Origin of the sequence: Calothrix sp. CCY 0018, assembly GCF_963920925.1 — a bacterium.
GTDB lineage: Bacteria > Cyanobacteriota > Cyanobacteriia > Cyanobacteriales > Nostocaceae > Rivularia.
In genome coordinates this window covers 115344-173014 of the sequence record NZ_CAWUDI010000011.1, presented here as the reverse complement: position 1 = coordinate 173014, position 57671 = coordinate 115344, and the positions used below count along the sequence as shown (strand labels likewise).

42 protein-coding genes and 1 tRNA gene (2 of these 43 cut by a window edge) are annotated in these 57671 nt (G+C 39.4%); 17 read left to right on the top strand and 26 right to left on the bottom strand.

The genetic code is table 11. The features are described 5' to 3' along the window. A protein-coding gene (locus tag ACM03V_RS10730; RefSeq protein WP_414620763.1) for a DUF1574 family protein crosses the window boundary here: on the bottom strand, positions 1-1572 show its 5' portion. It extends 1341 nt beyond the left edge of the window; only the first 1572 of its 2913 coding nucleotides appear in the window; its start codon is at positions 1570-1572; the stop codon falls past the left edge of the window. 249 nt (positions 1573-1821) lie between these two features. On the opposite strand from ACM03V_RS10730, the gene ACM03V_RS10725 reads away from it, so the two are divergent. Together ACM03V_RS10725 and ppc are read left to right on the top strand one after the other, a co-directional pair. Further along, entirely contained in the window at positions 1822-2067 is a 246-nt protein-coding gene (locus ACM03V_RS10725) for a hypothetical protein (protein WP_414620762.1), read from the top strand. Between the two features lie 247 nt (positions 2068-2314). Continuing rightward, a complete protein-coding gene (ppc, locus tag ACM03V_RS10720) occupies positions 2315-5392 on the top strand; it encodes a phosphoenolpyruvate carboxylase (RefSeq protein ID WP_414620761.1) in 3078 nt (1025 codons plus the stop codon). A 262-nt stretch (positions 5393-5654) separates the two neighbouring features. Here the strand turns inward: ppc and ACM03V_RS10715 are convergent, their stop codons facing one another. Further along, positions 5655-6113: a pentapeptide repeat-containing protein gene (locus ACM03V_RS10715; RefSeq protein ID WP_414620760.1), complete on the bottom strand. Its 459-nt coding sequence runs from the start codon at positions 6111-6113 to the stop codon at positions 5655-5657. A gap of 414 nt (positions 6114-6527) precedes the next feature. On the opposite strand from ACM03V_RS10715, the gene ACM03V_RS10710 reads away from it, so the two are divergent. From ACM03V_RS10710 to ACM03V_RS10700, 3 genes are all read left to right on the top strand, one after another. Continuing rightward, complete coding sequence (locus ACM03V_RS10710; RefSeq protein WP_414620759.1) at positions 6528-6929, top strand: fasciclin domain-containing protein; 402 nt, start codon at positions 6528-6530, stop codon at positions 6927-6929. Between the two features lie 520 nt (positions 6930-7449). Beyond that, positions 7450-8124, top strand: a complete 675-nt coding sequence (locus ACM03V_RS10705; RefSeq protein ID WP_414620758.1) for a hypothetical protein — start codon at positions 7450-7452, stop codon at positions 8122-8124. Positions 8125-8362: 238 nt separating this feature from the next. Beyond that, on the top strand, positions 8363-8947 hold the full coding sequence (locus tag ACM03V_RS10700; RefSeq protein WP_414620757.1) for a hypothetical protein: 585 nt from the start codon (positions 8363-8365) through the stop codon (positions 8945-8947). A 157-nt stretch (positions 8948-9104) separates the two neighbouring features. Here ACM03V_RS10700 and ACM03V_RS10695 read toward each other — a convergent pair. The 4 genes from ACM03V_RS10695 to ACM03V_RS10680 all read right to left on the bottom strand — a co-directional run bounded on the left by ACM03V_RS10695 (position 9105) and on the right by ACM03V_RS10680 (position 11467). After that, a tRNA-Pro gene (locus tag ACM03V_RS10695) sits at positions 9105-9178 on the bottom strand. Between the two features lie 141 nt (positions 9179-9319). Continuing rightward, positions 9320-9682, bottom strand: a complete 363-nt coding sequence (locus ACM03V_RS10690) for a DUF1818 family protein (RefSeq protein WP_414620756.1) — start codon at positions 9680-9682, stop codon at positions 9320-9322. A gap of 381 nt (positions 9683-10063) precedes the next feature. Next, positions 10064-10300, bottom strand: a complete 237-nt coding sequence (locus ACM03V_RS10685) for a DNA-directed RNA polymerase subunit omega (RefSeq protein ID WP_414620755.1) — start codon at positions 10298-10300, stop codon at positions 10064-10066. Between the two features lie 120 nt (positions 10301-10420). Then, positions 10421-11467, bottom strand: a complete 1047-nt coding sequence (locus ACM03V_RS10680) for a hypothetical protein (RefSeq protein WP_414620754.1) — start codon at positions 11465-11467, stop codon at positions 10421-10423. Positions 11468-11828: 361 nt separating this feature from the next. Here ACM03V_RS10680 and ACM03V_RS10675 point away from each other — a divergent pair, with 361 nt between their 5' ends. Together ACM03V_RS10675 and ACM03V_RS10670 are read left to right on the top strand one after the other, a co-directional pair. Next, the gene (locus ACM03V_RS10675; protein WP_414620753.1) at positions 11829-13085 is read left to right on the top strand and encodes an AAA family ATPase; all 1257 of its coding nucleotides are present in this window, start codon (positions 11829-11831) and stop codon (positions 13083-13085) included. Further along, the gene (locus ACM03V_RS10670) at positions 13082-13723 is read left to right on the top strand and encodes a retron system putative HNH endonuclease (protein WP_414620752.1); all 642 of its coding nucleotides are present in this window, start codon (positions 13082-13084) and stop codon (positions 13721-13723) included. Before ACM03V_RS10675 ends, ACM03V_RS10670 begins: the two co-directional genes overlap by 4 nt. A gap of 195 nt (positions 13724-13918) precedes the next feature. Here ACM03V_RS10670 and ACM03V_RS10665 read toward each other — a convergent pair whose 3' ends face one another. Then, positions 13919-14836 carry a histone deacetylase gene (locus tag ACM03V_RS10665; protein ID WP_414620751.1) on the bottom strand — a complete coding sequence of 306 codons (918 nt, stop codon included), beginning with the start codon at positions 14834-14836 and terminating at the stop codon, positions 13919-13921. A gap of 594 nt (positions 14837-15430) precedes the next feature. On the opposite strand from ACM03V_RS10665, the gene ACM03V_RS10660 reads away from it, so the two are divergent. Continuing rightward, positions 15431-18589 (top strand): DUF4114 domain-containing protein, encoded by a 3159-nt coding sequence (locus ACM03V_RS10660; protein ID WP_414620750.1) that lies wholly within the window; start codon positions 15431-15433, stop codon positions 18587-18589. A gap of 169 nt (positions 18590-18758) precedes the next feature. Here the strand turns inward: ACM03V_RS10660 and ACM03V_RS10655 are convergent, their stop codons facing one another. Beyond that, on the bottom strand, positions 18759-20855 hold the full coding sequence (locus tag ACM03V_RS10655) for an S-layer homology domain-containing protein (RefSeq protein ID WP_414620749.1): 2097 nt from the start codon (positions 20853-20855) through the stop codon (positions 18759-18761). A gap of 352 nt (positions 20856-21207) precedes the next feature. On the opposite strand from ACM03V_RS10655, the gene ACM03V_RS10650 reads away from it, so the two are divergent. Further along, the gene (locus ACM03V_RS10650) at positions 21208-22083 is read left to right on the top strand and encodes an alpha/beta fold hydrolase (RefSeq protein WP_414620748.1); all 876 of its coding nucleotides are present in this window, start codon (positions 21208-21210) and stop codon (positions 22081-22083) included. A gap of 68 nt (positions 22084-22151) precedes the next feature. Here the strand turns inward: ACM03V_RS10650 and ACM03V_RS10645 are convergent, their stop codons facing one another. After that, on the bottom strand, positions 22152-22991 hold the full coding sequence (locus ACM03V_RS10645; RefSeq protein WP_414620747.1) for a neutral zinc metallopeptidase: 840 nt from the start codon (positions 22989-22991) through the stop codon (positions 22152-22154). Between the two features lie 435 nt (positions 22992-23426). Here ACM03V_RS10645 and ACM03V_RS10640 point away from each other — a divergent pair, with 435 nt between their 5' ends. From ACM03V_RS10640 to ACM03V_RS10630, 3 genes are all read left to right on the top strand, one after another. After that, positions 23427-24035, top strand: a complete 609-nt coding sequence (locus ACM03V_RS10640) for a PAP/fibrillin family protein (RefSeq protein ID WP_414620746.1) — start codon at positions 23427-23429, stop codon at positions 24033-24035. A gap of 176 nt (positions 24036-24211) precedes the next feature. Beyond that, a complete protein-coding gene (gene uvrA, locus ACM03V_RS10635; RefSeq protein ID WP_414620745.1) occupies positions 24212-27115 on the top strand; it encodes an excinuclease ABC subunit UvrA in 2904 nt (967 codons plus the stop codon). 4 nt (positions 27116-27119) lie between these two features. Further along, positions 27120-27965 (top strand): hypothetical protein, encoded by an 846-nt coding sequence (locus ACM03V_RS10630; protein ID WP_414620744.1) that lies wholly within the window; start codon positions 27120-27122, stop codon positions 27963-27965. 15 nt (positions 27966-27980) lie between these two features. Here ACM03V_RS10630 and ACM03V_RS10625 read toward each other — a convergent pair whose 3' ends face one another. Continuing rightward, positions 27981-28157 (bottom strand): hypothetical protein, encoded by a 177-nt coding sequence (locus tag ACM03V_RS10625; RefSeq protein WP_414620767.1) that lies wholly within the window; start codon positions 28155-28157, stop codon positions 27981-27983. Between the two features lie 307 nt (positions 28158-28464). Here ACM03V_RS10625 and ACM03V_RS10620 point away from each other — a divergent pair, with 307 nt between their 5' ends. Next, positions 28465-29043, top strand: a complete 579-nt coding sequence (locus ACM03V_RS10620) for a TVP38/TMEM64 family protein (protein ID WP_414620743.1) — start codon at positions 28465-28467, stop codon at positions 29041-29043. A gap of 129 nt (positions 29044-29172) precedes the next feature. On the opposite strand, the gene ACM03V_RS10615 is transcribed toward ACM03V_RS10620, so the two are convergent. The 4 genes from ACM03V_RS10615 to ACM03V_RS10600 all read right to left on the bottom strand — a co-directional run bounded on the left by ACM03V_RS10615 (position 29173) and on the right by ACM03V_RS10600 (position 32629). Then, positions 29173-29856 (bottom strand): diacylglycerol/polyprenol kinase family protein, encoded by a 684-nt coding sequence (locus ACM03V_RS10615; protein WP_414620742.1) that lies wholly within the window; start codon positions 29854-29856, stop codon positions 29173-29175. A gap of 144 nt (positions 29857-30000) precedes the next feature. Next, the gene (locus ACM03V_RS10610; RefSeq protein WP_414620741.1) at positions 30001-30435 is read right to left on the bottom strand and encodes a DUF2358 domain-containing protein; all 435 of its coding nucleotides are present in this window, start codon (positions 30433-30435) and stop codon (positions 30001-30003) included. A 66-nt stretch (positions 30436-30501) separates the two neighbouring features. After that, positions 30502-31653, bottom strand: a complete 1152-nt coding sequence (locus tag ACM03V_RS10605; protein ID WP_414620740.1) for a glycoside hydrolase family 10 protein — start codon at positions 31651-31653, stop codon at positions 30502-30504. 157 nt (positions 31654-31810) lie between these two features. Beyond that, positions 31811-32629: a DUF1206 domain-containing protein gene (locus ACM03V_RS10600; protein ID WP_414620739.1), complete on the bottom strand. Its 819-nt coding sequence runs from the start codon at positions 32627-32629 to the stop codon at positions 31811-31813. A gap of 219 nt (positions 32630-32848) precedes the next feature. Between ACM03V_RS10600 and ACM03V_RS10595 the strand changes: the two genes are divergently transcribed. Continuing rightward, a complete protein-coding gene (locus ACM03V_RS10595) occupies positions 32849-33697 on the top strand; it encodes an alpha/beta fold hydrolase (protein WP_414620738.1) in 849 nt (282 codons plus the stop codon). A 210-nt stretch (positions 33698-33907) separates the two neighbouring features. Beyond that, on the top strand, positions 33908-35608 hold the full coding sequence (locus ACM03V_RS10590) for a metallophosphoesterase family protein (RefSeq protein ID WP_414620737.1): 1701 nt from the start codon (positions 33908-33910) through the stop codon (positions 35606-35608). 99 nt (positions 35609-35707) lie between these two features. Here the strand turns inward: ACM03V_RS10590 and sbcC are convergent, their stop codons facing one another. Both sbcC and ACM03V_RS10580 read right to left on the bottom strand, forming a co-directional pair. Continuing rightward, positions 35708-38734 (bottom strand): exonuclease subunit SbcC, encoded by a 3027-nt coding sequence (gene sbcC / locus ACM03V_RS10585; RefSeq protein WP_414620736.1) that lies wholly within the window; start codon positions 38732-38734, stop codon positions 35708-35710. Between the two features lie 371 nt (positions 38735-39105). Continuing rightward, the gene (locus ACM03V_RS10580) at positions 39106-39897 is read right to left on the bottom strand and encodes a hypothetical protein (RefSeq protein ID WP_414620735.1); all 792 of its coding nucleotides are present in this window, start codon (positions 39895-39897) and stop codon (positions 39106-39108) included. A 431-nt stretch (positions 39898-40328) separates the two neighbouring features. On the opposite strand from ACM03V_RS10580, the gene ACM03V_RS10575 reads away from it, so the two are divergent. Together ACM03V_RS10575 and ACM03V_RS10570 are read left to right on the top strand one after the other, a co-directional pair. After that, positions 40329-40577, top strand: a complete 249-nt coding sequence (locus ACM03V_RS10575; RefSeq protein ID WP_414620734.1) for a hypothetical protein — start codon at positions 40329-40331, stop codon at positions 40575-40577. 11 nt (positions 40578-40588) lie between these two features. Beyond that, the gene (locus ACM03V_RS10570) at positions 40589-41662 is read left to right on the top strand and encodes a hypothetical protein (protein WP_414620733.1); all 1074 of its coding nucleotides are present in this window, start codon (positions 40589-40591) and stop codon (positions 41660-41662) included. A 374-nt stretch (positions 41663-42036) separates the two neighbouring features. Here ACM03V_RS10570 and ACM03V_RS10565 read toward each other — a convergent pair whose 3' ends face one another. The 10 genes from ACM03V_RS10565 to ACM03V_RS10520 form a co-directional block, all read right to left on the bottom strand. After that, on the bottom strand, positions 42037-43245 hold the full coding sequence (locus tag ACM03V_RS10565) for an acetate kinase (RefSeq protein WP_414620732.1): 1209 nt from the start codon (positions 43243-43245) through the stop codon (positions 42037-42039). A 453-nt stretch (positions 43246-43698) separates the two neighbouring features. Then, entirely contained in the window at positions 43699-44700 is a 1002-nt protein-coding gene (locus ACM03V_RS10560; protein ID WP_414620731.1) for a transaldolase, read from the bottom strand. 369 nt (positions 44701-45069) lie between these two features. Continuing rightward, positions 45070-45765, bottom strand: a complete 696-nt coding sequence (locus tag ACM03V_RS10555; RefSeq protein WP_414620730.1) for a 2,3-bisphosphoglycerate-dependent phosphoglycerate mutase — start codon at positions 45763-45765, stop codon at positions 45070-45072. A 114-nt stretch (positions 45766-45879) separates the two neighbouring features. Beyond that, positions 45880-47310 carry a pyruvate kinase gene (gene pyk, locus ACM03V_RS10550; RefSeq protein WP_414620729.1) on the bottom strand — a complete coding sequence of 477 codons (1431 nt, stop codon included), beginning with the start codon at positions 47308-47310 and terminating at the stop codon, positions 45880-45882. Between the two features lie 229 nt (positions 47311-47539). After that, a complete protein-coding gene (gene gap / locus ACM03V_RS10545; RefSeq protein ID WP_414620728.1) occupies positions 47540-48589 on the bottom strand; it encodes a type I glyceraldehyde-3-phosphate dehydrogenase in 1050 nt (349 codons plus the stop codon). 663 nt (positions 48590-49252) lie between these two features. Further along, positions 49253-50251: a 2-hydroxyacid dehydrogenase gene (locus ACM03V_RS10540; RefSeq protein ID WP_414620727.1), complete on the bottom strand. Its 999-nt coding sequence runs from the start codon at positions 50249-50251 to the stop codon at positions 49253-49255. 132 nt (positions 50252-50383) lie between these two features. Further along, on the bottom strand, positions 50384-52957 hold the full coding sequence (locus ACM03V_RS10535) for a glycogen/starch/alpha-glucan phosphorylase (RefSeq protein ID WP_414620726.1): 2574 nt from the start codon (positions 52955-52957) through the stop codon (positions 50384-50386). A 213-nt stretch (positions 52958-53170) separates the two neighbouring features. Next, positions 53171-55549 (bottom strand): phosphoketolase, encoded by a 2379-nt coding sequence (locus ACM03V_RS10530; protein WP_414620725.1) that lies wholly within the window; start codon positions 55547-55549, stop codon positions 53171-53173. 602 nt (positions 55550-56151) lie between these two features. Beyond that, a complete protein-coding gene (gene rimM / locus ACM03V_RS10525) occupies positions 56152-56739 on the bottom strand; it encodes a ribosome maturation factor RimM (RefSeq protein ID WP_414620724.1) in 588 nt (195 codons plus the stop codon). 176 nt (positions 56740-56915) lie between these two features. Beyond that, a protein-coding gene (locus ACM03V_RS10520; RefSeq protein ID WP_414620723.1) for a valine--pyruvate transaminase crosses the window boundary here: on the bottom strand, positions 56916-57671 show its 3' portion. 525 nt of this gene lie beyond the right edge of the window; only the last 756 of its 1281 coding nucleotides appear in the window; the start codon falls outside the window, past its right edge; it ends in the stop codon at positions 56916-56918.

Here is a 57671-nt window from a genome sequence, read left to right as displayed (position 1 = left end):
ACGACCAATTCCTTCTGAATTCTCGGATGCCTGCTGTTTTTCAACAAATAGCTGGGTACCTAAAAACCAGCTTTTGACGGTTCCACCCCAATCCCGCGCTACGTTGGCAACGAAGTTGTGAACTTCTTCTGCGGTTAAATCGGGACGCAATACGGGTTCTTCTTCGTTGGGTAACAGTTCCTGCACGTAGGCAGAAGTAGCGGCAAATTCTGGTGTTGCTTCCGGTACTACCCGCTCCCGCTCTTTAAAATCTATGCCAGATTGCCAAAATGGTTTTTTGTTACCAGCACGCCTTCCGTAAACGCGCACTCCTGCAAGCTCTGGTAACTGTAAATGTCGAATAAAGTTAATGATTTTGGCAGCTATTTTTTTCCTTGCGGGACATACGGGGGCATCACACATAATGTGTAATAAATCTTCTTTACGCGCTAAAATTACGCGAATACCCCCAGTTTGCAAGCGCTTATCTAAATTGGGATTGAGCAATCGTTGAAGTAGAAAAACAATTGCTTCCATGTCGCCATCCTGGGCTAATTCGATCGGCGATGTTGCTAAATCCGGATGTTCTTTAGCTGGTAAAGACTGCCAATCAATCCACTCAGGTTGAGAGGAAGTTACTGTTTTTTGTCCGTAAATGGCCGCCGATAGTATCCCTTGAGGAGCTAATGCTTCTAAGCTGGGAACAATTTTATCCACACACAATTTTTGAGCAGGAATCGCCGCATCTTCTGGAGATTCAGTACCGGGCATACAAAATATATGTAGCGTTGAATCTTGTAAAGAAGCCTGTATCTCTAAGAGGGAATTATTAAATCCAATATTTAACAGCCTGACAATTGCTTGCACATCTCCCCATCGCGCCCATTCTTTGAGCATGACTTCTGGGGGTGTCAGATCGATTAACAACAGCCAATCCGGCTGAGTTTCGCCGACAACCTGCGTTGAAATTACTGCATCTTGATAATTCAACAGCTTAAGATTTCGTAACTTAGCTGCTACAGGCTCGGCAATTAAAGATGGATCTGGCGTATAATTTGACTGACAAAAAACCCACAAACGACCTTTATTGCTAGGAACGTTCGCCTTTATTTTTTGCCTTTTAACCTTAACTTGAACCGCTACACCCAAAGTACTCAGAGTTTCGCTGAGGTAGCGAGCAATTGCGTTTGGATCTCCCTGACGGGCTAAACTCTCATTGGATAAGATTAGCGCTCCGGGAGGTGCGTCTACGGCGAGAAGTGCTTGTTTTACCTCCTCTAAATGCTTTTCAAGTTGATTTAAGTAAACCTTATGGCACCATTCGGGGCGTTTTTCGGTTTTTTTCTTCCCGTAAACGAAAACTTGGTATATTGAAGGTTGTTCGCTTTTTGTTAAAGCATCTAAATTCGTTTGCTGTAAAGCTTTAAGCAAATCCGATAAAGTGTTCCAACGAGGAGGACACTCAGATGATTCGCAAAGAATGTGCAGGTCGTTTCCTCGCAACCGGACTTTTACCCCTATAGAGTTTATCCCTGTTGCTTGGCTTACCCACTGTGCTAATGATTGTTGGGTTTGTAGAGTGGCTGTTTTCATCGCAAGTTGACGAAAAGGGATTGATCGGACGCAGTTAGCTGGCAACTGCTAGTAGACTAGAATTATCGAAATCGTTAAGCGGGAGAAGTATTTTTTACCATGCTTTATTATCTTCCTAGCTTATCTATTGATTTGTTTGATGTCGTCGATTTAACTCCGCCCATATTAACTTTGTCATAAAGGGTAATAGCTCTTTCATGTAAAGTTTTGTGTTCGATCTAACTTATCTTACAGCAGTAAAAAATATCCATGTCATCTAAAGAAGTTAATTCTAAATCATCTCAAGCCGGATTAAATTTAGGTTTATTTTCAATCCCCCAGTCTGTCATCTTGCTTTCGGGTACCGTTTCTGTCTTAACATTAGTGTTAGCAGAAAAAGCTACAAGCGAAGCACTCATAGCCGTAGGAGAAGCCAGCGAAGAATTATTTCGAGGCGAGCGCCTACCCATACTTGATTTTCCGGCTTCAACTGAGACAAAAGCTATTAGCTCTTAGCACCGCTATCAGCTTTTCTGTTGGCAATTGGATGGTAATTCAAACCCCAGTAAGACGGTTTACACGCCAATTGCGGCGGTGGGGTATTTAACCCACTCTTCCGCCAAAAGCTAAAAGCTCGATAAAAGACCAAAACCCAGTTTAAGTTGTTTTAACCCGTTTGCGGGTGGAAATTGAATTTCTATGCTAGGTGCCGCAGCAAACGAAAAAATTACATACAGTAATCTGCTCTATTACCTATTAGGATATGAGTACCGTTTTATACCCTCACGCTCAGGCTGTAAATATCTACCCCGCATCAGATTTGTTTTTGCGCCATCGCCTACAAATCGTAGAGGAAGTGTGGGAATTAGTTCTCCGCGAAGAATGCGGACAGCAAATGGTCGATCTCCTCAAACAATTACGCGATTTATGTTCTCCAGAAGGACAAGCAACCGATAATCCAGCTTCCTCCGTATTTAGTTTAATTGAAAAATTAAGTATTAACGAAGCAATTAGAGCGGCTCGTGGATTTGCACTGTATTTCCAGTTAATCAATATCGTAGAACAGGATTACGAACAAAAAGAGCAATTAACTCGCTACGAAGAAGATGAATCGGCAGAGAAAGAAACTTTACCTGATATTGTTTATTCGAGCAATCAGCAGGTAGAGGATGTTCATCTCAATAATGGGGTTAATGCAGATTTACTAGCCAAAAGTTGGCAAGCTAAAGCGAATCCTAAAGATAAAGGAACGTTTGCCGAACTATTTCCTAAATTATTTAAACTAAATGTGCCACCAGCACAAATACAGCGCTTAATTGCTCAATTGGACGTGCGTTTAGTGTTTACGGCTCACCCTACCGAAATTGTCCGTCCCACCATTCGCGACAAACAGCGACGAGTAGTAGATTTACTGCAAAAACTCGATTCATCCGAAAAGCGCTCTGGCAATGCCACAGCAAAAGTATATTCTTGGGAAACAGCCCAAATTCACTCTCAATTACTCGAAGAGATTCGTTTGTGGTGGCGTACAGATGAACTGCATCAGTTTAAACCTAGCGTACTTGATGAAGTAGATTACGCGCTGCACTACTTCCAAGAAGTATTGTTTGATGCAACTCCTCAACTGTACGAGCGCCTAAAGTACGCTTTAAATACAACCTTCTCCAGGCTTGAACCACCCAGCAAGAGCTTTTGTCAATTTGGTTCTTGGGTGGGTTCCGATAGAGACGGAAACCCATCGGTAACGCCGGAAATCACCTGGCAGACTGCTTGCTATCAACGCCATATGGTGTTGGAAAAATATATCGAATCTGCTAGAAGATTAATTGAACTATTAAGTATATCGCTACATTGGAGCGATGTTTTACCGGACTTATTAGAATCCTTAGAAATCGAACAGTCCCAAATGAGTGAAGTTTACGATGCATTAGCTTTACGCTATCGTCAAGAGCCTTATCGCTTAAAACTTGCTTATGTTGTTAAACGATTGGAAAACACGCAAGAACGCAATTCAGCATTGCGGAAACGCGAAATAATTAAAGATGACATTGCTCCAATCTACCATTCTACTTCAGACTTTTTAGCCGATTTAAGGTTAATTCAACGTAACTTGTCAGAAACAGGTTTGAAGTGTCACCAGTTAGAAACTCTCCTCACACAAGTTGAAATTTTTGGCTTTAATTTAACCCAGTTAGATATTCGGCAAGAATCAACTCGTCATAGCGATGCAATCGGCGAAATTCTCGAATATTTAGGAATTTTAGAGACAAAATATGACGACTTGGCTGAAGAAGAAAAAATTGCTTGGTTAACTACAGAACTGCAAACGAGAAGACCTCTAATTCCCGCACAGCTACCGTTTGGAGATAAAACCAACGAAATCGTGGAAACGATGCGCTTAGTGCGATCGCTCCAAGTTGAATTTGGCTGCAATATTTGCCAAACTTACATCATCAGTATGTGCCGCTCCGTCAGCGATGTACTAGAAGTATTGCTGTTAGCCAAAGAAGCAGGACTTTACGATCCCGGAACGGCTGTAGGTACAATCCGAGTTATTCCCTTGTTTGAAACGGTAGAAGATTTACAGGGTTCGAGGCAAGTGATGAGAGACTTGTTTTCTCTGCCGCTTTATCGCGCTTTACTTGCCGGAGGATATGCAGCTTATGAGCAGCAGATGAAAGCAGAAGGCGACGAAGAAACAAGTAAACAAGGAGAAAATTCCTCTACCTTAAATCCCAACTTACAGGAAATAATGTTGGGGTATTCCGATAGTAATAAAGACTCCGGTTTCCTCAGCAGTAATTGGGAGATACATAAAGCCCAAAAATCATTGCAGCAAATCGCCGAAGAATACGGCTTAGGCGTGCGAATATTCCACGGTAGAGGTGGTTCCGTAGGACGCGGGGGCGGCCCCGCTTACGAAGCGATTTTGGCCCAACCTGGTAAAAGTATCAACGGACGAATTAAAATTACCGAACAAGGAGAAGTTTTAGCTTCTAAATACTCCTTACCAGATTTAGCCCTATACAATCTCGAAACAATCACCACCGCAGTAATTCAAGCCAGCTTACTACGCGCCGGGTTTGACGATATTCAACCCTGGAACGAAATTATGGAAGAATTAGCAGCGCGATCGCGTTCCCATTATCGAGATTTAATCTACGAGCAACCCGATTTTATTGACTTTTTCAATGAAGTTACTCCCATAGAAGAAATTAGTCAGTTACAAATCAGTTCTCGTCCCGCTCGTCGCCCATCTGGTAAAAAAGGCTTGAGTAGTTTGCGAGCAATTCCTTGGGTATTTAGCTGGACGCAAACTAGATTTTTGCTACCGGCTTGGTATGGAGTTGGTACGTCTTTACAAGAGTTTCTCAACGAAGCCCCTGAAGATCACATACAGTTACTTCAGTGTTTTTACAGGAAGTGGCCATTTTTCAAAATGGTGATTTCCAAAGTAGAAATGACCTTGGCAAAAGTCGATCTACAGATGGGACGACATTATGTAGATGAACTATCTAAAGCCGAAGATAAACACCGTTTTAACGGAGTATATAATCAAATTTCCAGCGAATACTATCTAACGAAAAACTTGGTTTTGCAAATCACCGGGCACGAACGGCTTTTAGATGGAGATCCAATTTTACAGCGTTCCGTACAGTTGAGAAATGGTACTATTGTACCTCTAGGATTTATTCAGGTATCCTTACTCAAACGTTTGCGGCACAGCAAAAATAACGCTACTTCTGGAGTAATTCACTCGCGTTACAGCAAAGGAGAATTGCTCAGAGGAGCGCTGTTAACTATTAACGGAATCGCTGCCGGGATGAGAAATACTGGTTGATTGAGAATTGGGTAATTGGGCATGGGGCATGGTAATTGGTAATTAGTAATTATTCTCCCCATCTCCCTCCAAGATCAAAAACTCCGACTTCTAGATAAATTAGGCTAGAAATCGGAGAATTACAAATTATTAAACTATTATTTTTTAGCTGTGTATTTGGTTGTTTAATAGCTAAGTTTACAGGCACTATCAATTTTCTTAGCTATTAGTTTTTACAAACTGATTACTTACAGACTTTCGAAAAATCCCTAAGTAAGTAGATTTAATCCCAATCTGGAATACTATTCAATTCTTCTCCACCAATACCAATTCCGGTATGGAATATTTCGGCATCAGCGATATTCATATCTTCCATTGATGCTTCGTATACGTTGGAGTCGTAAATTTTAGCGCTGGTTAAATTGGCATCATTCAAATTAGCTTGCTTGAAATTGACGTTAGTTAAGAATGCCGAAGTTAGTTTGGCCTCTTTTAAATTTGCCCGAGTCAAGTCAGCACCCTCAAGGTTGGCGTGTTCGAGATTTGCTCCCTGAAGATTTGCTCCTCTTAAATCAGCACCAATTAAATGCGAGCCGCGTAGATTTGCTCCTGACAAATCACAAGCGACGCATTCCCCAGTTTTTAGCAGCTTTTGTACGTGCTGTGGATTTTCAGCTTTTACCAAGCTAGCGAAAAACAGAGGAGCTACTATAGTTAAAGCAGCCAAAAGTTTCTTAATCATAAAATTTCTCCTCTTGCGGTCGAATATCTTCCGTTCATTTCCTCACGTGTCTATTATCTCACTAAATTTCTGAAGTATAAGGATTAACGCCAAACCTTCATAGTGAGAATCACTTTCATCTTAGTTAATAAGTAAGAAAACGATAGACTAAACTACATATTACCAGGGTTTTCAGCGATTTTTGAATCCGGAAAGTGTTGATTCCTTGATGTAAATTTTTATTAATTGTGACGAAATGATAGTATAATTTAATATTATTCGCTCGCTAAATTTTTAGAACAAGCTTTTATACTCATCATTTAGCTGTTTTAATAAATACAGTTATTTAAATATAAAAACCTACAGTAGTAAGAACTATCATTCCCGCATTTTCTCCATAACCCTTATAATATTTACTAGAGTAATGGTGAAAACATGGCAGATATAGTTGATATTGCTGTTAGTGCTGATTCTTTTAATACCCTAGTTCAAGCTGTACAAACTGCTAATTTAGTAGAAACATTAAAAAGTCCTGGACCTTTTACAGTTTTTGCACCTAATGATGAAGCTTTTGCAAAATTACCGACCGGGACTATTCAAACTCTGTTGCAAAATCCTCCTGGGCTAGCAAGAATTCTCACATATCATGTTGTACTGGGCAAGTTAATGCAGGCTGATTTAGCAAAATTGAAAACGATAATGTCTGTGGAAGGTTCTACTATTAATATTAATTGTACCGATCGATTTGAAGTGAAAAATGCCACAGTTTTAGCAGCAGATATCGAAGCTGATAATGGTGTAATCCATGTAATTGATAACGTCATTCTTATGGGTTGATTTGAAATCGTTTCTTTATTGATAGCTTCGTAATTATTGGTATCAAATATTACTATTACTTAGCTAGTAAGCCGTTGTGCATTTAATTTGTATATTAAGACGGGCAGTGATGCCCCGCAGTCGCTACAACGGCTTTGTACCCCCCTTCGGGTTCAACACTTTGCTTATGCCGGGAAACCCGTCCACCGCAAGTGTTTCACCGCAACGCGCTGCTCTCCATCCCACAAGAGTCAGACAATTTCTGAACATCCAATTTAAATGCGTTTTAACTTATCTCATCATTGATTTTCGGTAATTTTGTATTTAAATGAACGGTTGTGTTGCAAAAAATATTCAGCGTTCAAAATATACTACTCGTTAGGGCGCACATTAGTTTGTACTATTAAGAAAGTATAAATCAATATATCGTAACTTACGCAGGGACAACGTAGAAGCGGCTATCCATCCCCGCCGTTTAGACGGATCGGGAATTCCGCCGTTTTGTTAAAAGATGAAAACAACTGTTCCTAGCTGATTCGGTTTGGCTAAGAAAAAAACAATTAGACAAAAAGCAACGACAAGAGTTAAGAATAAGTCTAAAGACCCAAACGTCGAACCGTATCATCTTCGGCGTGGAATTGAATCCAAACTAGGCTTGGTTCCAGAATTCTTTCAGGAATGGGGACGCGACTACTGCTCTATTAGTAGAAAAGTTTTAAACCAATTTCAACTAGGCGCAACAAAAAAAGATTTAAGTCCTATTCTACAAAAACAGCACAATGTTCAATGGGCTTGGATTGACTCTTTATTGACGGATGTTCAAGGAACTTTTGAGCAATTAAAAGCTTCAAAAGATAACCGAATAGAAGAACTGAAAGCTGATATTAAACCGGGTAAAGAGCGAGCTTCTGATATGATTGAAGAAGTTCAAAACTCTTTAGAGTACCCTACAAAGAAAAATATTAAAGGTATTCCGAAAAAACTGAGAGGAATAAAATCCAAGCTGAAAAAAAATCAAAACAATCAAGCAAAACTAGAAAAGCTAGAATCAACGAAAAGACTTCACATTTGTTTTGGTTCGCAAAAATTATTCAACGCTCAATACCATCTAAAAGAAAACGGATATAAATCTCGCGAAGAATGGTTGGCTGATTGGCGCAAAAGTCGTTCTGGTAATATATACTCTCTCCGGCAAAGGTTCTACCGACGGAAATAATCTAACAACCAAAATCCATCACAAAGAAGGCGATATTTTTGTTTGTCGGGCTTGGGTTCCTTACTATTTACAAGCAAAGTACGGAGAATGGCAGCAAGTTGAGTTTGAAGTATCCGGGCAAAGAAAACATGATTTACTTTACGCTTTAGAAGCAAACAAGCCGGTAACAGTTCAGATATTTCGCCGCGAGCATAAAAACGACAATTGGTACATTCATCTAACAGCCTATGTTCAAGAAGTGCCTTGGATTCATACTATAAAAAACGGTTGCTTAGGTGTTGATATTAATGCAAAATCTATTGACGTAATTTATATAAAACCGGACGGAAATCCCGGACTTGATTGTAAGAGAAAGCAGATGAAATTTTCGTTTTATCTTGACGACAGATGGACTACCGGGCAGCGTAAAGCACATTTACGCGACATTGCCTCATATATTGTAAAGCTAGCTGAAAGTTTAAATTGTGCAATATCCTTAGAATCTCTCGACTTTTCAGTAAAGAAGTCAAAGATGCGAAATTCCGGCTCAAAGAAATACAATAGAATGTTGTCCGGGTTTGCTTACGATGGTATTCGTTGTGCCTTGCTTTCCCTACCAGAGGATAGAGTGAAAGCAAATTCAGGTTCATGGCGAACGATACTTAACCTTCTTCGGAAGCAAAAAGTGTCTCGTCATGACCAATTCCAGATGCATACCGTCGAGGAGGTCTTGAAAAGCTCCCTAAAGTCGAAACGAGGTTCTGCCAATGGTGGTGGAAAATCGCGTAAACGTAAAGGAGGGAAAACCACTTCCGAGCCTGAGAAAAACAAAAACTCAGGATAATTCTGGTCTTAATCGCGGGGAAGTTCCGCACAAAAAGGTATCACCGATGCCTACTTGAAAGATATCTACTTATTAATAGATGTTGACAGGTTTAAAGAAGGTGCTATAAGCGTGGAACTTTATTAACTTTACGAACTAAATATTAAAATAAATCAAATCGGAGCGGCGGGATTTGAACCCACGACCTCCACTACCCCAAAGTGGCACGCTACCAAGCTGCGCTACGCCCCGTAAATCGGACTTTATTTAACTTCAAAAGATTGATTTTAAATTTTCCTTTCTGAAAAAATTAAATCTAGGGGTTTTAACTTTAGTATATTAACACAAAATTGAAACTAAACAACTATTTTATTCAAATAAAACAAATAAAAACTAAAAAACATTGAGCGTGGCTGCGGCTTGGATTAAATCATCAACAGCACTGACATCCCATTTACCTTCTACGCAACGTCCCGAATTAAGGATAAAACGTAAGCTATACGAGTGGGGATAGCCTTCTACTTCCATCCAAATTAAATTACTTTCAGCCTCGCAAGCGATTTTTTCTTGATCCATCAACTCCGAAGCCATTTGTTGCATAGTCTCTGCAAGCTGTGCCAATAGCCGACAAAAATCATTCAACTCAGCTTCTGTTAATTCCACAGCCCAATCATCCGTACCTACCAAGCCTTTGAATTCTGCGGCTGCGGGGTTGATGCCAATACGCCAGCCGTTTCCTTTTTTTAGTACGCGCATGGGGGATGGGGAGACAAGGGGACAAGGGGAATAATTACTAACTGACTACTTATTACTCTTAACTCCTAACTATTCCCAATTACAAACTAGCAGTTGTTGATAGACTTTTCGCCAAGCATCTAATCAAGCGATTCTTTGAGCAACAGCAGGTTGTATTCCGACTATATTTTTATCTAAATTTAGATAAGGCGAAGTAAGAATAATTGTGCTAGCTGCAATGATGCCTATAAATAATTTGTATTTTAATTTGATTAAAAGAGTTAATAGTTAACAGCGAGCAGTGATGAACTTTACCCTACCATTCGATAACACCTTACGGTGAACGGTTAATAACTGATAATTGTTCACTGATAACTGTTCACTGTTAACTGCTCACTGTAATTACATTTCGCCGATGATTTCTGGCTGGGTTAATTCATCGGACATTTCAATAATTGAGCGTAATACGGGCTTCATCAATACATCTTCGGTATTGTCGAAATCTTCGTAGCGGCGACGTTTGGCGCGGTTTGCCACTTGAACTGTAATCCGGTAACGATTGGAAGCCGCGCTAATTAAGTCTTCTGCACGATGCATGATTTGAGATTGAGTTGTCTCGAATTTAGAACGCTTTAGCATAAATTACCAGTTCAAAGGATCAGTTATTAGTTTAACAAGAGAGTGGGGGAGATGGGGGAGAGAGGAGGAGACAAGGGGACAAGGGGAAATAACTCCTAACTCCTAACTAATGCACCATTCCTACTTTCTTTTAAAAATGATCATTTCGGTTCCGACTACTGGATTGCGGGCTATTAGCTTGCCTTGTAAATCGGTAATTTCTAGGTGAGTAAAATCTAGTTCTTGGGAGCGCTGTAAGATTTCGGCTGCTAGTTTGTCTTGTTGCTTTTTTTGTAAGCTGTACCAATCGTTATTAATTTTAATTGTCAGATAACTGTTTAAAAAGTTGGCCTGAATTGATTCTATGATTTCTGCAAAAGTGCCATTTTTGGAATTTGAATCTTTTAAGTTAAGGCTGATTTCACCAACTTGATTTTGAATTGCTGCGATTAAGGTTTCTTCTGGTGTTAATGGTGTGGGTGGAGTCTTAATTTCTAACTTTGATACGGTTTCTTCTTGAGGAGTTTGCTCTATTAAAGGTGGGATTTCAATTTTTGGTTTAGGTTCAGTTTCTTCTTGAGTTGGTAAAGGGATTTCTTGCTCTTGCTCGGATACAGTTTCTTCTTCTGATGATGCGGAAGTTGTTTGTTTCTCTGTAGCGGGTGGAATTTCAACTTCTGGCTCTGATGCTGTTTCTTCTGGTGGTAAGGAAGTTGCTTGTTTCTCTATAACGGGTGGAGTTTCTTCTTCTGATGGTGCGGAAACTGTTTCTTTAGAAGGCACTATAGATTCTGGCTCGGTAGTAGATACCACTTGCGGAATTTCTGTGTTTGGGGAAACTGTTGCTACTTGCGATGGTTTGCTATCAAATACGTTTGAAGTGATTAAAAATATCATTACGACTAATCCACCGAGAATTCCACTCAAAGCTGTATCTGACAATTTTGCTGAAAATTGTGCTGGTATAATGAGCCGAATTTTTCCTAATAAACTAATCCAAATCTGCTGAAGCTTTTGTAAAAAACCTCGTTTCTCTACAGTATCCGGAAAAGGTTCGGTTTCTAATTTGATTGCAGTCGTTTCTAATACTCCACTCGTACCTCGTAAAACTTTAATTAATAATGCTTTCCAAAATGAGACTTTTTCTGGAGATGAAGGTGGCTGTGTATTTTTATTTTCTTGTGACATGGAATTATAATATACGGCTTGTCTAATTTTAATGGGGTATAAATTCGGATATGAATTGTTAATAGCAGCTTTAATTTACCACTCATATTTATTTGATCAACCTTTTTACATATATTTGTAACTAAAATACACTATTGATTTTTATTTTTATTTTTTGTCTTCTAAACTACAAGATTCAATCTGCTTTTAGTAATAATTTTATTTCCTCTTAGGAAGAATTATTTTACTTAAATATTTAATTTACTATCGGTTTTATAGAACACGATTATCGCGCCAATAGAAAGAAATTCAAGCTATCTTTATTAATAATTACGTATTCCATTTAATACGTAATTCTAAGTATTAAAACTTAATTCTAAGTATGAAAATTAAGCATATTGAGATGAACTCTTTTCGCGGAATTGGCGATATAAAGCTGGAATTCCAAGAAAAAGAACCGAATGTAATTATTGGTATTAACGGTGTCGGTAAATCCAGTATTCTTGAATGCATTGCAATTCTATTATCTCGCTATACAAAACCAGTCCAGTATCCCACAACTTCGGGGAGATTGTTCCAGGAAGAGGATATTTCTACGGGAAGTGAAGAAACTCGTAACGAGATTACTATTGAGACTTCTGGAGGTGAGGTAACTTGGTGTCTTTCTAAGATGCGAAAGAAACGTAGTAAAACCGCTGGTAGCGATTTAAGCGAACTACGTCAATTAATTGAATCAACTCACGAAAACTTAAAAAATAATTCTGAATTCAATTTACCCGTTATCGTTCATTATGGCGTAAATCGCGCCGTACTTGAAATTCCTTTGAGAGGTCGTAAAAAGCATTCTAACGAGCGGGTAAGCGCTTACGAGCAATCGTTAGACAGCGTACAAATAAACTTTAATAGCTTCTTCCAATGGTTTAGAAAGTTGGAAGATTTAGAAAACGAACAAAGAATTGATGATTCTAATTTTGTTAACCATCAATTAGAAGCAGTTAGACAGGCAATTTATTCTTTAATTACAGGTTTATCTAATTTAAGAATACGTCGTTCTCCATTAAGAATGACGGTGAAAAAACAGGATAGAGAATTAAATGTTAATCAGCTATCCGATGGAGAAAAATGTTTGCTGGCAATGGTGGGAGACTTAGCTAGAAGATTAGCGATCGCCAACCCTGGGCTTGAAGATCCATTGTTAGGTGATGGTATCGTTCTAATCGATGAAATTGAACTGCATTTACACCCCAGATGGCAAAGAGACATTATTCCAGCGCTGAAAAAAACGTTTACTAACTGTCAGTTTATTATCACCACTCACTCACCACAAGTAATTAGTCACGTTCATCCGGAAGGAGTGTTCATTTTAGAAAGAGATGACGAACAAAAACTGATTATTATGAGTCCCGAAGGTTCTTATGGAAGAGACAGCAATAGCATTTTAGAAGACTTAATGGAAGTTCCCGAAAGACCTCAAAAAATCAAAGATAGTTTGCAGCAACTATTCAAATTTATTGACGACGGAAACTTAAAAGGTGCTAAAGAATTACGTCAAAAATTAGTAGAAGAAATTGGCGACGACGAGCCGGAATTTGTGCGAGCGGATGTATTAATTCGACGTAAGGAAATTCTTAACAAATGAAACATATTGAAAAAGCTTCGGAGCCAAAAAGCTTAACTGCTTACAATAAGAAAGTTGGTAAAACTACGAAATGGAAATCCTTCAATCGTAGCGTTAAAAACGATGTCTACCAATCAATACTTTACGAACAAGGTTACATCTGTTGTTACTGCGGTATTCATATTAGTAGAAAAAGGTGTCATATTGAACACTATCGACCGAAAAGTAAGTATACCGATTTAACATTTACTTACAGTAATTTAATTTCTTCTTGTCAGGGAGAAGACGAACAAAGACCAACAAAACCCGTACATTGCGGACATAAAAAAGGCGGTTGGTTTGACGAAGATTTGATGATTTCGCCTTTAGATCCTAATTGTAATAAGTACTTTAGATACACTGGTGCGGGGGAAATATTACCGACAGTTGACCCCAAACATCAAGAAGCAGCCGAAACTACAATTAAAATGCTGGCGCTAGATATTAACAAGTTGAAGAAAATGCGCCGTAAAGTAGTTGATGGGGTGATGCAGGCGACTGAAGGGTTGACAGAGAAAGAAATTAAGCAGCTAGCTGAAGGTTATTTAGAGAGAGATGAAACAGAAAGTTATGCTCCTTTTTGGGCGACTATTGATTATGTGATGCGGCAGTTTTATTAACCTCACCCTCTTTCCCTCTCCTTGTCAAGGAGAGGGATGTCCTGTCTTGTCAGGGTGAGGTTTAAATGTATTGTATATACGGGCAGGAATCGCAAGACTGTACTTCATTTTTCTGCAAACTGCTGTATTTTTTATAATGTAGAGACGTAGCACTGCGAAGCTCTCTACATTGTTGATTGGTAATTTCGCAAATAATCACAACCCAAACTGCCGAAACACCTCACTCGCAGCCCGATGTAACAAAGAATGCCGCCACACTAAAGATTTCATATCATCCGCATAACCGCCACCAATAACGCAAGCAACGGGATAACCAGCAGCGACGCAAGTACTCAATACCTGCATTTCCCGACGATAAATTCCGGTATCTGTTAAAGCCAGCTTTCCCAATTTATCGCCTATATGAGTATCCACTCCGGCATCATATAATACTAAATCTGGATTTATTTGTGCGAGTAAATCCGGTAGATATTTAGCTAAAGTTTGCAAGTATGCATCGTCTTCCATTGCTTCGGGAAGAGGTACGTCTAAATCGCTTTTTTGTTTTTTACCGGGAAAGTTAACTTCGCAATGCATCGAGAAGGTAAAAACGCTTTCGTCATCTTGAAATATAAAAGCAGTACCGTCTCCTTGATGCACGTCTAAATCGACGATGAGAATTTTTTGCGCCAGGTTGAGTTTTTGGATGACACGAGTTGCGATCGCGAAGTCATTGAAAATACAAAAACCGGAGCCATAACTGGGGAAAGCGTGATGGGTACCTCCAGCAGTATTACAAGCTAAACCTTTACTTAAAGCTAATTTCGCCGCCAAAATTGTACCACCAACCGCCGTACAGGTACGATTAACTAATTGCGGACTCCACGGTAAACCGATGCGTCGTTGTGCTTTTGTATCGAGGGTTCCTTGTAAATAACCTTCTACAAAATCTGGTGTATGAACTAATTCGATAGTTTCTTGATTAGGTTTTTGGGGAATATAAAACTGTTGTAAATCCGCTACTCCATCGGATAAAAGTAATTCATAAAGTAAGCGAAACTTTGGCATTGGGAAACGATGCGCATCCGGTAATGGGGTAACGTAATCTGGATGGTAGATAATCGGTAACGACATAAAAAGTGAGGAGCTAAGGGCTAAAAGTTAATAATTGCATAGGTAGATAATTTATTCCTCTTTTCCCCATCTCACTTCTCTATTTATCTGTAAACCAATCCTACGGAATAATTTACATATAACTTTTTTACAGTTTCTGTTAAACCTGTTGGCGCTAACAAGTCACCAGCAGAAACTGATTTACCCTTCCTCTAAGTAAGTTTTCAATGGCAATACTTAGGTAATATTCTTCATTATAAATGGGTTCTATAGACATAATGGGATGCATAAATAACCTGACTTTTCACGGGATGTTGAAAGCGTCATTTTAGCCGCATTGAGAACCCTAATTCTTTGGGGACTAATTATCATTAGTTTATAGTTATTGATAATAAGTCTGTAGAAAAAGTAACGTTTTTTGGTTGACTCAGGACTTAGCATGAAAAGTCAGATAAATAACAACTGTATTATTGCGAACAACCAATTTTGCTTTCAAATGTTTAAGTGTAAATACGTAGATTTTCTAATTTAGTCACTAATTTTTGACATTCAAAACTAACTTAAGTTAAAACCAATAAGAAACCTTTTTATTAATAAAACATAAGGCTAATAAACATGGATGAAATATTAATGCCGCCAGGAGTCAGTCTAGCTTTTGACTCTATGAGTATTGCTGAAGATAGTGGTAAAGCGTTGGTATACACTTTTAAGCGCGATGGCGATACTACAAATGATTTAACAGTCAACTTTACTGTCAGCGGTGATGCGACTTCGGAAGATTACGATTTAACAGGGGCTGATGAAGGTTTTGATGGTAGTCAAGGTACAATTACTATTGCTGCCAAACAAAGCGAAGCCACTATTACTATTACACCGATTGCAGATAATGAAATTGAGTCGGATGAAACTATTAAGTTAAGTTTGGAAGAGGGTGCTGATTACATTATTAATAATCCAGAAATGTCCGATGCAAGAATGGATTCTTGGACAAATGAAGATGCCATGAAAATGAATGTTATCGGCAATGATGACGTTATGTTAAAGGCTCCTTGGGCAGAGAAGTTTAATGCTGCTGATAATGGCTATGAATTCCTAGCGGTGGATGCTGAAGGGAATACTTACGCAACGGGAGATTTTACAGGCGAAGTTATCCTTGGGAATGACACTCTTACATCCGCAGGTGGTTCGGATGTTTTTGTTGCCAAATTCGATACAGATGGAAAAATTGATTGGGCAAAGAATTTTGGCAATGAAAATAATGATTATGTTGAAGATATAGCCGTAAATAGTGATGGTGAAGTCTACTTTACCGGCACATTTGAGAATATAACTCCCTCTGAAGATCCTTCTCTACCTGGTGCTGAATCAGACGATATTTTTGTCACCAAACTTGCTGCAAATAGTGATGAATTATGGTCGAAAACCTTCGGCGGTACGAGCAATGACGAAGCCTCTGGTATTGAAGTAGATGCTGATGGTAATTCCTACATTACTGGAGGTTTTTCAGGACAAGTAACTTTTGGTAGTACTCCTGCTCTTGATGGCGGACAATCCGATGATGTATTTGTTGCTAAATTAGATAGTAAAGGTGATGTACTGTGGGCAAAAGACTTTGGTGCTGATTTAGAATTAGATCAAGCTGAAGATGTCGTTGTGGATAAAGAAGGTAATGCCTATCTTTTCATGACTGAAAATCTTGAAAGCGGCGCAGAAAATGTTTCGGTTGTCAAACTGAATAAAGACGATGGCAGCGAAACATGGAAAAAGACTTTTGGTGACACTACTAATTATGTCGTAGCTGAAGATATTGCTATAGATAATACAGGTAATACTTACATTGCTGGAGAATTCAGAGAGTCATTAACTTTTGGCAATGCTGCTCCTATTGAAGGTGGTGAAAATGGTGATGTATTTGTTACCAAATTAGATAGTAAAGGTGATGTAGTTTGGGCAAAAGATTTCGACAGTGAAAATAAGAGTAATGTTGAAGTCGAAGCTATTGCTGTTGATGATATGGGCAATAGTTACGTCACTGGATATTACAAAAGCGAAAGCATGAGTATTGGTAATTTCATGCTTTACGATCAAGGTGGCGAAAGTAGTGAAGGTGAAGATGCTTTTATCGCCAAATTTGACAGCGAGGGTAAGGTAAAGTGGGCGCAAAATATCGGCGGTATGAATGGAGAAACTGTCTCCGATATCGCTGTAAATGATGGCAAAATCTACATTGCTGGTGAGTTTTACCAAGAAGCTACTTTCGGAGATAAAACTCTAAAAACTGACAATTCTAGAGATACATTCCTTGTTAAATTAGAAGAAGGAGAATTTCAAAAAGAAAAACCGGAAGTAAGTTTATCGGTTGATTCTAATACCATTACCGAAGGTAGTAGCAGCAATCAAGTTACTTACACTTTCACTCGCACGGGTGAAGTAACTGCGGCTTTAACAGTTGAATTTACCGTTACTGGTACTGCTAAATTTAAGGAAGATTACTCTTTAACCGGCGCTGATGAAGGGTTTGATGGTAGCAAGGGTAAGATTACTTTCAAAACAGGAGAAAAAACGGCTAAGGTAACTTTAGATATTAGCGATGATTCTGATACTGAAGAAAATGAAACTATCGCTTTAAGCTTAGTAGAAACAAGCGAGTATATGGTTTCTAAAATGGATATCGCGATGGGTACTATCACCATTAACAGTGACGATATAGAAACTATTGTTGATGAAAAACCAGATGTTTCTATAGGTGATGATAATGACAATGACAGTGACGACGATCAAGTAGATTTCAGCTTAATATCTAAAACCAAGCAAACCTTCAAGTTCAAAAGCAAATTCAAAAACGGTAAATCTTCCATCAAGTTTTCTTTCAAGAGTAAAAGTGTCAAAGAATTCCAAGAAATTGGTTTCTTTACCGTTGATGATGAAGAGGGAACTATTGATGGGATTTCTCCCGATGATGAAAAGTATGCCGAAGTCGCTTTAAAACGTTCTCAAAGCATATTTTCTTTGTTAGGAAATACGCCTCAAGGTTTCTCCGATACCGATATTGAAAAGGTTTTAGAATTTAGCAGCGATACTACTTTCCGTTTCTTGTCGGTGAAAAATGGTAGCCTTAAAGATGTGAAGAAAGGCAAAGTCAAATTATCGCAAGTAACTTTTTCTTCTACTGATTTCTTGGAAGTATCCGAGTTTGAAAAAAATGACTTTGATTTAGATTTTGCAGGTGTAAAAATCAAGATGAAATTCGATGCTAAAGCTAAGAAAACTATCGGCAACGGATTGCAAGATGAAATCGCAGTGCTTGATTTGAGAAGCGAAGAATTAAGCGGCAAGCAAAAGGTAAAATTTACCGTTAACCGCGAAGCTGCATATGAGAACCTTGTTGGTTTCTTCCAAGTTACTGATGAAGATGGTGGTATAGATACCGACGGCGACGGTACGGCAGATATACTAGTTGGAGATGCCGGTTACGCACAAGCAGCAGTTCAAAACCGTATCACTAGCATTGATTTAAGTGTAAAAAATCAGTCTACAGCAAGTTTTGAAGGCGAATTTGATGCTGGTTCGATATTTGTACCTTTCTTAATTGTTGACGGTACTGTAGAGAATTTCAATGAGGTTTTCTTCCCATTCCTTGGTGCTAATTCCGATGGTGTCGATCATGTTATGATGCTCGGCGATAATCTTTTCGGATTTGAAGATTTAACAGGAGGTGGGGACAGAGACTTTAACGATATTATTGTCAAGGTTGATTTTAGTGTAAATACATAAATTTGATACTGACAAAATATTAATCTAGAGACGTAGCACTGCTACGTCACTTTTTTTTGTCTGCGTAATGCAATATATTGATTCTCTATCAAATCCAATACAAAAAATAGGATGAGCAAAAATACTCATCCTAGTCGTAATCTATATTACTTAATAAACAAATAAACTATTATCTTTTTCCACCTGGAGTACGTCCACCTTCGTCGTTGCTACCACCGTGGGGACGAGAATTTCCTGGATCGCAGCCTTCAGCACCGTTACCAATTCCTTGGTTGCAATTCTGTTTGGGTTTTTTAGTACGACTAACGTTAACATTGTCGTTTTCTTCCATTTCGGCAATCTGCTCTAATTCTGCGGCTTCTTGGGTTTGTCCGACGGCGTACTGCGATGATATATCTGCTACCTCGCCGGTACTAACTAAAGCTTTATATAGCAAGGCGCTAACTTCGGCTCTGGTTGCTACTTTTTCAGCATTTAGGGTTGATACGTTGGGATAATTAACCACAACTCCCCTTTGTGTCAGAGCGGCGATCGCACTCCGCACGTCGCTGCGAATCATTGTGGCATCTGTATAAGCTGTCAATATTGTTTCTGTGGAACCACTGACGTTATAGTTAAGTCCCCGCGCAAATGCAAGCAAGACTTCTAAACGCGAAAGGGCTTTTTTAGGTTTGAATTTACTATCTTCTACAGTCAAAAAGCCCATTTCGTATGCTTTAGTAATAGCGTTGGATGCCCAATAACGATTGGAAACATCGCTAAATTTGATGGCTTTGCGAACTTTGACTTTTTCAAAGGCTTGATTAATCATCGCTGCAAATTGAGCGCGGTTGACTTGTTCGTCGGGACGAAAAGTACCGTCGGGGAATCCTTCAATAATTTCTAAGGCAGCTAATTCGGCAATAAAATCTTTTGCCCAGTGATTCCTTGATACGTCAGAAAATGCTACCTGAATGTTGCGGGATACACCGACATCACGATAAGCCATCATTTGCTGGGTGACATCGAAGGAATTATTCTGTTGGCTGACTTCGGTAATTTTAACTATACTACCGGGAGCGGCTTTTAAAGCGGCAGCAGAATCAGAACTAAAAATGTCCATAGAGCTATTAGCAAGGGAATATTCACCGCTGGAAAAAGAAGCGGAATAAACGCTGCTGGCAGTTGATATTCCCTGCATTTGGAATTCGCTGACGTTGATATTGCTGCTGCTGCTAAGGAAACTCACGCGCTGGTTACGAACTTCGGTAAAGTAGCTGTAGGTGTTAGAGTTTGCATCAATGTTACCGTCAAAATCTGAGTCAATTCCGTAGACGGTGCGAACAACTTGATTTTGGGCGGGATTGCTGGGCAAAATCAAGTTAACTACAGTATTGGCTGACAAATATTCAAATTCGCTGTAGCCGATAAAGCGTTTTTGCATATCGTACAAACGAACAACCATTCTATCGCCAGTTTTTAATCCCTTAACAAATTTGGCTTTCTGCTTTTGCTTAATTTTGTATTTGTAATCACCTAAAAACCGCTCTTTATAAAAACCTTTCTTACCGCCTTTAGTTTTTACAGAAACACGGGTAATGACTTCAGAAAGATTTCCTGCTGGCTGTAAAATTGCGATCGCGATTCCCGATTTGCTTTTGATTTTAACCTGACTGCTGGCATTAACTTGGGTGCTGCGTGCTGCAACATTAGTAGCTCTAGCTTGAGTACTGCTGCTATTAGCAGAGAGTACCCGAGAGCGGCGCTGTACCTGCATATCGCGACGGCTTACTTGACTCATGACTGTTTGTCGCTTAACCATCATAGCGCTGTAAGTTTGAGTGGATTCTTCATCCAACTTGGCTATTTTCCCCGATTTATCGGTGCGATAAACCCACATTTGGCTGTCGCTAGCAACCACGGCTATATAACCGGGAACCAAACCTTTACTACAGTTTCCTTTCAAACCCAAACAACCATTTACCCAAGTTGTTTTTTCTGCTTTCAACAACCGCAAAGCTGAATATTCTACTTTTGTTTGCTCGGAGATATCTTTAAAAACTGCTGCTTTCACAGTTTCCGGTAGCATTACACCAGCCTTTTTTTCATCCTCATCGTCATTATCTGCCAGTAACAACCGTTGTAACTGAATATTTTCGACAGTTTCGTCACCAGCAGTAGAAAAACTCTCAGCCGCAAACGCTCCAGATACAGGAAAGGCGATCGCCGTTGTCGAAGCCGCAGCCAAAATGATTTTACTTAAAGCAGCAATATAATTTTGATTCATTCTTTCAACCACACAATTAATAAAACAAATTCAAAGACAAATCAGCCTGTGAATCTTAATTTATTAATCCCTTAAACTGAATCAAACTAACAATAAAAGAGCTATTTTTTAAATCTTTATCATTGCTTTATTCTCTAAATAATTTCAACTAAGAATAATTACGTATTAGTCTTTTATTTATTAATAAATAGCCATTTACCCGGCGGTTGAAACCGCACGCCAGTTCCTTCAAGTCGGGGAACCCGCCCAACACACTGGCTTAGCTACACAAACAAAAGCCACCTGCGTGGGTTATTAACACCTACAAACCGTTAACATAATAAGAAAGCCTTCACTTATCTTCACAAAAACCGTGACTACCACACCACAAACAACAACCTTTGAAAAACTCTTTTGGAATTGGAAAGGTTACAAAATTCAATACACCGTCATGGGTACGGGAAAACCTTTAGTACTAATTCACGGTTTCGGCGCATCTATCGGACATTGGAAGAAAAATATTCCCGTATTAGCTGACGCTGGCTATCAAGTTTTTGCACTTGATTTACTAGGATTTGGCGGCTCCGATAAAGCGCTGATTGATTACAGCGTCGATTTATGGGTAGAGTTACTCAAAGATTTTTATCAAGAGCAGATTAAACAGCCTGCCGTATTTATCGGTAACTCCGTCGGTGCATTAATTAGCTTGACTATAGCCGTAGAACACCCCGAAATCACCAGCGGCGCTGTTTTAATTAACGCTGCGGGAGGATTGAGCCATCGCTCTGATGAACTAAACCCAGTATTAGGTTTTGTTATGGGGAGTTTTAATAAATTGGTGAGCAATCAGATAACAGGTAAATTTGTATTTAATAATATTCGCAGAAAATCGCAAATTCGCCGCACGCTTTATCAAGTTTATCGCGATCGCAATGCTGTCACCGATGAATTAGTAGATATGCTTTACGAACCATCTTGTGACGAAGGCGCACAGCAAGTATTTGCATCAATATTAACAGCGCCTCCCGGTGTTTCCCCAGAGGAATTGTTGCCAAAGGTCGAGCGTCCATTATTAATAATTTGGGGTGCAGATGACCCCTGGACACCGATTACAGGAGCAAAAGTTTACGAACAAGCTAGAGATAACGGCAAAGATATCAAGATAGTACCTATACCAGGAGCGGGGCACTGTCCCCATGATGAAGTTCCCGATTTGGTGAACCCAGAAATTTTGGAATGGATGGGGTGATGGGGTGATGGGGAGATGGGGAGACAAGGGGACAAGGGGAATTATAACCTTTAAGCTTTGCCCAATTCTCAACTTTCAAAAGTATTACAAGCATCAACGCTACCCGATTGAAAACCTGTTTTAAACCATTTAACCCTTTGTGCAGAACTTCCGTGTGTAAAGGATTCGGGGACGACATATCCTTTGGCTTGCTTTTGCAATCTATCGTCTCCGATACTTGCAGCGGCATTCAGGGCTTCTTCAATATCGCCAGGTTCGAGAATTTGTCTTGCTTTCTGTGCTTTATTCGCCCAAATACCGGCGAAACAGTCTGCTTGCAATTCCAATCTGACGGAAAGTTGGTTTGCTTCAACTTTACCAACTCGATTTTGGACGCTTCTAACTTTGTCGGATATTCCCATCAAGTTTTGCACGTGATGTCCAACTTCGTGAGCGATTACATATGCTTGAGCAAAATCTCCGGGTGCGCCAAGCTTGTTTTTTAAATCTCGGAAAAAACTTGTATCTAAATATACTTTTTCGTCTGGGGGACAGTAAAAAGGGCCTACCGCAGCACTCGTATAACCGCAAGCTGATTGTACTGCATCGCTAAAAAGAACTAATTTCGGTTCCCGGTAGTTTGCTCCCATTTGTCGAAATAGCGGATTCCAGGTATCCTCGGTATCGGCGAGTACAACTGAAACAAATTTTCCCATATCGTCTTGAGGTTGAGAAGTCGTTTGAGTTGGAGTAGAATAACCGTTATCTCTGGGAGCAATCTGGTCGATAATTGCTGGATCTACACCCAAAAGAACTGCAATTAAAGTAAGCACCAAACCGCCAAGCCCACCACCAACTAAGCCCGGAGAAACACTTCTACCGCGTCTATCTTCTACATTGTCGCTTTTTCGACCAAATTCCCAACGCATAATAATAATTAGTAATTTTTAGGTTGTAACTCGTAATTATTATACAGATGGGTTTTGATACCTATTCTTAATTAATTACGAATTTTTCTTTTGTCAGCAGTATGAACGATTTGAGTCAATTTTGAAAACTAACTTTAGTCTTGCTTATTGTTTGCTCTACTTATGGCTAAAGAGAGAGGGAATGGGGCATTGGGCATTGGGCATTGTTTTTAGTTCATGCAATTGTGTCACACGAGCGTAGCCCTCACCCCGCCCTGACGGGCACCCCTCTCCAGGAGAAGGGCAGAGGGGAGGGGGAGAGGGATTCGGGGTTGAATGCGAACACGTTTTTTGGATGATTTTTTACCCTTTGAAAAGGCACAAAGTCAACACCCCAGGCTCTGCCTCTTGATTAATGATATTTTGCTATTAGTTTCCTCTATAAAATATTAAAATATGACAGTACAAAATCCAACTATTCAATCTCTGAAAACTCAGCTAATGCAACAGGTAGAAGCGTTACCATTGCAACAAGCCATATTCCCCCAAGCAGAACCAAATATAGATCAAATTATTCAAAAAATCGAGGAAATTAACCCAACTCCACAACCGTTAAGTTTAAAAAATCAAGCTTTAATATCTGGTAACTGGCAATTAATATATGCTTCCAACGGAACAGTCGTGACTCGTCAAGTTGCCACAATTCCCGATTGGACAGGAATTAACATTAAACAGGTATATCAAACTTTAACTGCGAATAATGCCGGAATTACAGCTTCTAACTGTGCCAAAATCGAATTACCTTTATTAGGTGAATGGAAAATCCAAGCTTCTGGAATTTGGAAATGTGAGGAAGATCAAAAAACTGCTTTTGTCAGCTTCGATGCATTTGGATTTCAAGCAACAAAACCTTTTAATTTACCATTTGATTTACCCGAATTAAAAATCCCAGTTATCGAAGCTCTCCGCAACGAAGCTGTATGGATAACTTCTTATTTGGATGAGGAAATTCGAGTTGGAAGGGGGAAAACGGGGAATTTGTTTTTGTTCGAGAAAAAGGGGTAGAGGGGGTAGAGGGGGAGATAGGGGGACAAGGGGACAAGGAGAATTTTAAACCTTTAACCTTTAACCTTTAACCTTTAACCTTAATTTCCAAAATTTAAGTACGATTGTTCTACCATAACTACAGTAACGATAGTATTATTAAAGATTGTTCATTGCCGCCATCCCACCTTGCTGATATGTCAGAAACAAAGTTAGCTGCATCCTTAAATGGAAAACTCCCTAACTCTAACCAAAATACAATCCGCATTCGCGGTGCTAGGCAGCATAATTTAAAAAATGTCGATCTAGAAATTCCTTCGCGTCAACTTATTGTTTTTACTGGGGTTTCTGGCTCTGGTAAGTCTTCTTTGGCTTTTGATACCATCTTCGCCGAAGGGCAGCGTCGTTATGTTGAGTCGCTTAGTTCCTATGCGCGGCAGTTTTTGGGACAAATGGATAAGCCGGATGTGGAAGCGATTGAAGGTTTAAGCCCAGCGATTTCTATCGATCAAAAGTCTACTTCTCACAACCCGCGTTCGACTGTAGGAACGGTAACGGAAATTTACGATTATCTACGTCTGTTGTTTGGTAGGGCTGGCGAGCCTCATTGCCCGGTGTGCGATCGCTCTATTGCTCCTCAAACGATAGATGAAATGGTTGATAAAATCATGGAGTTGCCCGATCGCACTAAGTTCCAAATTTTGGCTCCGGTGGTGCGCGGTAAGAAGGGTACTCATGCCAAATTATTATCCAGTCTCGCTTCTCAAGGTTTTGTCCGAGTTCGTATCGATGGCGAAGTGCGAGAACTTTCGGACTCTATAGAATTAGATAAAAAATATACTCATACTGTAGAAGTTGTTATCGACCGTTTAATTAAAAAAGCCGGTATTGAAGAGCGTTTGGTTGATTCTCTGTCTACGTGTTTAAAACAGTCTAATGGTATTGCAGTAATCCTCTATACTCCTACCTCCCCTAACCCCTCCTTGGAAAAGGAGGGGGATAAAGAAGAAGAGAAAGACCAAGAATTAGTCTTTTCGGAAAACTTTGCTTGTCCCGAACATGGCGCGGTAATGGAAGAATTATCGCCGCGTTTATTTTCCTTTAATTCACCTTATGGTGCTTGTGCTAATTGTCACGGAATAGGCACATTAAAAAGATTTTCCCGCGATTTAGTTGTACCCGATGCTCAATCACCAATTTACGCTGCGATCGCGCCTTGGTCTGAAAAAGATAATTCCTATTACTTGGAGCTACTTTACTCTCTGGGACAGGATTATGGCTTCGAGTTACAAACGCAGTGGCAAAATTTGACTGAGGAACAGCAAGAGATAATTTTAGAGGGAGAAAGCAAAACGCCGGAATCGGAACGAATCAAGAAATTTAAGGGCGTGTTACCGATTTTACAGCGCCAGTATGAGGGTGGTTCGGAATTAATTAAACATAAATTAGAACAATATATTATCGATCAACCTTGTCCGGTATGCGAAGGTAAAAAGTTGAAACCGGAAGCTTTAGCCGTAAGGTTGGGACAGTATAAGATTTTGGATTTAACTGGGGTTTCGATTACTGACACTCAGGAAAGAATCAATAATTTACAGTTAAGTAAGCGGCAAATGCAAATTGCAGACTTGGTATTGCGCGAAATCAAAGCGCGTTTGCAGTTTCTTTTGGATGTGGGCTTAAATTATTTAACTTTGAATCGTACAGCAATGACGCTTTCGGGTGGAGAAGCCCAGCGAATTCGGTTAGCAACTCAAATCGGTTCTGGGTTAACTGGCGTGTTATACGTACTCGACGAACCAAGTATCGGTTTGCACCAGCGCGACAACGCTAAATTGCTGCAAACTTTATTTAGATTGCGGGATTTGGGTAACACATTAATTGTGGTAGAACACGATGAAGAAACAATTCGCGCCGCCAACCACATTGTTGATATTGGTCCAGGCGCGGGTATTCACGGAGGACATATTGTAGCAGAAGGTGATTTACAGGTACTGCTAGATGCAGAGGATTCTTTAACTGGTGCTTACTTATCGGGAAGAAGAGTAATCAAAACTCCCGCTCAGAGAAGAGATGGAAACGGCGTTAATTTAGTTATGCAAAACGCCCATCGCAACAACTTACGGAATATAGATGTAGAAATTCCTTTAGGTAAATTAGTTTCAGTTACAGGTGTTTCGGGTTCGGGTAAATCAACTTTAGTCAACGAGTTACTTTATCCCGCACTAAAACACCACCTGCTCAAAAAAACTCCGATGCCGAAAGAAATTGACGGCATGAAGGGATTGAAAGCAGTTGACAAAGCAATTGTGATCGATCAATCTCCCATCGGTAGAACTCCACGTTCCAACCCAGCAACTTATACGGGCATATTCGACGCAATTCGTGCGGTATTTTCGGAAACCATCGAAGCCAAAGCGCGGGGTTACAAACCGGGGCAGTTTTCGTTTAATGTCAAAGGCGGACGTTGCGAAGCCTGTGCGGGGCAAGGTGTCAACGTGATCGAAATGAATTTTCTCCCAGATGTCTACGTACAGTGCGAAGTCTGCAAAGGTGCCAGATATAACCGCGAAACCTTGCAGGTAAAATACAAAGACAAATCAATTTCTGATGTTCTCAATATGACAGTTGAAGAAGCATTAGAATTTTTCACCAACATTCCCAAAGCAGCAAATAAACTGCAAACTTTGCTAGATGTTGGTTTAGGGTATGTAAAACTCGGACAACCAGCCACAACCTTATCGGGTGGTGAAGCGCAACGGGTAAAATTAGCCAGCGAATTATCGCGTCGAGCTACCGGGAAGACGCTTTACTTAATCGACGAGCCGACAACCGGATTATCATTTTACGACGTACATAAATTATTAGATGTACTGCAAAGATTAGTAGATAAAGGTAATTCGATTTTGGTTATTGAACACAACTTAGACGTAATTCGTTGTTCCGATTGGGTGATAGATTTAGGTCCCGAAGGAGGAGATAAAGGAGGAGAAGTTATCGCTGTAGGTACTCCCGAAGATGTAGCGAAGAATGAAAAGTCGTATACGGGGAGGTATTTGAAGCAGGTATTAAAGCAGTATCCGGCAAGTAAAGCGGGGTAATAAAATGCTTAATTACCAATCCCAATCGATTGATACTAATCATAAAATCGACAAATTTATGATGCAGGCTTTTCGCCAAATGCCATTATGGAAAAAAGCCCATTTAATTAATCAAGCAACTAAAGGTATTCAGCAATGTAATCTTATTGGTATTCGTAACCAATATCCTAATGCTAACTATAAAGAAATTCAATTATATTTAGCAGTGAGATGGCTGGGTAAAGAAAAAGCGAATCTACTTTATAAAGATAATCAAAGGCAAATTGTGGATGCAGAATCGATTAAATTAGCTTTAATAATTGCAGAAATTTTTGAAAACTTAGGAATAAATTATTTAATCGGAGGTTCTGTAGCTAGTTCTATTTTAGGCGAACCCCGCGCTACTTTAGATATAGATGTGGTTGCAGATTTACAACTTTCTCAGGTACAACCTTTAGTGGAAATAATGACGGGAGAATTCTATATTGATGATGCAATGCTAACCCAAGCAATTGATAGTAAATCATCATTTAACATTATTCATCTCGATACCATGCTGAAAGTTGATATTTTTATTCTTTCTCTACAGCCATTAGCACAAATTGAAATGCAGCGCAGACAGCAATTAGTTGTGAGTGAAAATCCTCTACGTACAGCTTGGTTTGCTACTTCAGAAGATATTATTTTACAAAAGTTAATTTGGTATCGTTTGGGTAATCAAATTTCAGATAGACAGTGGCGCGATGTATTAGGTGTAATGAAAGTACAGGGCGATCAACTAGATTTCAACTATTTACAAGAATGGGCAGAAAGAATAAATTTATTAGATTTGCTCGCACAAGCGTTAAGAGAAGCTGGGTTAAGAGACTAAAAATAAATAGATTTATTAAATCTCGCCAAAATTCAATACAAGTTGTTTAGGTTCCAATTGAGGTGTTGCTTTACTTTCAATATATTCAATTATTGTATTAGCAACATATTCGCTTAATTTTACAGGCACGGCATTACCAATCATTTGTTCTAAATCAGTTTTTGTTTGATTCTCCCTACGGTTGATTTTCATTCATGTTTGACAATTAAGATTTTCACGAGTTTTGTTTTTACGGTTGCAGAAAATTTTTACATCTATAGCATTAGATAAATCATTAGGATTGCCCAAGTCCTATATTTTTTCACGAAAGCAGAGAAAACAATAAAACGTAACCAACATTTACTTATTTAAACCAACTTTTAGTGTATCTTATATTACTGAATACATTTATTTCTTGTAACAGATTCAGTCCCGATACTGAAAGTAGTAAAATGTAACTATATAAGCAAACAACTAATTCTTGACAGAAAATTCAATCCTACTTTAAATAGATACTACAATGCGACTTACCTCTAAACTCCAAAAGATTTTATTAGCAATTTCTTTTGTAGCGATTTTTTATCTAATCTTGGCGCTTGCTTTACAAACTATCGGTTTGGGCAATGCTCAACTCTTGGTAAAAAAAACAGGAGCATGGGCACCTATAGTATTTGTGCTTTTATGTGCGGCAAGTTTAATTATTGCACCTTTAAGTGGAAGTTCGTTATTTGTAGTGGGTGGAACGTTATTTGGCAAACATGATGCTTTCTTATTAAGTTATATAGCTAGTATTATTGGATGCAGTACTAATTTTTGGATATCTAGGAAGTTAGGAAGAAAGGTAGCTCAAAGATTTATAGGAAAGGCTAACTTAAAGGAATTAGATCAGTTTATTGGCAAGTTAAAAAGTAGCCGCAGTATTCTATATATGATAGTAATAATGCCTCTTTCTCAGGATATAGTTAGCTATGCTATCGGTTTAACCAAAATAAAATATACTTACTTTTTGATTGCTTTAATCGTAAGCAGTACTATAGTTATTTCTGGATATGTATATATTGGTTCTAGTTTATTAGAATTATTCGTTCAACCTAAATAAAAAATCAGGTTAAAGGTTAAATCGATTTTGGATTTTAACAACGGATGCTTTTGTTTTGGATTTTAGATTTTGGATTACACTGGGTAACATGATATTAAAGTTATAAGTAAACTATTCCCTATTCCCTTCTCATATACTAGCGGCTAAAATTACCACACTGGGAATCAACAGATTATCAATTTCCTTTGGGCTGCAAGCTTCCACTACTGTAGCAATTGCAGATAATAGTAAAATCCGGACAATATCTAACTCATTCGGTATAATCAACCAAACGAAAAACGTACTTGCAGCAAAAGCAGCAATTAACATTGATAAACTTCCTTCCACACTTTTACTACTAAGTACTTCATATTTCAATTTACCGTAACGAGAGCCAACTATAGGAGCAATTCCATCTCCCCAACCGAGAGTTGCGATCGCCATTATTCCGGGAAAGGTTTTGTAAAATAAAGTACCGCAGATAGTAGCTACAATTACGAAATATAAAGGTCCTTTCAAAAGTTCGCTTTTATCACCATTGCGAGTCATGGTTTTAACAGCTTCATCTTCGTCGCTAGCAAATAAACCTTTTTGAATTAACAGTATTATCCAAACAACAAAAATAGTAACGTTAAGATATTTTGACCAATGTGAATCATTATAGAGTGGCAAAAATCCAATCAAAGAACCCGCACCAATATGAGTTATTTTACGGCTAATATCTTGTGATAATTTTAAGCGAGTGACACAGAAATTCATTACCGCTACCAGCCCAAAGACGTAAATAAATGTTAGGGCTGTTACGATTAGGTTTTGAATAAAAGGACTTAACATAAATTGCAAGGGGTTTGCTTATTCTCTCACAATACCCTATAAGGGTATCGCTACATTTACAAACTCTACCTTCGCAGGCTGAATTGCTAGCCTGCGAAGGCAGGCTTTGTTTCTGTAGCCCCACTCTTCGAGAGTGCGGGTAATTTAGGGCTTCTGTTTCTGAGGTAAAAACTGACGTAAAATCTCGCCAGGTTTCCTATCCCAAGTATCAATATGTTCGTAGATCGAACCATCTTGATTTAATTTATAATTTGAATGACCATTAAAGAATATTTTTGCTTTCCAAGGTACTCGTAATGTACCCCTTACAGTCCACTTCGCAAAAATCGTATAATCATTTGATTGATATACATCGTGTAAATCAAAATGAATATCTGTAAAAAACAACCCAGCGTGAAATCTTAAAGTCCAAAAAATAATTCTATAGTTGAATTTCCATTTAAACTTATTTACTGGATCTTCAAAGTAGATATCATCCGTATAAATATCATAAGAAATATCCTTTTTAAACAAAGTTGGTAAATCGTGCTTGAGAATTTGAATATTTTCTTCTATCTGCGATTTATATTCTAATTGCATAATAAATATTATATATTTCTTGTGGTACGGGCATCCTGCGCGTTATTATTCACAAATGTCATAAAATCAAAACCAATTTTTCAAAAACTTAAATAAACCCCGCTTCTCATAAACAACTTCTTTCTGACTCGCATCTTGATTCAAATCTTCCAAACAAAGAAAATTAGCCGACTTAGCATAATAACCTTGTTTCAACACCTGAGCTAAAGCATTATTATTATCTCGTAAACCTTCGTAAAAGAAAAATACTTCTCCTTGAATACCGCAAGCACGATTATATTCAATTAACTGCAACAAATAATCGGGACTGATATTGTAAGAACCCAGTTTCATTAACACTCCCGGTGCAAGTTTAACTAAGTTTTTATGATTAAATTGCTGTTTGACTAACCGATCAACAATACCTTTATAGCTATTAAAATCGCGGCGATAAATTTGCGGATGAACAATATCGACTAAACCTTTTTCTAACCATGTCTGCGAGTCTTGTAAATACTCTTTCAATGCCCAATCGTGAATATTAGGAGCCATTGATACTAATAGATTATTATTTACAGCTTTGACTTCTTTATATAAACGAGCTAAAAAATCTGTTAAAATATCAGCACGCCACTGCAACCATTGACTATCTTTAGAGTTTTGCGGCGGATTTTTACCAAATTCTTGATTATAGCGTTCTATAGTACCATTATCGTAACCACCTTCAGATGGTAAAGCAGGTAAACGGTCATCACCTTGTATACCATCAACGTCGTAATTATTAACAACTTCGAGTATTAAACTTAATAAAAAATCTTGAACTTCCAAGTCTAAAGCATTAAGCCATTCAAAACCATTTTTATTTAATAAATTGCCTTTAGAATCTCGCGCTGCCCACTGTGGTTTTTTCGCCAGTAACATTCCGCCATTAGAGTTGTAAGAACTAGCAAAACCATATTCAAACCAGGGAATTACTTTTAAGCCAACTCGATGCGCTTGGGTAATTACTTCTGCTAAAACATCCCTTCCCCGATATTGCGGATTAATTTCTACACCAAAATTTTGCTGCATTATCTGAGAAGGAAATTGCGTTGCCGCTTTATTCCAAACTACCGGAAACACAACATTAAATCCCGTTTCAGCAAGAAATTCCATCGCTTCAACGATATTATCGCGAGAATCAAAAACTTTACTACCCGTAGTAGTTAACCAGACACCGCGTATTTCAGTAATTGACATTTTTGGAACAGTGAGCAGTGAGCAGTGAACAGTTAACAGTCAGAAATAAAAAGTTAAATCGATATATTGAGATTTTTAAATTTAATTTAATTATTACCCATTATCTATTATCTATTACCTATTACCTATTACCTATTACCTATTACCTATTATCTATCTACATATTTGGATCGAGACGACGATATCGTGCTTGAACCACCATATATACGCCATAAGCCATTAAGCCCAAAGCTACAACACTCAATAGCCAAGGGCCGTAAGGCTGCTGTGATAAAGTTTCCAATGCTTGATCAAGTCCACCAACTTGACTTGCTTGAGCCATATATGCCGCTTCAATCACAAACCAACCAATTAAAAAGAATACAATACTTCTTGCCGCCAAACCGAATCGACAAATAGCTATAACCCATTCACGCTCTGTACTACTTAATTCGGATAAATTTAACTTTCTGCGAAATTTTGCAGTAAAAGCTTTATATAAATAATAAAATCCGAAAGCAATTACAGCAACACCAATCGTTCCTAATAACCATTGTCCGAAAGGTTGATTTAGTAAACGAGCAGTCCAATTTTGTTTACTATCTCCCCCGCCACTGCTTGCACTTCCCATGATAATTTGTACCGCAGTCCAAGCCAAACCAGCATAAGCCAAACCATTCGCGATATAAGCAAGTCTCGTTGCGATACCTTTAATATCGTTACCTTTATTTTCGGGATCGTTAATTGCTTCAACGAAACGCCACATTGCATAACTTATTAAACCGAAGGCAACCAAACCAAGTAAAAATTGACCAAAAGGTTGCTGCACTATGGTTATCAAAGCTCCTTCCGTACCCGTCTTTTTTCCTCCTCGCCCAAAAGCGGCCTGTACGGCCAGCAATCCCACAAGAAAATAAACTGCTCCTTTAGAAGCATAACCAAACCTTGCCAGTCGTTCAATCCATGCAGAAGGTTTATGTGATATCTGTTGTTCCATAGTTTTGATAAACAATTACTATGTTCATCTACTCATATAAAATCAAGACATACATCTATCTCCAGAACAATCCATAATGTAGAATTTTACAGTTATCAGTTATCAGTTACCAGTGAACAGTAATAAATAGAACAGGACTTATTCTTTTCCCCTTGTCTTCCTATCCCCCTCTTCCCCTTCTCCTCGTAAAATAAGCAAATAGTCTCTGGAGTCATCCACATGGAAACTTGGCAACACGATTACATAACTACTAATGGGGTAAATCTACATTATGTAACTCAAGGAAGCGGCCCTTTGATGCTGATGCTGCATGGGTTTCCTGAGTTTTGGTATTCTTGGCGATATCAAATTCCAGAATTTGCCAAAAATTTTAAGGTAGTTGCTCCAGATTTACGCGGTTACAACGATAGCGATAAACCGAAAGAACAATCGGCTTATGTAATGACTGAATTAGTCAAAGATGTAGAAGGTATCATTCGCGGATTGGGATACGACTCGTGCGTGTTGGTAGGGCATGATTGGGGAGGGGGGATTGCTTGGAGTTTTGCTTATGCTTATCCGCAAATGGTAGAGCGATTAATTATTCTGAATCATCCCCATTATGCAAAGTTTTCTGAAGGTTTCCGAACTCCGCAGCAATTGTTACGTAGCTGGTATGTATTCTTATTCCAATTACCTATAATTCCGGAATTATTCGTTCAAGCTCAAGATTATCAATTTATTGAAAATGCTTTTAAAGGCATGGCTGTTAACAAAAGCGCTTTTAGTTCATATGATATTGACGCTTATAAAAATGCTGCTGCTAAACGTGGAGCTTTAACAGCAATGATAAACTATTACCGCAATATCTTTCCACAATTCTCTAATCAAAATTGGAGCGTTTTGGAAGTTCCTACTTTAATGATTTGGGGAGAGGAAGATACTGCATTAGGAAAAGAATTAACCTATGGTACCGAAGCCTATGTTGAAGATTTTCAAATTAAATATATTCCTAACTGTAGCCATTGGGTACAGCAAGAACAGCCTGAGTTAGTTAATCAGTATATACGAGAATTTTTAAGTGCTTGATTTTTGGGGAATAGGGAACGGGGAACAGAAAATGTATTTATCATTGTTCGTAGTAGCGCTTCAGCGCCTCCGGATTCGGAATTCGGAGGTGCTGAAGCACTACTACGAGCCTAGGAAAATTAATGTGATGGAGTACTAGTAACTAGAGAGCAAGACACAATTTAATTGGAATGGCTATAATGCTTTCGTCTATTTCCTACTACCTAGATCATGAAATCCCACTTAAAATTATTAACAGAACCATTTTTACAATTCCCGACTCAAACTTCTATACGCATTGTTTGGTTTACTGAATTTATGGGCGATAAGCGGAGCTTGAGCAAAGCGGCATTACGCCACACAGTTAATTACGGCAGTAACTTTTCAAAAAGTGTGACTGCCAAAACTATTAAACTAAATCATTTGAGAGAAGATAAATACTCGCGAGTCGGAAATCAAACCGCAGACGGGGAAATTTATCAAAAACCAATGTTCCGAGAAGTTTGGCGACATGAAGCTTTATTAACCGATTTAACTCCTGGTGAAAGAGTTTCTTATAGAGTAACAAGCACCACAGAAAATAATGAATCAATTAGTAGTCAAGTTTATACTCTTCAACCTGCTCCACTTCCCGATAAACCACTGAAAATATTATTAACTTCCGACCATCAAATCAAGCCGATGGTAGCAGCAAACTTACAAAAAGTGAAGCAAACCTTTGAGCAAATCGATGCAGTATTTTTTGCTGGCGATTTAGTTAATATACCAGATCGTGCTAGTGAATGGTTTGATGATAACCGTGGCAACGCTTTTTTCCCTTGTTTCCAGGGAACAGCTAATTATGTAATGAAATATGATGGTGTAGAAATTACTTACACCGGAGGGCAAATTATTCAAAATGCTCCTATATTTCCCTGTATTGGCAATCATGAAATTATGGGACGTTTTAATCAGGGAAAAAGCTTGAATGAAGAATTTAACGATACCATTCCCCGTGATGTTGCTTTAAAGCTGTATGGCAAAGAATCTTTAGAAGATAATTCTTTTAATACCGATACTTTCGAGAAGATATTTAGCCTACCGGAAACTGAAACAGGTAAAAAAGGTTATTATGCAACAAGCTTCGGTGATATACGCTTGGTAGTTTTATATGTAACTAATATGTGGCGCTATTTTACCGCAGAAAATTCTCATAAAGGGAAATATGCCGAGCCAGAAAAAGAATTAAATCACCCGCAAAATTGGGGATACGGACAGCATATTTACGAACCAATTGCCAAAGGTAGCACTCAATATGATTGGCTTGTAAACGAACTCAACAGCGACGAATTTCAGCAAGCAAAATACAAAGTAGTGATGTTTCATCATCCTCCCCACACTTTAGGAGATAACATCGTACCTGCCTACACCGATCCAGTGCAGATAATCGAACGCGATCGCAACAATAATATTACCTCGGTGCGATATGAATACCCCAAACAAGACGATTATATTACCCGTGACTTAATTCCTTTGTTAGAAAAAGCAAAAGTACAGTTAGTATTTTACGGACATTCTCATTTATGGAATCGCTTTGTTAGCTCCAGTGGAATGCACTTTTTGGAAACATCAAATGTAGGTAATTCCTACGCTGCGGCATATGGAGTTAGAAAGCGAACTAATTTACCAAATACCAATCCAGATAACCATGATGGTAATTGTAATTATACAGAAATTGGCGACCCTTACGGTTTAGAACCAGTAGTACCGACAATTGAACCACTTTTAGACGAAAACGGTAAACCATTACCTTATATTTCCAGCAATCAAATTACCGTATTTACCATCTTTGACACCGAACAAGGCACCGTAAGTAGCTATCGTTTTGACACAAGTAAACCAGATTCTGAAGTTGTTAAATTCGATGAATTTGAGTTAGTTGTTAGTGGTTAGTTGTTAGTTGCTATTCGCTACTCTTAATTCCCCATGCCCAATGCCCAATGCCCAATTACCAATTACCAATTACCAATTACCAATTACCAATTCCCAAATTCAAATCATCATCCTAATTTGAGAGCCATCCTGAGTTTTATTAACTTCAATACGGGCTGCAAAGGCTTCTTTCAAATGGGGCATATGAGTTACGGTGAGGATGCAGGCAAAGTCGGGTGCTATAGCGTTGATTGCTGCAATTAATCTGTCGCATCCTTCGCTGTCTTGGGTACCGAATCCTTCATCTACTATTAGTAGTTGTAAAGCTGCTCCGGCTCGCTGGGCTAATAATTTAGCTAGTGCTAAACGAATTGCAAAGTTGATTCTAAAAGCTTCTCCACCGGAATAGGTTTCGTAAGCTCTGGTACCTCTGGCATCGGCGATTAAAATATCTAAAGTTTCTATTAATTTGGCATTTTTCTTTTTGGCTTTACTAGTTTTACCAGCTCTCTGCGTAACAAACTGTACGTGTAATTGATTGGCGCTCAATCGGGAAAGTAGTTGATTTGTCTCGGCTTCTAGCTGCGGTAATACATTTTCAATCATCAATGCTTGGATACCATTTTTACCAAATGCCTGCGCTAATTCCTGATAAACTCGCTGTTGAGAGCGAACTTTTTTAAGTTGCTGCTGCTGCTCTTTATGCTGTACTTGCAGGTTTTCTAAATACTGTGACTGTTGCTGCAATCGTCCTAAATAACCTAATTTATCATCGAGTTGACGGCGACGGTTTGCTAATTTAGATTCCAAATCTTGAATCTGAGCGGTAGGATTGGTGGTTTGTTCCAATTGCGCCACGACACCGTTAATTTGAGCAGCTAACTGCTGTTTTTCGTTCAACCTGGCTTTTAACGCTTCCTCTGCATATTGCGATCGCGCTTTCATTTCGGGATGCCGAGATTCTGCTGAAGTTAATTGCTGATGGCGTAAATGCCAAGACTGGGCTTGTCTTACATCTATACGGATTTGGTTATGACGCTGGTTGTCGTAACCCATTTCAACAATTTTATTTTCTAATTCTTTGATTTCTCTAGCAATTTCTGAATCAGTTTGCTCTACCTTAATTTGATTCTCTAATTGACTAATTAATCCTTGAATTTCGGGTTTTCTGGCTGCTAATTGTGCTTGACGCTTGCGTGCATCTTTAATTTGCCCTTGCTTAATTTCTGCCCATCGCCATTTCTCAACTTCGCTGCGAGCCAAAGCATGATTCTGTTCGTTGTAATCAAGAGCGAGTAAATAGTCTTCTAATTCCTGCAATTCTTTTTGCTTTTGAGGCGCGTAATCACCTAAATGCAAAGTTTTTTCTAATCTCTCTTTCTCCGAAATAATTTGCTGTATCTGTATATCAACTTCACTAGTTGCCTGCAATTGTGCTGCTAATTCTCCTTTTTGCTCGCGTAAAGATTCGTAAGGCGACAGTTTACCGTTGACGCTGCGATATTCCTGCCGAAAAAGCTGAATTTCTCGTTCTGAGACTGCCAGTTGTTCGCGAAAAACCCATAATTGCCCTTCTGTATCTTTATATTCAACCTTAGTTTTATCTGCGACTCGATTCCAGTGATGTTCGTCTAAAGGACGTTCGCATAAAGGACAAACAGCATCGGGGTTTTGTAACATTTGCAATTTTTGCTCTAACTCCCCTAAAAGCCGCTCGTATTCGCGCTGCTGAGCGTGCAACCGCTCCATAAAACTCCGTTTTTCTAATCCTTTTTCCTGTAATCTTTGCAGATAAACTTTATCTTTATCTAATTGTTCGATCTTCGTCTCTACTTCGATAACTGCCTGTTGAAGTTGCGGTTGCTTGCGAGATTGATTTTGCAATTGTATAAATGTAGTTTGCAACTGCTCGACTCGGGCTACTATCCCTGCTTGAGTGCGATGCAACTCGGTTTGCAATTGTTGGCGCTGCTGCAACAATGGAGAAACTTGCATTTGCAAATTATCCAAATTACCCAGACGCTGACGGGCTGCTTTTAATTTTTCTAGCGCTGCTTCCACATCACCAGTATTATTAAGAGTTCGCTCAATATCTTGCTCTTGCTGCACTAAAGCTTCTAATTGCGCTTGAGAGTGTTGCAGCTGTCGCTCAATTCCTTGAATATGCTTACTCAACTGAGAAAGTCGTTGCTGGCGCAATTGAGAAGCACGGGTATATTCTGAAAATAAAGCCCCCATTGATTCTTCTTCAGATTGCAGAGTTTGATAACGAGCATATCCGGCTTTAATTTCTGAAGACTGATTTAATAATCCTTCCAAAGACTCAAGCTGAATTTTCAAGCTCGATTGTTCGCTTTCCAAACGCTTGCTATCTTGAGTGAGATTATTATATTGCTGCCGAACAAAATGCAGTTGCTCTTCCCAACCTTGTCGCTGATGTTGGATAACCTGTAAATTTTGCAACTGAATATTGTCAAAACCCTGCAATTTTTGTAGTTCGTTGAGTTCGGTTTCTAACTCAGTTCTTTGTTGAGCAATAGTTTCTTGTTGTTGCAGTTGAGTTTTAATCGATCCCGTCTGGCGCTCTAACTCTTCTCCTCTTGCTTTTAACTGACGCCATAATTCTTTGGCTTTATCTTCAAGCTCATCATATTGATTTAACTTTAATAATTCAGCTAAAATCTCTTTACGCTCGCTCGGACGTTTGAGCATGAACTCATCAGCACGCCCTTGACGTAAGTAAGCAGAATTTATAAAAGTATCGTAATCAAGTTTTATATGATCAATAACTTGCTCTTGAGTAGCCCTTAAACCTTTACCAGTAAGAGACTTGAACCCTTCTTCTGTTTCAATTTGAAACTCTAAAGCACTACTAGAACCCCGACGACGGGTACGAATTACTCTATAAATTTCTCCGTTAGCTTCAAAAGTAAAATCAACTCGGGCATCTTTAGCTCCAGTATGAATAATATCATCCTCCGAAGCCGCTCTACTCTCACCCCAAACTACCCAAGTTATAGCTTCTAAAAGCGAAGATTTGCCTGCACCATTCGAGCCACAAATGCACGCCGTATGCAGTCCGCTAAAATCCAAACTTGCGTCTTGATAACTGAGAAAGTTTTTTAATGTTACTTGTACTGGAATCATTTAGGCTACATCAAAGCGCTGACTTTTTGTTAATAGCAGTACATATGCTGTTTCTGTAGTCTAACTATGTAGAAATGTTCTTTCTAGTTTTTAATCTCTCATTTTTACAAAACTTAACATTTAGACAAGTTTTTTGTTTCCTATTAAGCAAAATATTATTTCCTTGTCACGAAAAAAGAATATTGATCGGTGAACAGTGAGCAGTGAACAGCGAACAGCAATTAGTAAAGAGGTTGGATAATGGTAATTGTATATTTTGTGGAAACTTGGGGGTAGAAAAATCCTTTTGCCCAAACTTTTTTGTACCAGATTTTAAATCGAAAATCTTTTACCAGTAAGCAGTTAACTGTTAACTGTTAACTGCTCACTGCTCACTGCTCGCTGTCTTGAGGAAATTGAATTCGATTGCCTTCCGGGGTAGAAATGACTTTTCCACCTAAAGCTTCGATTGCGCGAACTGCTCTTTGATAGGTTTTTTGATCGGTTCCACTACTTAATACCATACCCCAAGCAGAAATTTGAGCATTTTTACTATCAGGATTATTTTGCAGGAATTCTGCGGTTTTTCCGGAAATAAATGCTGCTAACTTACTTTCCTCATCTGAATGCTCGCTAGCCCATTGAGAGGCATTCGTAAAAGATTTACTGGCAGCTTTAGAGTCGCCTAAAAATAGTAACTCATCAACTGCTTTGTAACGCCATATGTAGTAGGAATTTTTGGGAACCCAAGGATTAAGGGACTCTAACCCTTTATTCATAATCTTTACAGACTTTTCCGGCATCCCGGCATACATAGAACCGCTTGTCGAAAGTGCCAAATAGGCATTTACAAACCGAGGGTCGCGCTTTAAAATTACCTCGAAGTATTGCGGACTTAATCCGTAACCAGTTTTATCGCGAATTTGATCATCTCCAAAATATTGTAAAAAATTTAGATATATCCAATTTGCAATTAAGTTATCATAGCCAAATGTAGGAATTTTTTTGAGGAATTTGAGACGGACTTCTTCCGTGCTGATTTCTCTTTCTAAGGCTTCTACTGTATTGGAAGGTTTGTCAGAGAGCAATTTTTGCATTCGCGGAAATTGTAACGAACTAACTGCAAATAAGCATAAACAGGCTACACTTAACGAGGTAATGGCTTGACGAGATAGAGCTAACATTGTAAGGATAACTAAAAGGTATTGTATTACTACCTCATAGTTCCCTCATATTTGTGAGAAGTAACAGGCTCAGTTCAAGAGATTCATCATAGGACGGCTCTTTTGTCTGACTGAACTCAAAACACACAGAGCAATTTGAATTGTTACTTTGAAGGCTAGCGGGAATATTGAAACTAAAATTCCCTACTTCTTCGTCACAAGCCAAGTTATTAGTCTGTAAAAAGCTATTATGGCTACTTTAGTCATATATAGTTTTGTAAAAAATAGACAAATGTATTTTGTGGCATTCATTTGAAGGTATCTTTCCCGGATAAGCAAAACCGTGAATAGAAACATCAATATGCGTGGCCTACTGCTGAGTCTATTGAATCTAAGCACACGCCCGCTGCTCTGAATGACTATATTAGGACAAGATTTGAAAATTTGTAATCATGGCAAGTAAGACAATCAACGTTAGAGAGTACACTGTCCGAGCGCACAAGCGTGAAATTCATACAAGGGTATTTTCGTTTGTATGTAAAGAGTGCAACAAGCCCACAGACCGAGAAACTTTTGGACCTCGCCCGCTTTATTGCGAAAAATGTCGTCCACCTCAACCGTCTTATCGGAAATCAAATTCTAGGTCTAGTAAGGCGAAACCAAGAGCAATGAAATATAAAGGAGAGGCTGAAGTTAGTTGAATCAGGACGCTATGAAACCAGAGTCGCACCAGAAACTAGAAACACCACCCCAAGCTTTAATCGAACCATTATTGGGCTTGAGGGAATATTATGCTCGTTTACTACAAGAGTACGAGTTAAAAGTTACTACCGCCAGAATTCAACTTGCTCACGTTGAAGCCTTGCTGTCTAATTCTTCTGCCTTAATGAACGGCAAAAGCTTCCCCGGACTTGAGATACTTGATGTTACGGCAATTACGCAAACATCCACACATCTATCTAGAGAAGCATTTGAATCTCAGCTTAAAGGTATTAATACCCAAGAAACTGATTTAGATGAAGATCTGGGCGAAGACACCGAGTCTGAACTAGAAACTTCGGACGAAACCGATCCGGGGGTTTCAGAAGAAGACACCGATGAAGAAAATGACGAAGAAGATGCCCTTGTTTCTTCCAGTCTCGAAAAAGCGACATCATCCAAGGGCAAATATAGTACGAAAAGCAGTTCTGACATTCAGATGCTGCCCGAATTCCGACATATTTCCCGAATAGAAGCCATAAAACAGCTTTTGGAAGAAAAAAGAGGCAAAGTCTGTCATATCGATTTGGTAGTGCGATCGCTTTATGGAGATTTAGAGTCAACTGCATTCAAAGTTGTCAAAGGTAGAGTTCATTCTTCTCTTACCCACGGCAAAGAACAATTGTACTGGGAATCGGTTCCTGATGAACCTGGTTGCTATACATTAGATTTGGATTTGGTAACGCCACCCGGCAGTAAATCTAAATCCAAAAAAACGAGGCCAAAAGCTAGGAAGCAACTGATACCTCAGCGAACCAAAAAGATACCAATGCTGCCTCAGTACGAAGGTCAGTTTCTAATTGATGCCATTTCTTCGTTTTTAGAAGATAACTCCGGAAAAATCTATTCTGTTACTGAAATAATCGAGCAGATTTATGGAGCGCTTGACGAGGAAGAGATTAGAGACATGAAAATTCGCAGCATGGTATTAGGGGAGCTTTCGCGGGGCTATCGTATTGGTAGATTTGCTAGAGTTCCGAATAAACTAGGTTATTACACCTGGGATTTAGATAGTGTGAATGCTTAAACAGCATCTTAGCCAATAGTGGAGTGCGTGATATGTTCTCTTCAGCAATGCTCGTCCTATCTGTAGGGGCGGGCATTTGTTGAATGAAGGGAATTGGGCATGGTGATCTCGTGGGTTGTCTCCCGCAGTACGAGAGAAGTGGCGTTAGCGCTTAGCGGAGCGTACCGTAGGTATTGCGTCTCCGGAGGAGATACCCGAAGGGGGCATCGCGCATTGGGGATTGATGACGGGAGTAGTAAGTTAAGAGTGAGGAGTGAATATTAATAGATAGGATAAATGAAAATATCCAGAATTGTATGTCTGCATCTAGACATTGATCGTGCTGCTAATATTCTATCAACGCCCAATGCCCCATGCCCTATACCCAATACCCCTTATAATAATTTGTAGCATTCACGCGCAATCTGCCAATCTTCTTGGGTGTGAATTACTAATACCTTTACAGAGCAGTCAGATGTAGCAATATTTTCGTCTACAGGTTTACTAGTATTTTTATCGATATCAATTTTTATTCCTAAAAATTCAAAAGCTTCACAAGCAGCTTGGCGAATTTCGGGGACGTTTTCACCAACACCAGCAGTGAATACTAAAGCATCTAATCCTCCCAAACTGCCAAGCATGGCTCCAATACTGGAACGCAAGCGATGTACGTAAATATCGAAAGCCAGTTGAGCGCGGATCTCGCCACTCGTAATTGCGGCTTTTATTTGCCGCATATCGCCGGAAATTCCAGATATACCGCTTAATCCCGAACCTTTATTTAGAAGATTATCTAACTCTTCTACGGTATAATTCCCTTTTCTTAACAAGTAAATGAGAATTCCTGGATCGACGCTACCGGAACGATTGCCCATCATCAATCCGTCAAGGGGGGTAAAGCCCATAGTAGTATCTACGCTATGACCATTTTTAATTGCTGCTAAAGAACAACCATTGCCTAAATGACAGGTAATTAAAAGTAATGAGTGTAAATCTTTGCCAAGAATATCGGCAGCACGTTGGGAACAGTATTGATGGCTGATACCATGAAATCCATAACGAATGATATTCTGTTCTACCCAATCATAGGGACCGGGATAAATTGCCGCAGCATCGGGAATATTGCGGTGAAACGCCGTATCAAAAACAGCAACTTGCTTAACTTCTCCTAAAATATTTTCCACGGCTTCAATCCCCGCTAAATTCGCTGGATTATGGGCTGGAGCGAGATTTGCAAGACTTGCGATCGCATCTTTAACTTTTTGTGTAATCACCACACTTTCTCTGTAGTCTTTACCACCATGTACTACTCGATGTCCAACTACATCAATTTCATTAAGGCGATCGATAACTTTAGTGGAACCTTGAGATATAGTGTTGAGCAAATGAGCCATTACTTCAGATTGGGAATCTGTAGCAATTTCTTCGGTTAACTTTTCTCCCGTGGCTGTTTCTACCTTGATTTCTGCTACACCTTGCTGATGGCTCCAATCCACTTTTCCTTCCCAAAGCGGTACGGGTGGTAAAGCAGGAAGATCGCCCGTTATCTCGTACAAACAACTTTTTTGAGTGCTTGAGCCTGCATTTAGTACAAGTATTTTCATCGCTATGCATTTGCAACGCTGTATTTGTCCATTTTTATCTTCCCGTCTATTGATTTCAAAGACAATTCATTGCTCAATAATAATTATCAAGCTTAAGCAAGTAAATCTTGAAAACAAGGAAAACATCAAAAAATATAAGCAGTCAAGCTCTGATTATTTATTTACTGCTCAGCTATATAAAACTTTTATTCAAAAAGTACGATCAAACACAAATTAAAATTATTGCTTCAAATTCATTGACTTTAATCAAGAAAAAAGATAAAAAGTATTTAAGTATTTACCTGAAAAATAATGGTTCGTAATTTATCAATCTTTTAAAGGATATTAAATTGGCGAATGTAAAAAAACAGCCTCGCTACGCGGATGATAATTTCTATCTATTCGCACTCAACATGAAAATAGAGACGTTGCATTGCAACGTCTCTACATTACATTTAATAAAACGAACTAGTTTTAAGCAGCCTTAGCTTCTTCGTTAAGGTTATCCAATCTTTCAGTTAATAACTTTTCGAGATCTTCTAAAGCTTTAGAAAAACCTTTGATTCCTTCATCTAATTTGTCATAAGCCATTTTATCTTCTGCGTGCATTTTCTCGAAGGTTGCTTTATCCATCGAGATTTTCTTAATATCCATTGCAGCAGCTTTCTTTGCGTCAAGCTTACGGGGTAATTCCTCTGTACTGCTTTGCAATTCAGCTAAGAATTTAGGAGCAATTGTTAATAAATCACAACCAGCAAGTTCGGTTATTTCGCCTAAATTGCGGAAGCTAGCTCCCATAACTTCGGTTTTGTAACCAAATTTTTTGTAGTAGTTGTAAATTTCGGTAACGGATAAAACGCCTGGATCTTCCTCAGCAGGATAGCTATCTTTTCCAGTATCTTTCTTGTACCAGTCGAGAATACGTCCGACAAAAGGAGAAATTAAGGTAACGCCAGCTTCCGCGCAAGCAATAGCCTGGTGAATACCAAACAACAAAGTTAGATTACAGTGAATGCCTTCTTTCTCAAGAATTTCCGCAGCCTTGATACCTTCCCAAGTAGAAGCAATTTTAATTAAAACACGTTCGCGGGAAACTCCAGCGGCTTCGTATTGCTTAATAATTTCTCGGGCAACGTTAACAGTAGCTTCGGTATCGTAAGAAAGACGTGCATCAACTTCAGTAGAAACTCTACCGGGGATGATTTTAAGAATTGTCAAACCAAAAGCCACAGCCAAACGTTCAAAAGCCAGTCTGGTAATATCAGTTGAGCTTGCTGCTTCACCAGCATCTTTCTGAGCTTGGGCTAAAGTATCGTCAACAACTCCTTGATATTCAGTCATTTGAGCCACTGTAGTAATCAAAGAGGGATTAGTAGTAGCATCTTGAGGCTTGAACTTTTCAATTTGTTGAATATCACCCGTATCGGCTACCACAACAGTCATTGAGCGTAATTGTTCTAATAAATTTTTGGACATAATCTACTCCGTTAAATTAAATCGATGTGTCGAGGATTGACGCTTTTTTCTTTAATACTGCTACTGCTTGCAAAATTTAGTAATCGGTAATTAATACATTTTTTCGATTCACTATTCCGGCATTACCGATTCAAGATTCCTTTTTATGCAGCAAATCCTATTCTATTTACCAATTCCCAATATTGGCTGTCGGATTATATGCACTTTGATTAAATTGTTATTAAGAATTTATACCGTTTTGGGAATGGGGAGAGAGAGGGAGAGGGGGGAGAGGGGGGAGAGGGGGAGACAAGAAGAAAGGGAGAAAATCAAATTCTTAATTCCTAACCACTAACCACTAACCACTAACCACTAACAACTAACCTTTAATTAGTTTAATATCAACTTATTCGAGACGTTACCTTGTTCATCTACGTCGTATACTATCGGTTGTCCAGTTGCTAACTCTAGATTTGGAACTTCTTCTGGTTCTAGTTTATCTAACTCCATGATAATCGAACGCAATGAGTTACCGTGGGCGGCTATTAAGGTAGTATCACCCTGTTTGAGATGAGTTATAATACGTTCTTTGAAAAATGGTAAAGTTCGATTCATCGTATCTGACAAACTTTCTCCTCCTGGTGGACGCACTGAAAAAGAACGTCGCCATTGATGCACTAATTCTTTGCCTAATTTTTCGGCTGTTTCGGCTTTCTTCAATCCTTGTAAATCGCCGTAAAACCTTTCATCCAAAGCCATGCTGGTAAATATGGGCAATTCTTCAAAAGCTTTTCCCTCATATTGATCCCATCCGTGCCACTGAAGTTCATCGGAGTTATGTTTTATAACCGGACTTTTTCCGTTGCAAATTTGTTCGTTTTCCGTTAAACAGATAACTGCTGTTTCCATAGCGCGAACTAATAAGCTGGTAAAACAAACATCAACTTGATAATCTTTTAACTTATCAGCCGCCAAAGTTGCTTCAATACGTCCCCTTCGATTCAAAGGAACATCAACCCAACCGCTAAATCGATTCGCAGCATTCCAAGTACTTTGTCCGTGACGAATTAATATAAGTTTGGTCATGATTTACAGGTTAAAGGTTTCAGGTTAAAGGTCAAAGGTTAAGAGTAGATAATTATAAGCTTTGAATTCATAACTCCTAACTCCTAACTCCTAACTCCTAACTCCTTCTCCCCATCATGCCGAAATCGCCTCTCCAATAGTATGCACTTTGATTAAACTAGTGCTTCCTGGTTTTCCTACGGGTATACCGGATGTGATTACTACTTTATCTCCTTGTTGAGCAACTCCTATTTTTACAACGGTATTAATAAGATTAATTAGCATTTCTTCTGTTTCAGAAGCTGGGGAGATAATTAAGGGTTTGACTCCCCAGGAAAGTGCGAGTTGACGATAGGAAATTTCTTCGGATGTAAGGGCAATTATTGGAGTTGTGGGACGATATTTAGAAACTAATTTCGCCGTACCTCCCGATGAAGTGTGACACAATATTGCTTTTGCTCCCACTTCGTAAGCCATACGACATACGGCTTCAGCTACAGATTCGGTAACGCTCAGACTACCGGCTTGATAGCCATATGATTGTAAGGTACCGTCGGGTAATGATTTTTCTGTTTCTACGGCGATTTTATCCATCATTTCTACTGCGGCGATCGGATATTTACCGACTGCTGTTTCTCCAGACAACATAATTGCATCCGTACCATCAACTATAGCATTTGCAACATCTGTTACTTCTGCTCTAGTCGGTTCGGAAGCAGTTATCATTGATTCCAACATCTGGGTGGCGGTAATTACAGGTTTTCCAGCCTGGTTGCAGCGACGAATAATATCTTTTTGAATTAACGGAACTTGTTCTAAGGGAACTTCAACACCCAAATCGCCACGAGCTACCATAATTCCGTCAACAACTTTTAAAATATCGTCAAAGTTTTCAACAGCTTCGCGTCTTTCTATTTTGGCTATAATGCGAATCTTTTTATGGGCTGCCTCAATCATTCGCTGGGCTGGCTCCAAATCCGCAGCCGAACGAACAAAGGAAACTGCGACTAAATCGACATTATTTTGAATCCCAAAACGTAAATCTAATAAATCTTTTTCAGTAATCGAACTAACCGGGAGATGAGTTTGAGGTAGATTTACGCCTTTACGAGAAGAAATTTTGCCGCCAATTTTGACTTTTGCGCGAATTTTATCTGTATCTCTATCGGTAACAGTCAACTTAATCCGCCCATCATTAATCGCGATCGGTTCGCCGACTCTTACCATTGCGAACAAAGTTGGTATCGGTAAAGGCAATTCGTGAATATTATTACCTTTTTCTTGCTCGACAAAAGTAACTTCCTCTCCCTCCTCCACATCTAAACCTTCCTCTGGAAGCATACCCAAACGGATTTTTGGCCCGCATAAATCCTGCATCAAAGCCAAGGGTTTTTCTGGAGGAGTGGGTATACTTCTGAGAATTTCAATAGTTTTACCGTGGAATTGATAATCTCCGTGGGAAAAATTTAATCTCGCGACATTCATTCCCGCATCAACCAAAGCTTTCAGAGTCTCCGGTGTCGATGTAGCTGGCCCTACCGTGCAGATAATTTTGGTTTTACGCATGAAAACAGTTAACAGTGAACAGTTATCAGTTAACAGTTACCAGTAAACATCAACCAATAACTATTTACCAGCTCGTTTTAGCAGTTAAAAAGGTATGTCCTAATGTCCTTCGGACACGCTTCGCTAACGGACACGCTCCGCTAACGCAGTAAGCGATTTATCGCTCTCCTTAAAGGACGCGCATTCCTTACTACGAACTGGTAACTGATAACTGCTCACTGCTCACTGTCTAAACCGCTGCCATTTCTGTATTTTGCAAAATTCCTTCTTTTTCTCCCATCAATAGCATTAAGTCAACTACACGGCAGGAATAACCCCATTCGTTGTCGTACCACGAAACTACTTTGAAGAAGTTGGAATTTAATTCTATTCCGGCACCTGCATCGAAAATGCTGGAATGAAAATTACCCTGAAAATCTGTGGAAACTACTGCTTCTTCGGTGTAACCCAAAATACCTCTCATTTCTCCTCCTGCGGCTGCTTTCATTGCGTCGCAGATTTCTTGATAGCTGGTAGATTTTTCAGTTTTGAAGGTTAAATCTACAACGGAAACGTCGGGTGTAGGAACTCGTAATGCCATCCCGGTTAATTTGCCTTTGAGTTCTGGCAATACCAAGGCTACGGCTTTGGCTGCACCTGTAGAAGCGGGGATAATATTTTGAGCCGCACCTCTACCCGCACGTAAATCTTTCTTGGAGGGGCCGTCTACCGTGGGCTGTGTGGCTGTCATGGCATGGATGGTAGTCATCAATCCTTCCGCTAAACCAAAGTTGTCGTTAATTACTTTGGCGATCGGTGCCAAGCAGTTGGTAGTACAGCTAGCGTTGGAAACTACGGTGTCTTTCTCCGGGTCGAATAAGTCGTGATTTACACCCATCAATAAAGTTTTCACTTTTTCGGGATCTTTGGTGGGAGCAGAAATTATCACCCGCTTTGCTCCTGCTTTTAAGTGATTTGATGCACTTTCAAAAGTGGTGAAAAGTCCGGTTGATTCAACTACATAATCTGCACCCAATTTACCCCAAGGTAATTCTGCTGGGTTTCTCACGGAAATGCAAGGAATAAACTGTCCGTTAACAACGATACCGTCTTCCTTGGCTTCAACTTCTCCGTTAAATTTACCGTGGGTAGAATCGTATTTTAATAAGTAAGCCAGATTTTCCGCTGGTACTAAATCGTTGATACCAACAAACTCGATATTAGGATTATCAATACCAGCACGGAATACTAATCTACCAATTCTACCGAATCCGTTTATAGCTACTTTTAATTTAGTCATATTAGCTCCTGTTTTCAATTAACAATTTTCAGTTATCAGTTATCAGCGAACAGTTTTTATCTGTAGGTTATGGTTCATTAATGAACGGTTAACTTAATCAGAATTATGATTCTTGACAACTAAGGTTTAACAGTTAGTAATTAGTAAACAGCAAACAGTTCTGAATAAACAGTAAATAGCAAACAATTGGATGAAAAACGCTGGTAATTTATAACTAAATGAATAGAGAAAGTAAAAAAAAATTGTTCGTAGTTGTGCTTTAGCGCCTCTTATCGGATGCGCTGAAGCGCTACTACGAACCTTAATAAAAGATAAATTTACGGTTGGTGCGTAACTCGAAAAATCACATCTATATCGATATTGATTAATATGTAACACACCTTACAATTCATGATTTAATGAACCACACCAACAGGGCTGATAATTGATAACTGTTCGCTGTATTAGTTCATCACAAATCCCTCACCCCGCCCTAGCGGGCACCCCTCTCCCAAGCTTGGGAGAGGGGAAGGGGAGAGGGCAATATCTTGGGGCAAACACGTTTTGTGCATGATTTTAATCCCCTAAAGAAGCTACAGAGTCAACACCACTAGTAACACACCCTACAATTCATGATTTAATGAACCACACCAACAGGGCTGATAATTGATAACTGCTCACTGTTCACTGTTCACTGCTCACTGTATTCACACATTCACCTGTTTTCTCGAATTCGGTGATGTTTGAAATAGTTGTTTGAGCGATGTTTTCCAGGGCGTTTTGAGTAAAAAAGGCTTGATGTGCGGTGATGACTACATTAGGAAATGTCAGCAAACGTTGAAAAATATCGTCTTGAATTACTTCTTGAGATAAGTCTTCAAAAAATAAATCCCCTTCTAATTCGTAAACGTCTAATCCTAAATAACCTAATTTCTTTGATTTTAAAGCGTCTATTACTGCTTTCGTATCCACAAGCCCGCCGCGACTGGTATTTATTAACATCGCTCCCGATTTGAATTGCTCTAATGTTGTAGCGTTAATTAAATGATGGGATTCGGGAGTTAAGGGACAATGAAGAGAAACTATGTCCGATTTGCCAAGCAGTTCTGATAATTCTACATATTTTACGCCTAATTCCAAACAAGCAGGGTTTTGATAAATATCGTATGCAAGTAAATTGCAGCCAAATCCCTTCATTATTTGAGCAAAACAAATACCGATTTTACCCGTACCAACTATACCGACGGTGGAACCGTGTAAGTCAAATCCTAATAAACCTTGTAGAGAAAAATTCGATTCGCGGACTCGATTATAAGCGCGATGATACTGACGATTTAAAGTTAAAATTAATCCCGCTGCGTGTTCGGCTACTGCATAAGGAGAATAAGCCGGAACTCGTACTACAGTAATTCCTAATTTGTTAGCGGCTTGGATATCAACATTATTGAAACCCGCAGAGCGTAAAGCAATTAGCTTCGTACCACCGAGGGCGATCGCACTTATCGTGTCACCATCAAGTTGGTCGTTAATAAAAGCGCAAATTACCGGAAAACCCGAAGCTAAGGCAGTAGTTTTACTAGTTAATTTTGGCTCAAAAAATACAAGCTCGTGTCCGCCATCGGCATTTGCTTCGGAAAGAAAATGACGGTCGTATTTTTTACTGCTGAATACTGCTACTTTCATTTCTATTAAAGGGAGTAGGGAGTAGGGAGTAGGGAGTAAAGAGCAGGGAGTAGAGGGGAGAGAGTGATTTATTAACTCTTAACTCTTAACTCCTAACCTCCCATGCCCCATGCCCCATTCCCAAACAAAGAATTACGACATTTTCAATCCGCCTCTATCGGCTGAATAGTCGTCGAGTTTAATTTTGCAGGGTTCTATATTCCAGATTTCTTGGCAATATTCCCAAATTGCTCTGTCTGAAGAAAATTTACCCATGCGTGCGGAGTTGAGAATGGACATCCGAGTCCACTTATCTTTGTCTTGATAAGCTTGGGAAACTATATCCTGAGTATCGATGTAGGATTGGTAATCGGCGAATAGCATAAACCTATCTTGGTTAAATAGCGAGTCTAATAGTGGATTAAACAAGCTGCGATCGCCATCGGAAAACTGTCCGCAAGCTATCAAGTCAATAACTTCTTTTAGTTGGGGATTGGATTGGTAATATTCTCTGGGGTTGTATCCCTTAGCTTTCAAAGCATAAACTTCTGGGGTGGTTAAACCGCATAAGAAGAAGTTCTCTTCGCCGACTTCTTCGCGAATTTCGACGTTAGCACCATCAAGAGTACCGATTGTCAAAGCACCGTTGAGGGCAAATTTCATGTTACCAGTTCCGGAAGCTTCTTTCCCGGCTGTAGAAATTTGCTCGGAAAGTTCGGCACCTGCGTAGATAAATTGACTTGAGGATACGTTGTAGTTGGGAATAAATGCGACTTTCAAACGCCCTGCAACGTCAGCATCGTTATTAACTACGCTACCGACTGCGTTAATTAATTTGATGATTAGTTTAGCGATGAAGTAACCGGGGGCTGCTTTACCAGCGAAAATAAATGTCCGGGGTTGGATGTCAGCTTGAGGATTTTTCTTGATGCGGTTGTAAAGGGTAATGATGTGGAAAGCGTTGAGTAACTGACGCTTGTATTCGTGCAGTCGCTTTACCTGTACGTCAAACAAGGAATTGGGATCGACTGTAATTCCGTTGGATTTTTGAATCAGTTTTGCTAACTCTTCTTTGTTGGCTTGTTTGATTTCGCGCCAGGTTTTTCTGAACTCTTTGTCATCTATGAATTTTTCTAACTTTTTGAGTTCATCCAGATTTGTAATCCAATCGGTGCCGATTTTGTCGGTAATGAGGCGAGACAGTCGGGGATTGCCCATTAACAGCCAGCGACGGGGGGTTACACCGTTTGTCTTGTTAATAAACTTCTCTGGGAATAATTCGTAGAAGTCGTGGAGAACATCTTTTTTGAGTAGCTCGGTATGCAGCGCCGCTACACCGTTGATTTTATGGCTACCGACGCAAGCTAAATGTGCCATGCGGACTTTCTTTTCGCCATCTTCCTCAATCAAAGACAAGCGAGAAATGCGTTCCAAATCTCCTGGAAAACGTCTTCTAACTTCAGCCAAAAAGCGGAAGTTGATTTCGTAAATAATTTCTAAATGTCTGGGTAATAATCTACCAAACAATTCTACCGGCCAGCGTTCTAAAGCTTCTGGCAACAAAGTATGGTTTGTATAAGCAAAGCTATTTTCAGTAATACTCCAAGCTTTATCCCAAGGCATTTGATGCTCATCAATCAGCAAACGCATCAATTCAGCGATACCAACTGAAGGATGAGTATCGTTAAGCTGAATTGCAGCTTTTTCACTTAGGTTATCTAAAGTATTGAAAATTCTTTGGTGGCGGCGAAGAATATCTTGCAAAGAACAAGTAACGAAGAAATATTGTTGCTGCAAGCGTAATTCTTTACCCTGCATTGTATCGTCGTTAGGGTAGAGAACCTTAGAAATATTCTCCGAGAACATTTGAGAGCCTACCGCGCCGATGTAATCACCAGCATTAAATGCCTGTAAATCGAATTCATCAGCAGCTTCAGCTTTCCACAACCGGAGGATATTTACCGTATCCACACCATAACCGGGTACTGGAGTATCGTAAGGAACGCCAGATACTTTTTGTTGCGCTACCCAACGTACTTGGAAGCGTCCGCTTCTATCGTTATATACTTCTGTATGACCGCCAAATTTGACTTCTACGCGGTATTCGGGAAGAGGAAGTTCCCAAGCATTGCCAAAAAGCAACCATTTATCGGGGTTTTCTACTTGCCAACCGTTACGAATAACTTGTTCAAAAATCCCGAATTCATAACGAATTCCATAACCGACAGCAGGAATTTCCAGAGTTGCTAAAGAATCGAGATAGCAAGCTGCAAGTCTTCCCAAGCCTCCGTTACCCAATCCTGGTTCGCTTTCTTGCTCCAATAAGTCATCTAACTCTAACCCAGATTCTTTGAGAACAGTTTTGATTTTTTCGTAAAGTCCCAGATTAATTAAACTATTACCCGTATAGCGCCCCATCAAAAACTCAGCCGAAAGGTAGTAAACCGTTTTTACACCCTTCTTCATGTGAGTTTCAGCCGTTTGGATGCGTCTTTGCAGAATGCGATCGCGAACGCTATGAGCAACAGCCATATAGTAATCGTGCAAGGTAGCAAAATACTCGCCTTTACCTTGAACGTAATACAAACTATCAGCAATGGCACGTTTGAGGGTTTCCTCACTCATACCAGTGCGATCGTCTTCTACCCTAACCTTAGCCGTGCTAGGAATCGAAACATTTTGCGAATCTAATCGATTATATTTCTGCTCGGATGAACTGCTAGTCATATGGTGATGTTGGTAAGATATTAAATTTGCAATTATTTCTAACCTATAGTTTTATAACATCCTTCCATTTACACTTGCTTATTTAATAATTGAGAATAGGGATTTTGGATTTTGGATTTTAACAACGGATGCGTTTCTTTTAGATTTTAGATTGAGGATAAAAAGTTAGGAGTGAGGAGTTATCCTCTCCCCATCTCCCCATCCCCCCATCCCCTACCGTTCCCACTTCCAATGGCGAATTTCGGGCATATCTTCACCGTGTTCGCGAACGTATTGTTTGTGTTCGATTAATTTGTTGTGCAACATCTGTTTGACGTGAGCGGCCGTATATCTCAAATGAGGAACTCTGTCAATCGCATCATCGGCTAAGTTAAAGCGGTCTAATTCGTTCAATACCACCATATCAAAAGGTGTGGTTGTAGTTCCTTCTTCTTTGTAACCCCTGACGTGAAGGTTTTTGTGATTTGTGCGACGATATGTTAAGCGGTGAATTAGCCAAGGATAACCGTGGAAGGCAAAAATCACTGGTTTATCGGTGGTAAAAATGCTGTCGAAGTCTTTGTCGCTTAAGCCGTGGGGATGTTCGTTTTCTGGCTGTAAGGTCATTAAGTCTACTACGTTTACGACCCTGATTTTTAATTCTGGAAAATTATCCCGTAATATGTCTACTGCTGCTAAAGTTTCCAAGGTGGGAACGTCGCCAGCGCAAGCCATAACTACATCTGGTTCGCTTCCTTGGTCGTTAGAAGCCCAACCCCAAATACCGATCCCCGTGGTGCAGTGTTTGATGGCTTCATCTATGCTTAAATACTGCAATGCTGGTTGTTTACCGGCGACAATTACGTTAACGTAATGACGACTTCTCAAGCAATGGTCTGTCACGGATAGCAGACAATTGGCATCGGGTGGTAAATATACTCTCACAACCTCGGCTTTTTTATTAACAACATGATCGATAAAGCCGGGATCTTGATGGCTAAAGCCGTTGTGATCTTGTCGCCATACGTGAGATGTTAGTAAATACGTTAGTGAAGCAATTGGTCTGCGCCAGGGTATATGACGGGTAGTTTTCAACCATTTAGCGTGCTGGTTGAACATTGAATCGATAATGTGGATAAATGCTTCATAACAGGAAAATAATCCGTGACGACCTGTAAGCAAGTATCCTTCCAACCATCCTTGACAAGTATTTTCGCTGAGGATTTCCATGACGCGACCGTCTGCTGCTAAGTGGTCGTCGTATAATTCGGTTTCTGCAACCCAAGTTCTATCTGTGACATCTAATACGTCAGCAAGTCGATTGGATGCGGTTTCATCTGGCCCAAACAAACGGAAGTTTTGAGTATCTAAGTTAAGTTTCATCACATCCCGCAGCAATTTACCCATAGTGCGGGTTGCTTCAGCAATGGTTTGTCCCGCTTCTACTTCTATGGCATAGTCGCGGAAATCGGGCATTTTCAAGTCTCGCAACACAACACCGCCATTTGCATGGGGATTATCACCCATACGCCGTTTTCCTGTTGGTGCGAGTTCGGCTAATTCGGCAATTAATTTACCGTTTTGATCAAATAATTCTTCTGGCTGGTAACTCTTCATCCAGTCTTCCAATAACTGGACGTGTGCTGGTTCCGAAGCCATATTGGATAAAGGTACTTGGTGCGATCGCCAGTAATCTTCGGTCTTTTTGCCATCAACTTCTTTAGGTCCCGTCCAACCTTTGGGACTTCTTAAAATAATCATCGGCCATTGCGGACGCACTTTGAAGCCATTTTGACGCGCATCTTCCTGAATTTCACGGATTTCATGCAGTGCGGTATCCATAGTTGCCGCCATCAATTGATGCATGGCTTCTGGTTCGGAACCCTCGACAAAATAAGGTTTGTAGCCGTAACCTTCAAACAGCTTTTGCAATTCCTCATGACTCATCCGTGCCAAAAGTGTGGGGTTAGCAATTTTATAGCCGTTGAGATGCAAAATCGGCAGTACCGCACCGTCATGTATTGGGTTGAGAAACTTATTAGAATGCCAACTAGCTGCTAAAGAACCCGTTTCCGCTTCACCATCACCGACAACACAAGCAACAATTAAATCGGGATTATCAAAAGCCGCACCGTAAGCGTGGGAAAGAGAATAACCGAGTTCACCACCTTCATGAATGCTCCCAGGAGTTTCCGGTGCGACGTGACTAGGAATTCCACCGGGGAAAGAAAACTGTTTGAACAGCTTTTGCATCCCTTGATAATCTTGAGAAATATTGGGATAATATTCGCTGTAAGTTCCCTCAAGATAGGTATTAGCCACCAAACCGGGGCCACCATGTCCGGGGCCAGCAATATATATTACATTTAGATCATCTCTTTTAATTACCCGGTTGAGATGAACGTAAATAAAATTTAAACCTGGAGTAGTTCCCCAATGTCCTAAAAGTCTGGGTTTAACGTGTTCTAACTTTAGCGGTTCCTTAAGTAAAGCATTATCTAATAAATATATTTGTCCTACCGAAAGATAATTTGCTGCATTCCAATAAGCGTTTATCTTTCGTAATTCTTCATTCTGTAATGGCTTAGTTTGAGGAGGAGAAGAAACAGTCATAAAAAACTCCTTAACGTCAATATTGTCAATTCAATTTTACATTTATATCAAATTATATTTTATTTAATTACCTATATCTAAATAAATATCTTTTGATGAATTACTATTAATTATTTTGTCAATTAGTTTTTTAATTGATTACAGTTTTTTACCATTCTTATAAGCAATTTTTTGGACAGATTTTAAACTACTTTATTGCAAGATCGAAATATCTATTGTAAGAGAAGATGCTTGCATTATCTTTTTAAAAATGATATATTTTTGCTTTATATCGATATAATGACGAAATATCAATCCAGAGTATAAAAAATCTTTTTGTGAGTTTAGCATAATATGATTTGACTGGTTTAAACTTAACCACAATTTAACCAAAGCATCGATTTATAGGAAATTGAAAAATTAAATCAGACAATAGTTAATATATATAATTATTTTAAATAAATTACGTCTTTAGATAGAAGATAATCTTACTTTTAAAATATATTAGATTGCGGGCAATTGACCGGCTTTAAATAAATAGGATAAAAAATTGAAATGTAAAAAAACCCGGTTTTTTCAACAAACCGGTTTCTGAATTATTGCATTTACCTACAATATAAAAATTAATTGATCTCCAACAAACCAACTGGCGGAGTAATTTCAATTCTACCAGCCTCCAAATCAACCACCGGAACAATAGCTTTCACAAAAGGAATTAAAATATTTTTCGGCTTTTGAATCTTCTTCCCATCACCTTGTCCCCTTGTCCCCTTGTCCCCTTCTTCCTCACTTCCCAACCGTACCTCTAACAAATCGTTGCCAGCATTAATCAAATCCACCACAGTACCGATCAACTTTCCATCATCCTGCATAAAAACAGGTAAACCCACCAAATCCATTAAATGATATTCATCCTCACCCAACTGTGGGCGATCGCTCTCAGGCACAACTAACTTACAACCCCGCAATTGCTCAGCTTCATCGCGATATTTCACACCCCTCAGCTGAATCACATAGAGATTTTTACCTTCAAGAAAACGTCCTTTAACCAACTCGACTTCTTCCGGCTCCGTAGCATTAGCACGCAATAGCCAGCGCTTACCCGGCACCTCAAAACGTTCGGGAAAATCCGTTTCCGGATAAACCCGCATTTCACCCTTCATACCTTGAGGCGAAACAATCTTACCAATTTCTATCCAGTCATCAATCATCAGTTATCAATTATCAATTATCAATTAATTAATAGGTTAGTTAAAGGCTAAAGTTATTAACTCCTAACTCATGTCTCCTTGTCCCCTTGTCTCCCCCTTCGGGTTGCGCCACTTGCTACAAGTCGGGGAACCCGCCCAACGCAGTGGCTGTGCGATCTCCCCCTCTCCCCATCATCTCACGCGCTCACCGCAGCACTGCGATAAACTTCTTCGGCGACTTTTGCAAAACGCTGCATTCCGGTTTTGATTTCTTCGTCGCTGCCCGTGAGGCTGACGCGGAAACATTCATGTTTGTGCTGCCATTCTTCACGTAATCCGGGGAAGAAGGAGTTTCCGGGAACGACTATTACACCTACTTTTTTGAGTTGCTGATAAAATTCTGCATCGCCGATGGGTAAATCTTGCAGCCATATCCAAGCGAAAATTGCTCCTTCACCTCGATGCATAAACCAAGGTATATCGGGCATTGCGGCTTCTAAAGTACTTTCTAAAACGGTGAATTTGTTTTTATAAAAAGGACGAATTACGGTTTCGCTGATATGGGCTAACTTACCAGATTCAATGGCGAGGGCGGCAATGGCTTGCCCGTATCGCGATGAATGCAAGCTAGCGTTTGCTTGGAAACATTCCAACGCTTCAATTAAATTTTCGCTACCGATCGCAATTCCAACTCTTTCTCCTGGTAATCCGGCTTTTGATAAACTCATGCAGTGCAAAATATTTTCACCAAAAGTTGGTGTCATATCGGTATAGTTTAAAGCTGGGAAAGGTGGAGCGTATGCCGAATCAATTAAAACTGGTACGTTAGATTCTGCGGCAAGTGCGGCGATTTTTTGAACTTCCTCGTCGGTGACAACGTTACCCGTAGGATTGCAGGGGCGAGAGAATAAAACGCAACCAGTTTGTTCGGTAATTGATAACTTGCTGAAGTC

Excerpts from the sequence above, each read along its gene's own strand:
- ACM03V_RS10580 (WP_414620735.1), bottom strand. The coding sequence starts at position 39,897 with ATGTTAGCTCTATCTCGTCAAGCCATTACCTCGTTAAGTGTAGCCTGT.
- ACM03V_RS10640 (WP_414620746.1), top strand. The coding sequence starts at position 23,427 with ATGACAGTACAAAATCCAACTATTCAATCTCTGAAAACTCAGCTAATG.
- ACM03V_RS10620 (WP_414620743.1), top strand. The coding sequence starts at position 28,465 with ATGCGACTTACCTCTAAACTCCAAAAGATTTTATTAGCAATTTCTTTT.
- ACM03V_RS10655 (WP_414620749.1), bottom strand. The coding sequence starts at position 20,855 with ATGAATCAAAATTATATTGCTGCTTTAAGTAAAATCATTTTGGCTGCG.
- ACM03V_RS10710 (WP_414620759.1), top strand. The coding sequence starts at position 6,528 with ATGGCAGATATAGTTGATATTGCTGTTAGTGCTGATTCTTTTAATACC.
- ACM03V_RS10715 (WP_414620760.1), bottom strand. The coding sequence starts at position 6,113 with ATGATTAAGAAACTTTTGGCTGCTTTAACTATAGTAGCTCCTCTGTTT.
- rimM (WP_414620724.1), bottom strand. The coding sequence starts at position 56,739 with ATGATTGATGACTGGATAGAAATTGGTAAGATTGTTTCGCCTCAAGGT.
- uvrA (WP_414620745.1), top strand. The coding sequence starts at position 24,212 with ATGTCAGAAACAAAGTTAGCTGCATCCTTAAATGGAAAACTCCCTAAC.
- ACM03V_RS10570 (WP_414620733.1), top strand. The coding sequence starts at position 40,589 with ATGAAACCAGAGTCGCACCAGAAACTAGAAACACCACCCCAAGCTTTA.
- ACM03V_RS10725 (WP_414620762.1), top strand. The coding sequence starts at position 1,822 with ATGTCATCTAAAGAAGTTAATTCTAAATCATCTCAAGCCGGATTAAAT.
- ACM03V_RS10530 (WP_414620725.1), bottom strand. The coding sequence starts at position 55,549 with ATGACTGTTTCTTCTCCTCCTCAAACTAAGCCATTACAGAATGAAGAA.
- ACM03V_RS10630 (WP_414620744.1), top strand. The coding sequence starts at position 27,120 with ATGCTTAATTACCAATCCCAATCGATTGATACTAATCATAAAATCGAC.
- gap (WP_414620728.1), bottom strand. The coding sequence starts at position 48,589 with ATGACTAAATTAAAAGTAGCTATAAACGGATTCGGTAGAATTGGTAGA.
- pyk (WP_414620729.1), bottom strand. The coding sequence starts at position 47,310 with ATGCGTAAAACCAAAATTATCTGCACGGTAGGGCCAGCTACATCGACA.
- ACM03V_RS10665 (WP_414620751.1), bottom strand. The coding sequence starts at position 14,836 with ATGTCGTTACCGATTATCTACCATCCAGATTACGTTACCCCATTACCG.
- ACM03V_RS10555 (WP_414620730.1), bottom strand. The coding sequence starts at position 45,765 with ATGACCAAACTTATATTAATTCGTCACGGACAAAGTACTTGGAATGCT.
- ACM03V_RS10575 (WP_414620734.1), top strand. The coding sequence starts at position 40,329 with ATGGCAAGTAAGACAATCAACGTTAGAGAGTACACTGTCCGAGCGCAC.
- ACM03V_RS10680 (WP_414620754.1), bottom strand. The coding sequence starts at position 11,467 with ATGTCACAAGAAAATAAAAATACACAGCCACCTTCATCTCCAGAAAAA.
- ACM03V_RS10590 (WP_414620737.1), top strand. The coding sequence starts at position 33,908 with ATGAAATCCCACTTAAAATTATTAACAGAACCATTTTTACAATTCCCG.
- ACM03V_RS10560 (WP_414620731.1), bottom strand. The coding sequence starts at position 44,700 with ATGTCCAAAAATTTATTAGAACAATTACGCTCAATGACTGTTGTGGTA.
- ACM03V_RS10595 (WP_414620738.1), top strand. The coding sequence starts at position 32,849 with ATGGAAACTTGGCAACACGATTACATAACTACTAATGGGGTAAATCTA.
- ACM03V_RS10670 (WP_414620752.1), top strand. The coding sequence starts at position 13,082 with ATGAAACATATTGAAAAAGCTTCGGAGCCAAAAAGCTTAACTGCTTAC.
- ppc (WP_414620761.1), top strand. The coding sequence starts at position 2,315 with ATGAGTACCGTTTTATACCCTCACGCTCAGGCTGTAAATATCTACCCC.
- ACM03V_RS10610 (WP_414620741.1), bottom strand. The coding sequence starts at position 30,435 with ATGCAATTAGAATATAAATCGCAGATAGAAGAAAATATTCAAATTCTC.
- ACM03V_RS10615 (WP_414620742.1), bottom strand. The coding sequence starts at position 29,856 with ATGTTAAGTCCTTTTATTCAAAACCTAATCGTAACAGCCCTAACATTT.
- ACM03V_RS10645 (WP_414620747.1), bottom strand. The coding sequence starts at position 22,991 with ATGCGTTGGGAATTTGGTCGAAAAAGCGACAATGTAGAAGATAGACGC.
- ACM03V_RS10625 (WP_414620767.1), bottom strand. The coding sequence starts at position 28,157 with ATGAAAATCAACCGTAGGGAGAATCAAACAAAAACTGATTTAGAACAA.
- ACM03V_RS10535 (WP_414620726.1), bottom strand. The coding sequence starts at position 52,957 with ATGACTAGCAGTTCATCCGAGCAGAAATATAATCGATTAGATTCGCAA.
- ACM03V_RS10605 (WP_414620740.1), bottom strand. The coding sequence starts at position 31,653 with ATGTCAATTACTGAAATACGCGGTGTCTGGTTAACTACTACGGGTAGT.
- ACM03V_RS10675 (WP_414620753.1), top strand. The coding sequence starts at position 11,829 with ATGAAAATTAAGCATATTGAGATGAACTCTTTTCGCGGAATTGGCGAT.
- ACM03V_RS10540 (WP_414620727.1), bottom strand. The coding sequence starts at position 50,251 with ATGAAAGTAGCAGTATTCAGCAGTAAAAAATACGACCGTCATTTTCTT.
- ACM03V_RS10685 (WP_414620755.1), bottom strand. The coding sequence starts at position 10,300 with ATGCTAAAGCGTTCTAAATTCGAGACAACTCAATCTCAAATCATGCAT.
- ACM03V_RS10660 (WP_414620750.1), top strand. The coding sequence starts at position 15,431 with ATGGATGAAATATTAATGCCGCCAGGAGTCAGTCTAGCTTTTGACTCT.
- ACM03V_RS10600 (WP_414620739.1), bottom strand. The coding sequence starts at position 32,629 with ATGGAACAACAGATATCACATAAACCTTCTGCATGGATTGAACGACTG.
- ACM03V_RS10690 (WP_414620756.1), bottom strand. The coding sequence starts at position 9,682 with ATGCGCGTACTAAAAAAAGGAAACGGCTGGCGTATTGGCATCAACCCC.
- ACM03V_RS10565 (WP_414620732.1), bottom strand. The coding sequence starts at position 43,245 with ATGAAAATACTTGTACTAAATGCAGGCTCAAGCACTCAAAAAAGTTGT.
- sbcC (WP_414620736.1), bottom strand. The coding sequence starts at position 38,734 with ATGATTCCAGTACAAGTAACATTAAAAAACTTTCTCAGTTATCAAGAC.